Below are 56,535 nucleotides of genomic sequence, written 5' to 3'. Positions count from 1 at the left end.
AACCATGAGCAGGAGGGTCGGCACGAGGCGGGCCATCAGCACATCCAGCACCGGCTGCTCGTAGACATAGGACCAGCCGAAATCGAACTGCGCGAGCTTGGTCATGTAAATCCAGAGCTGTGTCCAGACCGGCTGGTCAAGGCCGTATTCGGTGCGCAGATTGGCGACGAATTGCGGATCTGCGCCGCCCATGTCACCGACAAGTGCGTCCACGGTATCGCCGGGCGCGAGCTTGATCAGCAGGAATGACCCGATCATGATGAGAAGAATGACGGGGATCGCCTGCAAGATGCGCCGCAGCGCAAAAGTCAGGATCGGGGGCAGGGGCATTGCGGGTTATCCTGCAAGATATTCATTTCAGCATTCATGAAACTGGGGAACCGCTGCCGGATGACCGGCAGCGGCTGGTATTGCTTATTGATCGATCCACAGATCGTACCAGCTTGAAGAATCCCAGCGTGGCGTGTTGTGGTGGTTCTTCAAGACCTTGTTAGTCACGCCGACGAACGGATGTTCGATAGCGAAGATGACCGGCAGGTCCTTCATCTCAAGCTGCTGGATCTGATGGTAGAGATCGGCGCGCTTGGCCGGATCGAGCTCGCTTGCGGCCTTGTCGATCAGGCTGTCCATTTCGTCGGACTTGTAGTCGAACTGGTTGGACCATGCCGTGCCGACAGGAGCGCCGGAGCGCAGCCAGACGGTCGTGGAGACAGCCGGATCGGAGCGGAACTGATGCCAGCCGCTTGCCGTGTCGAAGTCATGATCGCGATAGACGCCGTTCAGGAAGCCCGGTGCGTCATTGGTGAGAATTTCGACGTCGATGCCGACTTCCTTCATCGCCTGAGCATAATACTCGGCCCAGAGCTGCGTATATTCACCCCATGGCGCCGGGCGATGGCGCAGCTTGAAGCGAATGCCGTTCTCCTTGACCGGATAGCCGGCTTCGTCGAGCAGTTTCTTCGCCTTTTCAACATCATAGGGGTAAGTCTGGACCTGATCCGTATAGTTGTCGCCACCGGCGCTCGGGATTGGGCCACGGCCCGGCTTGGCATAGCCGCGCATGATCGTCTTGATCGCGAAATCGATGTCGAGCGCGTGATAGATCGCCTGACGAACCTTCAGATTGGCAAGGATCGGATTGCGCAGGTTGAACTCGATGGTCGAGTGGGCAACGTTGTTCTCAAAACCCTTGGTGCCGGTGTCAAAGCGGCCATCCTTCTGGAGGCGCTCGGTATCCGACATGGAAATACCGTTGAAGGCGGTTTCCATCATTTCACCGGCTTCAAGCGCTGCGGCTGCGGCGGCCTTGTCCGGCATGAAACGCCAGACGATGCGGTCGAGATAAGGATATTCCTTGCCGCGCCAGTAGTCGTCATTGCGCTCGGCAATGATGTGCTGGCCGCGCTCATATTCGACGAACTTGAACGGTCCCGTGCCCACCGGCGCGGCGTTGTACTTGTTCTTGAGAATATCAGTGCCTTCATAAAGATGCTTAGGCACCGGATGGCCGAGATCAGGCATGGCTGCGACGAGCAATTCCAGCGGCATCGGCTTGGAATAGCGGAACACTGCTGTGTAAGGATCAGTGCAATCGACAGCTTCGAGATTGGCCTGAAGCGTGGTCGAATAGTTGAGGAGTTTCTTCCAGAGGTTCATCGCGCTGAACGAAACGTCATCGCAACTGAAAGGCTGTCCGTCATGCCAGCGCACATTCTCGCGCAGCTTGAAGGTGATGGCCTTGCCGTCTTCCGAGGACGACCAGCTTGTGGCCAGAACCGGCACATAGCCCTCATAGGTGCGGTCGATCAGCGGCTCCATGATGCGGCCGGTGATCTGATAGACGCCGGTAGAGGCGCGCAGCGCAGGGTTAAGCACACCCTGCTCGGTGTTCATATGGACGATGACAGTGCCGCCGCGCTTCACTTCTTCGGCGTGCGAAGACGTCGTCGCAAGCGAAAACGCCGCAAGAAACAGGCCAAGGCCAGCTTTTCTGATATGCATTCTCTGTTCCCCTGAAGGACGTTGAGGGAGGGCTTTCCAGCCTCTTTTCCCGCACGTCCCAATATTGTTCAAGCCCCTGAAATCGCAACGGAATGCTACCTCAGAGGGTCTTTCTTGTATGCAAGCATTGATATGCTAGAATCCGTGGCGATAATGTCAAGATAAACTAATATGTCGGGCAAAATTGGTAAAATTTCTCGACCAGCCTGCGTTAATAAATGTCGATTTTCTACGACGGAGTTTGTTGATGAGCCAGAATTCCCCCGAGCAGAACGCAAACTCGGGTAAAAATGACCGCGGTGCTGTCTGGATTACCGGTGCTGGGTCCGGCATCGGCGCTGCCATGGCGCGGCGTTTCGCGCATGAAGGCTGGCGCGTCGCACTGACGGGCCGCAAGGCAGATGCGCTTGCCGCGATTGCCGAGGAAATCGTCTCCAGTGGCGGCGAGGCGCAGATATTTCCAGCCGATGTTCTCGACCGTGAGGCCGTGGCCGCGACCGTTGGGGCAATCGTCGAATGGGCAGGTCGTATCGATGTGCTCTGCAACAATGCCGGTCTCAATATTCCGCGCCGTAGCTGGGCGGATATTGATTTCGATTCATGGGACGATGTCATCGACATCAACATCAAGGGTGCGATCAACGTGATCGCGGCTGCCCTGACGCCTATGCGCGCGCAGGGCGGTGGGTTGATGATCCACACATCGTCATGGGCAGGGCGGTTCTCGTCTCCCGGCGGCGGCGTTCCCTATGGTGCGTCCAAACATGCGCTCAACGATCTGAGCGCCAGCCTGAATGCGCAGGAAGGGCCGAACGGCATCCGGTCGACCGTGCTGTGCCCCGGCGAGGTGGCGACGCCGCTTCTTGCGCGTCGTCCGGGCTTCGATCTCTCCCGCATGGATGATGTCATCCAGCCCGAGGATATGGCTGAAACCGCGCTCTATGTTGCCAATATGAATCCCAAGGTTACGATCCACGAGATCGTTCTGGCTCCGACTAAGAAATAAAAGGAAGTTTTGCATGTCTCATCCGGTTAAAGGCGTCGATCATATTTTCCTGCTGGTCGGCGATCTTGAGAAAAGTGCCGAGCAATATCTCCGCTTCGGATTTACGCTGAGCCCGCGCGGCCTTCACAGCAAGGAGAAGGGCACCGGCAACTACACCATCATGTTTCCGGAAGATTATTTCGAGCTGCTCGGAATCGTCGCCGAGACGCCGGGCAATCTGCATCAGCGTGAGAAACTGGCAGCGCAGGGCGAAGGCTTTCATGCCATTGCCTGCCGCATCGACAATGCACGCGATGCCAAGGCGGAACTGGGCGCACTTGGCATCAAGACCGGCGAGGTTGGCGCGTTTCAGCGTCCCGTAGAACTGCCGGGCGGCGGCGAGGGTGTTGCGGCTTTTGAAACGGTGTCTTTCTCGGAAAGTGAAGTGCCGCAGGGCATGGTGTTCATGTGCCAGCACAAGACCCGCGAAACAGTCTGGCTGCCGGAACTGATCGAACACGCAAATGGTGCAAATGGCCTTTCCGCCATTGTTGCCATTTCATCCGATCCGGAAGCCGCCGCCAAAGGCTTTGCGCGCCTGTTCGCGGACGGAAAGGCAGAGGCGCAGGATGGCGGCTGGAAGGTTTCGACCGGCACGCGCTCGGCTGACATATGGGTTGTGAGTGAGGAGAAAGCCGCTGCAATCTATCCCGGTGTGGATTTTGCCCGGACGCCGGGCAAGGCTTTCGCCGTTCTGCGCATCCGGGTCGCTTCGCTGGGCAAGGCGCGCAGCGTTCTCGATGCCAACGGGGTTTCCCACGTGAATACATCTGCGGGCATTGCCGTGCTGCCGGAAAATGCCAGCGGCACGGTTCTGGAGTTCTCCGAACAGTGAGAATTTGAGCAAGCGGGGCCGTGAGGCCCCGCTTTGCTAATCAGCGCGGAAAGCGCTGGTTTTCTTCCAGCACGTTCAGGTCCATATGGTTGCGCATATAGCGCTCGGATGCCTTTTGCAGCGGCTGGTAGTCCCACGGATAATAGGCGCCGTTGCGCAATGCCGGATAAACGACGTGGCGACGAGCCTGACTGGCCCGGAGGTCGGCATCGTAGCGTTCCAGATTCCAGCGTGTTTCAGCTTTGGCCAGAAGGTCGTCCAGAACGGCTTTGAATTCCGGCAGTCCCGCCAGATTGCGCAGCTCGTCCGGATCATCGGCAAGGTTGAACAGTTGCGGCGGGTCGGCGCGGCAAAGGTTGAGTTTCCAGTCACCATCCCGCAGCGAGACCATCGGCGCGATGGTGCCTTCGGCTGCATATTCGATTGGAACCGCGCCGCGTTCGGCGGAACCTGAAGCAACACCAGTCAGTGAAACGCCGTCGGTCCACGGCATGATGCCCTTGAGGTCAATCCCGGCAAGGTCGGCCAGTGTCGGCAGAACGTCGAGCGTTGAAACAGGCGTGTCCACGCGACCAGCCTGCAATTGCGGGGCCGCGATCATCAACGGGACGCGAGCGGAGCCATCGAAGAAGCTCATCTTGAACCACAGGCCGCGTTCGCCGAGCATATCGCCGTGATCGGAAGTGAAGACGACAATCGTGTCATCCGCCATGCTGCAACGCTCGATAACATCGAGCAGGGCGCCGATCTTTTCATCCACATAGGAGATATTGGCGAAATAGGCCTGACGTGCCGTGCGAACCTGTTCGCGGGTCAGGTCGTAATCCTCCGCCTTGCAGGCCCGCAGCAGGCGTTGCGTATGCGGGTCGATCTCGCTTTCAGGCAGAGGCGCGATTTTGGGATCCAGTTCGGGAATGTCCTCATAGAGATCGAAGAAGCGCTTGCGTGCTACGTAAGGATCGTGGGGATGGGTGAAGCTGACTGTCAGACACCATGGCCGCTGGTCGTGGCCGCGAGCAAGATCATAGAGCTTTGCTTCGGCCTGATAGGCAACCTCATCGTCATATTCGAGCTGATTGGTGATTTCGGCAGAACCCGCTCCGGTGATCGAACCGAGATTGTGATACCACCAGTCGATGCGTTCACCGGGTTTGCGATAGTCCGGCGTCCAGCCGAAATCCGCTGGGTAGATGTCGGTGGTGAGGCGCTGCTCGAAACCGTGCAGCTGATCCGGCCCGACGAAATGCATCTTGCCGGAAAGCGCCGTCTGGTAGCCAGCGTTGCGAAGGTGATGCGCATAGGTCGGGATTTCAGACGAAAACTCCGCCGCATTGTCATAGACGCCAGTTCGAAACGGCAACTGGCCTGACATGAACGACGCGCGCGCCGGGGCACAAAGCGGGCTCGCGGTGTAGCAGTTGGCGAAACGTGCGGAACGTTCTGCAAGTTTTCTCAGATTTGGGACATGCAGGAACTCGGCCGGGCCGTCCGGAAAGAACGTGCCGTTCAGCTGGTCGACCATGAGAATGAGGATATTCAGCTTTTTCATTGTGCGGGACCGTTGGCAAATGTGGGGACGCGAAACGGCGGGCGCCGGAACGCCCGCCTGCAAACTGCGTGTTGTTCGCGGTCAAAGACCGAGGCTTGACTTGACGGCTTCCACGCCTGGTTCGCCCTTAAATGTGGTGACGCCCGCAAGCCACTTGTCGATCTGGTCCGGATGCGCCTTCAGCCATTCCTTTGCCGCCGCCGGGCCTTCCGCGCCTTCATCCAGAATCTTGCCCATCAGCTCGTTCTCGATATCGACGGTGAAAGTGAGGTTCTTGAAGAAGGTTGCAGCATTGGGGCACTGTGCGGCCCAGCCGGTGCGGCCAAGCGTGTAGACTTCCGCGCCGCCGAAATTCGGGCCGAAATAGTTATCGCCGCCAGCCAGATATTCGATCTTGAGCTTGTTGTTCATCGGGTGCGGCGCCCAGGCCAGGAACACCACCCACGCCTTGTCCTTGTTCTTGCGGTCCACCTGCGCGAGCATGGCCTGCTCGCTCGATTCCACCAGCTTCCAGCCATCGAGTTTGAACTTCTGATCCTCGATGATCTTCTGGATGTTCTGGTTGGCAGGCGCACCCGGCTCGATGCCGTAAATCTCCTTGCCGAATTTGTCCGCATGGGCGGCGAGGTCGGCAAAGTCCTTCACGCCCTCGCTTGCCACATAATCCGGCACGGCCAGCGTGAACTTCGCCCCTTCGAGGTTCTTGACGATGACTTCGGCGGCTTTCGCCTTGTCGAGATCGTCGCGGAACTTCTGCTGTGCGGGCATCCAGTTGCCGAGGAAGACGTCAAGATTGCCGGTCTTGAGCGCCTCATAGCCGATTGGCACGGACATGGTCTTTACGTCGGGCTTGTAGCCAAGGCCTTCCAGCAACACGCTTGCGACGGAGTTGGTGGAGGTGATGTCGGTCCAGCCCGGATCGGACAGCCGGATGGTTTCGCAAGCTGCGGGATCGGCAGCGGAAGCCGCTCCTGAAAGCCCCGCCAGTGCCGTGAACGCCAGTGCCGCAATCTTTAAATAGCGCATTTGGTGACCCCTCCTATAGATTAAGACCAGTTATGTCTCGTATTCCTACTTTAAGGAGAACATCATTTAGGCTATGGAAAAACCCATTCATTTTTTATCGAAGCTATAGAAAGTATTTATGGTTTCTCCATCCTGGGACCTTGGCAGCCTCGGCGTTTTCGAAGCGGTGGGGCGATTGGAAAATCTGACCCTTGCAGCGCGTGAACTCGGCATGACGCAACCGGCGGTCAGCTATCAGATAAAACGCATCGAGGAGCGTCTGGGCGTTGCGCTGTTCGCGCGGCGGGCCCGCGGCGTCGAAATATTGCCCGAGGGTCGCATTCTTTATGAGGCCGTGCGCTCCGGTCTCGATGGAATCGATGAGGCGGTGCAGCAGATCAAACGCCGCCAGCGCGCACCGGGACTACGGATCGCGACCGACTATGGCTTCGCGACATTCTGGCTGATGCCGCGTGTTGCGCAGTTTCGCCCGAAACATCCAGAGGTGGATGTGCGCATCACGGCATCATCCATGCTTCAGCCGCTCGACCGGCGTGACGCGGATATTTCGGTGCTGTTCGGCGGTCGCGAGGATTTCCCGAAGGACGCTATCGCTTTCATCGGCGAAAAAGTCGTGCCGGTCTGTTCGCCGACCTATCTTGCCGAGCATGGTCCTTTTCCCGGTGGGAAACGGCTCGGCGCCGCTTCGCTTCTGCATCTGGATACGTTGCAGGGTGATCGCTGGTTCACATGGCAGTCATGGCTTGATGCTATCGATGAAGACATAGAGGACGGCAATTACGGGCTGGTCTTCAATACCTATAATCTGGTGATCGAGGCAGCCATTGCCGATCAGGGCGTGGCGCTTGGCTGGGCGGGGCTGATCGACGGGGCTGTGCAGCGCGGACAGCTTGTTCATGCTTGCGAGGTGTCGCAGACGAGCGACAAGGGTTACTGGCTGGTCTTCAACCCCGATATTTCTGCGGGCGCGCGAAAGCTCGCACTGGAATTGCTGCAAGCAGCCGACGGAAGCTGATACTTCAATAGACAAGCTAATTTAGTAAAGTTGATCGCAATCAATGAAATCTGATCCTGATGGGAGTTGACTTGGGGGTGACGGGGCAGGCGCGTGTTCCATATTGCTGATGGGACGCGATGCATTGCCATTCACCAATCACTCAGGAAAGGATGAATCATGTCGGTAAACGGTAAAGTTGCTCTGGTTACGGGCGCAGCACAGGGCATTGGACGCGGTATTGCGCTGCGGTTGGCCAAGGACGGCTTCGATATCGCGCTGGTTGACCTGAAGGCCGACAAGCTGGATGCGGTCAAGAAGGAGGTCGAGGCGCTGGGTCGCAAGGCATCCACCTTCTCTGCCGATGTCAGCAAGCGCGACGATGTCTATGCTGCGATTGACCATGCGGAAAAGACGCTTGGCGGTTTTGACGTCATCGTCAACAATGCCGGTATCGCGCAGGTTCAACCCATAGCCGACGTCAAGCCTGAAGAGGTCGAGCGGATTTTCCGCATCAATGTCGATGGCGTGTTGTGGGGCATTCAGGCAGCGGCTGCCAAGTTCAAGGCACGCAAGCAGAAGGGCAAGATCATCAATGCCTCTTCCATTGCTGGCCATGACGGGTTTGCGATGCTGGGCGTCTATTCGGCGACAAAGTTCGCGGTGCGCGCGCTGACCCAGGCTGCGGCCAAGGAATATGCGAGCGCCGGGATCACCGTGAACGCTTATTGCCCCGGCATTGTCGGCACCGATATGTGGGTCGAGATTGATGAACGCTTCTCGGAAATCACCGGTGCGCCGAAAGGCGAGACCTACCAGAAATACGTGGAAGGGATCGCGCTTGGCCGTGCCCAGACGCCGGACGATGTGGCGGCTCTGGTGTCGTTCCTCGCAAGCCCGGATTCCGACTACATCACCGGTCAGGCCATCCTGACGGACGGCGGTATCGTCTATCGCTGATTGTTCCGGTCCCGCACCCTTCGGGGCGCGGGACGGCTAGTGTGGTGGATTTGAAGTTCCTGTCATTTGCATGGCATCATCGTCCAGGAACTTCAAATCCGCAAACCACACTGGATTCATTGGGTTCCTAGTGTGGCTTTGAATCCGAAATTCGTTCGCAACTCCGCTCCAGAGTGATGCGAATTTCGGATTTGCCACACTAGCGTTTACGCTGTTTCGCCCTGTGCTAAACTGCCCTTCTTTGAGAGGAAGGGCTGACCATGACACGTCTGATGGCGAAGGATTTCCCGCAAGAACTTCTCGAACTCTACGATTTCTATGCCCATGGCCGGATAACCAAACGCGAGTTTCTGGATCGGGCCGCAAAATTTGCGGTCGGCACCATGACGGCAACAACCATACTAGCCTCGCTCAGTCCCGATTATGCGATGGCGCAACAAGTCGAATTCACCGATCCAGATATCCATCCTGAATACATCACCTATCCGTCGCCGGAAGGAAATGGGGAGGTCCGAGCCTATCTGGTGAAACCGGCCAAGCTGCAAGGCAAGCTGCCTGCCGTGGTGGTGGTGCATGAAAACCGGGGCCTCAATCCTTATATCGAAGATGTCGCCCGCCGGGTTGCAAAGGCCGGTTTCATCGCGCTTGCGCCCGATGGCCTCACTTCGGTTGGAGGCTATCCCGGTAACGACGACAAAGGCCGTGAATTGCAACAACAGGTCGATCCGACCAAGCTGATGAACGACTTCTTTGCGGCGGTCGATTTCATGATGAAAAGCGATCTGACAACCGGAAAGGTCGGTATTACCGGCTTCTGCTATGGCGGCGGTGTTGCCAATGCGGCGGCGGTCGCCTTTCCGGAACTCGCAGCCGCCGTGCCTTTCTATGGCAGGCAGGCCCCGGCGGATGAAGTGCCGCGCATCAAGGCGCCGCTCTTGTTGCACTATGCCGAACTCGATACGAACATCAACGAGGGCTGGCCCGCTTATGAGGAAGCCTTGAAAAAGAACGGCAAGACCTACGAGGCTTACATCTATCCGGGCGTCAATCACGGCTTCCATAACGATTCCACGCCACGTTACGATGAAGCGGCGGCGAAGCTCGCATGGGACCGGACAATCGAATGGTTCAAACGCTATCTGGCCTGAAGTTAGAGCATGGCTCCCGAAAGTGGGAACCGGTTTCGGGATAAAGACATGCGTGAAAGCAAACAGATCGAAACGCGCTCTAGGCCTTCGCTTTCAGGGCCTTGAAGATGTTGACGGCGATCACAACGACAATGCCGATCAGGATGGCGAGCACGGCCTGCAGGAAGGAGGTGGCGATCCATTCGAAGGCGGCTGAAAATCGGGTGCCTTCGGTCGGCAGATGCGAGACGATGGAATGGATGAAGGCTTCAACGCTATGGATGCCGATGGAATCCAGCCCGTGTACGATGATGCTGCCGCCGACCCAGAGCATGGCGATGGTGCCGACAGTGCTCAGAATCTTCAATATAATGGGCATGCCCGCAACCAGCCCCTTGCCGAGCTGCCTGCCAAAAGCCGTATGACTGTTGCGCACAAGCGAAACGCCCATATCATCGAGTTTCACGATGATGCCGACCACGCCATAGACGGCGAAGGTGATCAATATGCCGACTGCCGCGAGGATGGCCGCCTGCGTATAAATGCTTGACGGGGCAAGCCCCGCCAGCGTCAGCGCCATGATTTCCGCCGACAGGATGAAGTCCGTGCGGATCGCGCCGCTGACGGTTGTTTCCTCGATCTCCTTGGCGGTAGTGCCCTTGGTTTCCTCATGTTCCTCTTCCTTGTGCGGGATGAAGAACTCCACCAGCTTTTCCGTTCCTTCAAAAGCCAGATACACGCCGCCGATCATCAGAAGCGGCATGATGAAGGAGGGGGCGAAATAGCCGAGGATGAGCGCCAGCGGCAGCAGGAAGATAAGCTTGTTGCGCAGCGATCCCTTGGTGATTTTCCAGATGACCGGCAACTCACGTTCCGGCTTAAGCCCCACGACGTATTTGGGCGTAACGGCCGTATCGTCGATCACGATGCCTGCCGCCTTGGCGCTGGCCTTTGCCGTCTGTCCCGCAACGTCATCGAGCGAAGCTGCCGCCATTTTCGCAATGGCTGCGACATCATCGAGAAGCGCGAACAAGCCGGACGCCATGGGGAACCTTTCTATATTGCTGTTGCACCTAGCTAAACTTTGAATGGGTGCTACGTCCAGATGGAAATCGCCATCCCCTGTAACTGTATCTGAAATCGATACAATCTGTGCATGATTGTCAATATTTCAATACTCATGCTGATGGCTATATTGGCGGTAACACAACAGGAGAGATAGCCATGCTTAATCAGATCAAGGGCCTCCACCACGTTACCTCGCTTGCCGCCGATGCGCGTTCCAACAACCGCTTTTTCACCGATGTTCTGGGATTGCGCCGCGTCAAGAAGACTGTCAATTTCGATGATCCGAGTGTCTATCATCTCTATTATGGCGATGAGCTGGGCACGCCCGGCACCGTCATGACCTATTTCCCATTTCCCGGTATGCCACGTGGACGCGACGGCACTGGCGAGGTGGGGACGACTGTATTTGCCGTGCCGCAGGGTTCGCTCGGCTTCTGGAAGGATCGTTTCGGGCAATCTGCCGTCAAGGTGGAATCCGAAGACGAGGCTTTCGGCGAAAAGCGTATCCATTTCCGTGGACCGGATGGCGACAGCTTTGCCCTGGTTGAAGTGAAGGACGACCCGCGTGCGCCATGGGAGCATGAAGGGATCGATGCCGATCACGCTATCCGTGGCTTTCATTCTGTCTCGATGCGGCTTCGCGACGAAGGCGCGACCTCGGAACTGCTGAAATATATGGGATACCAGAAGCTCGATGCAAAGGACGGTGTCACTCGTCTCATCATGCCGGAAGGCAATGGTGCGGGCGTCATCGATCTGGAAACCCTGCCAGCGGTTGCTCGAAACCAGCAGGGCGCCGGTTCCGTGCACCATGTGGCATTTGCCGTCGAAAACCGCGAGAAGCAGTTGGAAGTGCGCAAGGCGCTGATGGATACGGGCTATCACGTCACGCCTGTCATCGACCGCGATTACTTCTGGGCAATCTATTTCCGCACGCCGGGCGGTGTGCTGTTCGAGGTGGCGACCAACGAACCCGGTTTCGACCGCGACGAGGATACGGCCCATCTCGGCGAAGCGCTGAAGTTGCCGGAGCAGCATCAGCATCTGCGCGGCTATCTCGAAGAGCATCTGGACAAGATTTGAAGACGTCGGGACAGGAGATCGAACATGACCATCCAAACCTATGAGCACCGGCTGAAGGCCGGTACGGACGGAGCGCCGCTCTTCATCGTGTTTCACGGTACGGGCGGCGATGAGAACCAGTTTTTCGGTCTGGCGGAACAGCTTTTGCCGGAAGCGACCATCGTGTCGCCACGCGGTGACGTTTCGGAATATGGCGCCGCACGCTTCTTCCGTCGGACGGGCGAGGGCGTCTACGATATGGACGACCTTGCTCGCGCCACCGACAAGATGGCCGGTTTCATCGCAGGACTTGTGGCTGAGCACAAGCCATCCGAAGTGATCGGGCTCGGCTATTCCAACGGCGCCAATATCATGGCGAACCTGCTGATCGAGAAAGGCAGCGTGTTCGACAAGGCAGCACTTCTGCATCCGCTGCTGCCATTCAGGCCGAAGGACAATCCGGCGCTTAAAGGTGCGAAAATTCTGATGACTGCCGGGCAGATGGACCCCATCTGCCCCCCGGATCAGACAGAAGCGCTTGCACATTATTTCGAGCGCCAGCAAGCCACGGTCGAGCTGGTCTGGCATCCGGGCGGGCACGAATTGCGCCAGACGGAACTGGCTGCCGTTCAGTCATTCCTCCGGAATTAGAGCGCATCTCGAAAAGTGTGAAACGGGTTTCGGGTATGATGCGCGCTAAAACAAACAGTTAGAGCGCCGGTCTGATTCAATCAGATCGAAACGCGCTCTAAGCTCAAAGCCGCCGTTTAGTTTTGAACGGCGGCTTTTTTGATCTGGTCCCTCTTGTAAAAATCAATATACGTTATATTTAATTGTATATTGATGATGAGGTGCCAAGATGGATGCGACTTCGGGCGGCGTGCCTGCTCATGAAAACAAGATAACGCGCACGGAAATGGAGGGGCGGGCAACCGAGGTTGCCGAACTCCTCAAGACGCTGTCGCACCCGGCGCGGCTTATGCTGGCCTGTACGCTTGCAGAACGGGAATATTCGGTTGGAGAGCTGGAGGAAGCGCTTGGCATTCACCAGCCGACGCTGTCGCAGCAACTGGGCGTGCTGCGAGAAGCGGGCATCGTCGAAACCCGCCGTGATGCGAAGCAGATTTTCTACCGGCTGACGGAAGCCAAGGCCGCACAACTCATCGAGGCGCTCTACGGCATTTTCTGCACACCGGAGGCCCGGTCATGATTGAAACCTATCTGCAATCGCTGGCGGGCGGCATGCTGCTCGGCCTTTCCGCAGTCCTGCTTCTCGTGTTCAACGGGCGCATAGCCGGGATCAGCGGCATTGTCGGAAGGCTTCTGGGTGGCAAACAGATTCCAGCCAATGCGGTCTTTGTTGTCGGCCTCGTTCTGGGGCCGATCATCTATGCTGCAATCTATGGTTCCTTTCCCCCGGTCACAATGGCCATGTCCTGGCCTGTCATCGTCGTGGCTGGACTTCTGGTGGGTATCGGAACCCGGATGGGATCGGGCTGCACATCCGGTCACGGCATTCTCGGCATGGCGCGGTTTTCCAGGCGGTCGATAGCTGCGACGCTCACCTTTCTCATAACCGGCATCGTGGTTGCCAGCATTTCGGGAGCACTCCTATGAAACAGTCGGCATATGCGCGTCTGGCCATGACGCTGCTTGCGGGCGCGATCTTCGGTTTCGGTCTGTCTCTGTCGGGCATGATCGATCCGTCGCGTGTGACGGGCTTCCTGAATGTTACCAGCGGTCACTGGGACCCGAGCCTTGCCTTCGTGCTCGGCGGCGCTCTTCTGGTGGCTATCCCCGGCGTGATGCTGCAGCGGCGTATGGCGCGGCCGGTGCTGGACCAGTCTTTCCATCTGCCGGAAAAGACCGAAATCGACCGGCGGCTGATTGTCGGCTCTGCCATTTTCGGCGCGGGCTGGGGGCTGGCTGGCTTTTGTCCCGGCCCTGTCGTGTCCGCACTTTCCATGGGGCTGCCGCAAGTCTGGTTGTTCGTTGCGATGATGGTTTTGGGAATGATTTTCCACGATCGTATTATGACGCGGTCGTCATAGGAAAATCATTCCGGATAGCGAAATCCCAGACAAAAGGCAGCAGAAGCATTCAAATCTTGAATTCTTTGGTCAAATTACCCTTTTATTAGGGAGATGAATGAGTTAGGCACCCTTTGAACGATCTTGAGGGAGCCGCGCCATGGCTGGATTGCTGAAACGCTTTGCCGGATATTATCGTCCGCATCGTGGGCTGTTCGCGCTGGATTTTACCAGCGCGGTGGCCTCCGGCCTGCTTGAGCTTGCCTTTCCGGTCGCCGTTACGCTTTTCATCGACAAGCTGTTGCCGACCGGCCAACTCGGCGTGATCGCCGTTGCCGCGGTCGGCCTGCTGGCCATTTACGTCGTCAATGCCTTCCTGCAGGTCATCGTGACCTATTGGGGGCACATGCTCGGCATCAAGATCGAGACGGAGATGCGCCGCAAGGCCTTCGATCATCTGCAGAAACTCTCCTTCGGTTTCTTCGACAATCAGAAGACCGGCCATCTTGTGGCGCGACTGACCAAGGATTTGGAAGAGATCGGCGAAGTGGCGCATCACGGACCGGAGGATGTCTTCATCGCGATCATGACCCTGATCGGCGCCTTTATCCTGATGCTGTGGGTGCATCCGCCGCTGGCGCTGATTACTGCCGTCATCGTCCCGCTGTCGGCCTATGTCACCGCCTGTTATGGCGGGCGCATGACGAACACATGGCACGCTCTTTACCGGCGCGTCGGCGATTTCAACGCCCGTATCGAGGAGAATGTCGGCGGCATCCGTGTCGTTCAGGCCTTTACGAACGAAGATCATGAACGCCAGCTTTTCGCGGAGAGCAACAACAAATATCTCACCACCAAGCTCGCCGCCTACAAGATCATGGCGGCATCAATGTCGCTGTCCTATCTGTCGATGCGCTTTGTGCAGGTCGTTGTGATGCTGGCAGGCGCCTGGTTCGTGGTGCGCGGCGAACTGACGGCTGGCGGATTTGTCGGCTTCCTGCTGCTGGTGAATGTGTTCTTCCGCCCGATTGAAAAGATCAATTCGGTCATCGAGACCTATCCGAAGGGCATTGCCGGTTTTCAGCGCTACACGGAGTTTCTCGACACGCGCCCGGATATTGCAGACCGCCCCGGTGCGCAGTCCGTTGCACGTTTGAGCGGTGATATCGAATATCGCGATGTCAGTTTCGGCTATAGCACCGAGCGCCCCATTGTCGACGGTCTCGATATTTCCATTCGTGCTGGCGAAACGATTGCCTTCGTTGGTCCTTCCGGTGCAGGCAAGACGACGATCTGCTCGCTGCTGCCGCGCTTCTATGATGTGACGAAGGGCGCAATCCTTGCCGACGGCATCGACATTCGCGATATGACCCTGAAGTCCCTGCGGTCGAATATCGGTATTGTCAGTCAGGATGTATTCCTGTTCGCCGGAACGATCCGCGAAAACATCGCCTATGGCCGTCTCGATGCGACCGACGCGGAAATCGTCGAGGCTGCGCGCCGCGCGCGACTTGATGGCGTGATCGCCAATCTGCCGGAAGGTTATGACACGGTTATCGGCGAGCGTGGCGTCAAGCTTTCCGGCGGGCAGAAACAGCGTATGGCCATTGCGCGCATATTCCTGAAGAACCCGCCGATCCTCATCCTCGATGAGGCGACTTCCGCACTCGATACGGAAACCGAACGTGCCATCCAGCAATCGCTCGCCGAGCTTTCGCGGGGGCGCACGACGCTGGTGATCGCACATCGCCTTGCAACTATCGTCAATGCCGACCGCATTCTGGTGGTGGAAGGCGGGCGGATTGCCGAACAGGGAAGTCATGCCGAGCTTCTGGCTATGAAGGACGGACGCTACAGGCGCCTGCATATTGCGCAGGCCGGGCTGGATCAGGGGCATTATTCAGCGGCGGAATAGCCGGGTTGCGAAAACAAAAGGGAGGCGTAAGCCTCCCTTCTTCATGCAGCTTCGTTGCCGTGTTTTAGAGCGCAGATCTGATTGGATCAGATTGGCGCTCTAATCATTTGTTTTTATGCGCATCTTTTCCGAAAGCCGTTTCGCACTTTTCGGGATGCGCTCTAGTAAAGCACGTTCTTGGCTTCCGGCTGGTCGATATTGTCCTTGGTGACGACGACAGCGCCCGTATCGACGACCTTCTCGACCTTTTCCTTGTTCAGCACCTTCAACAGGGTTTCGATGCCCTTTTCGCCCATCTGGTAGGAACCCTGAACGACGATGGCGTTGAGCGTACCATCCTTGACGAATTCCTGCAGGTCCTGATTGCCGTCGAAGCCGATGGCAGTCAGCTTGCCGGACTTGCCTGCCTGCTTGATCGCGCGACCCATGCCGATGGCTGTCGGTTCATTGGCACCGAAGATGCCGACGAGGTCGCCATTGGCCGCCAGAACGTCGGTGGTCTGGTTAAGCGCCGTCGCCATCTGCGATTGCGAGTAGTAAGGGCCGACGACTTCCAGCTTGGAATTGGCCTTGATGTAGTCCACGAAGCCGCCGACGCGACCGATTTCCGAGCCAGCGCCCGCAACATAGGACATGACGGCGATCTTGCCGGTCGTGCCTGCCTTGTCGATCAGGGCCTTGGCTGCGGCTTCACCGGCCTTGCGGTTATCGGTGGCGAGGAATGACTGGTAGTATTTGTCGGCGCCATCGGCGAGCTGCGAGTCGATGATGACGACCGGAATTCGGGCTTCCCACGCCTTCTTCACGGCAGGCGTCAGCGCATCCGGATCGGACGGGGCAAGAAGGATTGCATCCACTTTGCGGTTCACGGCATTTTCCACCATGTTCACCTGATCGGCGATGGCCGATTCAGCCGCCGGACCCTGGAAGGTCATGGTGTGATCCTTGGAATCCTTGATCGCAGCTTCGGCACCCTTCTGAACGTTCTGCCAGAAAGTCGAATTCACGGTCTTGACGATAACGGCGATTTCGCCCGCCGAAGCGCTTGCCGCTCCCGCAAGTACAAAGGCCGAAGCCATCAATGCAGAAACCAGTTTACGCATGTTTTCCTCCTGTTATCGAGCTCTTGGCTCTACCCTTTTCCGGAATGCCAGACGCATTCCGTCTCCCCTCTCATCGACGGTTGCGCATCTGGTCGATCCATACGGTGACCAGAATGACGAGGCCGATGATGATCTGCTGTGTGAAAGCGGAAATGCCGTTCATGTTGAGGCCGTTCCGCAGGATTCCGATGACGAACGAACCGATGAACGTGCCCGAAATCGTACCCACGCCGCCGATGAGCGATGTGCCGCCGATGACCGCGCTCGCAATGGCGTCGAGCTCATAGGCAACGCCTTCATTGGGCTGTGCAGTCACGAGGCGGGACATGAGAACGCAGCCCGTCAGACCAGCCAGTGTTCCCGATACGACATAGGTGAAGGCCGTTACGCGGGCGACGTTGACGCCCGAAAGCCGCGCAGCCTCGGCATTCGATCCGATGGCATAGATGTGGCGGCCAAGCACGGTGCGGTTCAACACGAGTGCTGCCGCAATCGCGATCACAATCATCAGCACCACCGGGTAGGGGATGCCGGGGAAGGTGACGACCGGAAAGCCCTGTTCGTCAATGCTCTCGATGCGAAACAGCGAGCCGTTGCCCAGCACGCCGAAGGATTCGCCAAGGCCGGAGACGGCGCGCGCACCGGTGATCTGAAGAGCGACACCGCGTGCAATCAGCATCATGCCGAGCGTGGCAATGAAGGGCGGCAGCTTGAGCTTTGTGATGACGACGCCGTTGATGAGGCCGCAGAGCGATCCCGTCAATATGCCGAGCAGCATGGCGAGCGGGATGGGCATCGAAAGGTCCTTGACCGCAAGTGCGGCCACAACACCGGCAAGCGCCAGAACCGAGCCGACCGAAAGATCGATGCCGCCGGTTATGATGACATAGGTTGCGCCGATGCCGAGAAACGCGATTGACGTCACCTGCAAGGCGATGGTCATCGCATTGTTGACGGTCATGAAGGCGCTGCTGGTGACGGAAAAGATCGCCGCCAGAATGATAAGGCTGCCGACAGCCGCAAATTTCTGGATGATATCCTTCTGACGGTCGCTGAGCCCCTTGGATTTTGCCGTCTGCTGGGGCTTGTCCGTAGTGATTTCGGCCATTACTGCGTCCTCATTTGTCCTGCCGGCCCCGACCGGAGGCATAGGTCATGATTTCTTCCTGCGATGTCGCAGCCGTGTTCAGGACGGCGGTAATGCGTCCCTCGTGAAAGACTGCCACGCGGTCCGAAAGCCCCAGAATTTCCGGCAGTTCCGAACTGATCAGCACAATGCCGATGCCCCTCGCGGCGAGTTCGTCCATGATCTGGTAGATCGCAAATTTTGCACCGACATCGATGCCCCGCGTCGGCTCGTCGAAGAACATGATGCGCGGCTCGCGGAACAGCCATTTGCCGATAATGATCTTCTGCTGGTTGCCGCCCGAAAGCAGACGAACAGGCTGGGCCAGCCCAGGCGTCTTGATATTGAGAAGATCGACATAACGCTGGCTGGCCTGCCGTTGCCGCTCGAAATCGATCACGCCATAGGCACTGCTGACCGCTTCCATATTGGCGAGTGTGAGATTGGCATCGACCGGCATCTTGACCGCCAGTCCCTGCGCCTTGCGGTCTTCCGACAGATAGGCGATGCCTGCCTCGATGGCGTCGCGGGGGCTGGAGATGGAAAGCGTTCCGCCTTCGAGCACGATGGTTCCGGCATCGTGCGGATCGGCGCCGAAAATAGCGCGCGCCACTTCCGTGCGCCCCGCACCCATCAGTCCGGCAAAGCCGAGGATTTCTCCGCGTTTGAGTTCAAAGCCGATATTCTCGAAGACGCCGTTCCGCGTCAGTCCGGCGACGGAGAAAATGACTTCCTCCGTTGGTTTTCTTGTCGGTTCCGGAAATTTTTCATCAAGCGAGCGCCCGACCATCCCGGCCACGATTTCATCGACGGTCACAGCGTCAAAGTCCTTGGTCCAGACATAGCGTCCATCGCGCAGGATGGTGACGCGGTCCACAATCTCCGCCATTTCATCGAGACGGTGCGAAATATAGACGATGCCTGTGCCTTGCGCCTTCAGTTCGCGGATGACCTTGAACAGAAGCTGCGCTTCCTGCTCGGTCAGCGAGGAGGTCGGTTCGTCCATGATGAGGACAGAGGCATTGAGCGATAGTGCCTTGGCGATTTCAACCATCTGGCATTGTGCGACCGACAGGTTCAGCACCTGCGCGGACGGGTCGATCTTGACGCCAAGCCGGTCGAGGCAGTGCTGCGCGTCCTGCTTCAGCTTGCGACGATCGACGAAGAAACCGCGTTTCGGCTCGCGTGCAAGATAGATGTTTTCGGCAACGCTCAAATGCGGAACGAGGTTCAGCTCCTGATGGATGATAGCGATGCCCGCCGCTTCCGATTCAAGCGTGGAAGCAAAGCGGACAGTCTGGTCGCGATAATGGATCGTCCCGCCATCAGGCTGATAGACGCCACTGACGATCTTCATCAGGGTAGACTTGCCCGCACCATTCTCGCCGCAGACGGCATGAACCTCGCCCGCCCGCAATTCGAAGCTGACATTCGACAGGGCTTTGACGCCCGGAAATTCTTTGGAAACGGAATCCAGCTTGAGCAAGATAGGCGCGGTATCGGCGCGCGCTGTCGCTGACGGCAATGCTCCCATCGCGCTTCCTCCCTCGCGCAAAGTTTCGTCACCTATGAATGGAAGAAGTAGAAGCCTGCTGGTTTCTGGTCAAGCCAATTTTGCGCGAGCAGCAAAAAACCCGCTACATGGCGGACTGACTCTCCAGAATTTCAGTTATTAAACCTAATTGGCCTGACCAGACGATGGTTTTGCGGTTTTACCTGCATCGTGAATCATTTACTGGAAAGAAGAGAAAAGGCAGCTTCTGCTGGCGAGAAGAGAGTACATAAGTACTGCAATTCCGACAGTATCGCAGTATTTTGTGTCGCGGCCTCTGGAAAGAGGGGCGGTTCCTTTCTATCATTATATTCCGATTATCTGATCCCGAGGGGCAGTTTTGTACTTTGAAATAATTACGGTCGTGCTGTTGACGATCCTCAATGGTGTTCTCGCCATGTCGGAACTCGCAGTGGTTTCCTCCCGCCCGGCGCGACTGAGGGTAATGGCCGACAAGGGCAGCCGCGGCGCCCGCATGGCCATCGAGCTTGCCGATAATCCCGGCCGTTTCCTGTCCACCGTTCAGATCGGCATTACGCTGGTCGGCATTCTGTCTGGCGCATTTTCCGGCGCGACGCTTGGCGCACGCCTATCGGGTTGGCTTCTGGGACAAGGTTTATCGCCAGCCCTTGCCGATGCGCTCGGCGTCGGTTCGGTTGTGGTGCTCATCACCTATCTGTCGCTGATCGTTGGCGAACTCGTGCCCAAGCAGATCGCGCTGCGTGAGCCGGAAGCGGTTGCAAGCCGCGTCGCCCCGACGATGACGCTATTGTCCAGGCTGGCAGCACCTTTGGTTTGGCTCCTCGATACCTCGGGCCGTCTGGTGCTGAAGCTGCTCGGCCAGTCGGGCAAGACAAGCGACGGCGTGACCGACGAAGAGATCAAGTCCGTGCTTGCCGAAGCGCATAGCGCAGGCGTGATCGAAACGGGGGAATCCCGTATGATCGCAGGCGTGATGCGCCTGGCCGACCGTACGGCGCGCGGGTTGATGACGCCGCGCATGGATGTCGAAATGGTCGATATAGACGATAGTTTCGATGAAATCCGCGAACAGTTGCAGAATACAAGCCGGTCGCGGCTTCCGGTGCGCGGCGAGGATTCCGACGAGGTGATCGGCGTCCTGCAGGTGCGCGACTTCTTCAATCAGCTCTCTTCGAAGGGCAGCGTCAATCTGCGCGAAATCGTGCGGGACGTTCCGGTTGTGTCGGATTTTTCCGACGCACTTGACGTGGTGGAAGCCATTCGCGGTACGCCAACGCATATGGTGCTTGTCTATGACGAGTACGGCCATTTTGAAGGTGTGATTACTGCAGGCGACGTGATCGAGGCCATTATCGGTGCGATGCAGGAGGAAGATCACGTCGAGGAAAAGGCAATTGTGCGCCGTGCGGATGGTTCCTATCTCGTTTCGGGCTGGATGCCGATTGACGAGTTCTCCGAGTTTCTGCGGTTCCCGATAGACGACGATGCGGAATACAATACTGTTGCCGGGCTGGCGCTTGAGGAAATGAAGCATCTGCCGGATGTGGGCGAAACATTCGTCAAGCACGGATGGGTGTTTGAAATTGTCGATCTTGACGGGCGTCGGATCGACAAGCTGCTGCTGACAGCGGAAGAGCAGCCGACAGAGTAGTTTGCGGGGCGCGCGCCTTAACTATTGTTGAGAACGTGCCGCAATCAGCTTGTCGTTAGAGCATTTCCAATGTTTCAGTTTAAACTGGAAATGCTCAATCTCTTTGTTTTTTCGCATGCCTTGATCCCAAAACCGGTTCCACTTTTGGGGGCATGCTCCGGCATGCCTTCTTCACCAAAGTAATCGTCTTGATTGAACTGTCGTACCATTGGCATTTTAGATTGTATGCATGTTATACTTGCCAATCGGGGGCAGGTTTGCTGTCATTCCTTTTTGATCAGGGCAGGAGGGGCGTCCTGATCGAAAAAGCTGAACGTGCTCTGGCCAGTGGTGGCGTTTAAATGGGGTCGAGAACTGAATATTGGCTTCAACTGGTCAGGTCGGCATATGGCAGGCAGGACAGTCCGATAGCCGACAAGATACTTGCGGACCAGCTCAGGGAGATTTGCGACGGCGCGCGCTTTTCGATGCCTATCAGCACGATTCTGTCCGTGCTCATATTGCTGGTCCAGATTGCTGCCGGGCATTTCTGGATGCCCATTATCTGGTTCGTGCTGGTCAATATCATCAATGCGCTGCGCTTTATCGATGCCATAGCCTATTATAGAAGCCCGGCTGCGCCCGTTGAGAATATGGCAGTTCTTCAGCGCCAGCTTGCCCGCTTTCAACTGCTTGGCGCACTGGCCGGTGTCGTCTGGGCCGGCGTTGCCATTCTTTCCCATGGGTTCTCTGATCCCCAATCATCAGTCTATCTGGTCATCCTGGCTGGCATCTGCGCGGGCGCCGTTACCTACGGCTCGTCCTATGCTGTCGTTGCAATCAATTTCATAACGCCGCCCCTTGTCGTGACGGTGGTGTGTCTGGCCCTGCAGGCCGACCTGCAATATGGCGTCATTGCTGTTGCCGTGGTGCTGTTCTGGGTCGGGCTTACACGCGGCGCACTTTTGGGGCAGAACCGCTTCATCCAGACGAGCAGGCTGAAACATGAGGCCAAGCAGCTTGCAGACGAGATGGCGCTCAAATCACAGGAAGACCCGCTGACGGGGCTCTTCAACCGGCGCGGCCTTGAAACCTCCATTTGCCTCTATCCTGTGAAGGAAGGCCCGTTCATCGTCATGCTGATCGATCTGGACGGGTTCAAGTCAGTCAACGATACCTATGGCCATAAGGTGGGCGATGATCTTCTTGTCGCCATTGCGCAGCGTATCCGTCAGGTCTCGCCGGAGCGTTCCGTTCTGGCGCGTATCGGCGGCGATGAATTCGTGCTCGTCTATCCCGAGCCTCCGGCAAAGATCGAGGCCGGATTGGTGGCCGCGCGCATTATCGGCAGTCTGACCGCCCATTACGAGGGCATTCTGTCGGTGGAGATCGGCGCCTGTGTCGGTATCTGTCGGCTGGAGCGTCTTGATCCGGTCGAGATGCTGCTGCGCGCCGACTTTGCGCTTTATGCCGCCAAGAAACGCGGCCGCAACGAATATTACTTTTTCGAGAAGCGGCTTCAGCACGAGTGGGAGCGCAAGCAAAGCATCGAGCGCGATCTGCGCATCGCAATCGAAACCGGGCAGGTGCAAACCTATTTCCAGCCGGTGGTGGAACTCTCCAGTGGGCGCATGATCGGTTTCGAGGCTCTGCTGCGCTGGGATCATCCGCAGCACGGCACAATTCCCCCGCCGGAAATCATCGATGTCGCCTGCGAAGTGGGTGTGGTGCGACAACTCACGCATAATGTGCTCTTCAATTGCTGCGAGATGATCGACAAGCTCACCGAGAGCGGACGCAGCGATTTGACCGTCGCCATGAACCTGTCGCCGCGCGAGTTGGCAGGCGGCCGGATCCCGCATGAAATACTGTCCCAGATGGAACGGCGTGATCTGACGATTTCCATGCTCGAGATCGAGATTACGGAGGAGACGCCTTTCGATCAGCGCGGGATGAACGACAGTCTGGGCGCGTTGTCGAACGCCGGTGTCTCTATCGCGCTGGACGACTTCGGCACCGGCTTTGCGACCTTCGCCTCGTTGAAGAAGGGGCTCATCACCAAGATCAAGATCGACAAGGTTTTCGTGCGCGGTATCGCCGATTCCGAGGGCGACCAGCATATCGTGCGGGCTATGGTCGAGCTTGGCGATGCCCTTGGCATCAAGGTTACTGCCGAGGGAATCGAGACGGAGGAAGACCGCGATACGCTATGTAAACTTGGCTGTAACAGCGGGCAGGGTTTCCTGTTTGCGCCCGCTCTGCCGATGAGCATGGCGCTGGATGCACTTGCACGCTCAAGCGCCAGTTCACGGCTCGATCAGGCTGTCCGGTAGTTCAGGCGGATAATTCATCTCGATCTCGTCCAGACCGTAGATTGGGTTCTTGAGGTTGGGGCCAGTTACAACAGGGCGAATCTTGTATTTCCCGACAGCCAGTCCTTCCGGGAAGAAGGACGAATAGGCGTCGTCATCATCAATAGGGTGATAGATCACATATTGGCCGTTTCGCTTCTGGACGGGATTATCGTCGAGCGTTTCGCTCTTTCCAGGCTCCAGGGTCTTGTTGAAGAGGTCATAGAGCTTATGCGTGGTCTGCTGGCCGTCGGCAGATGTGAAAATCAGGTGCAATTCGCCATAGCTCAGTTCCACGGCTTCGCGGCTTTCATTTGCCAGCGTCAGAGTGAACAGGTGCTTGTAGTAATCCTGATCCTTGTCGACCCCGCTGTAATCCGCGAGACCAAGCTCCAGAGATTGCGGCTTTTGTCCGTTATCGGCCTGCCATACCGCAAGATCATAGGCTTCTTTCAGGGATATCCAGCCTTCCAGCGGTCCGGTTTTGTCCTGATAGGCGATCTTCATCCAGTCATCACCGGCATAAGCAAGTTTGCGTACCTTGTCGCCTCTGGCCAGATGGGAGCTTGTGGCGCTTTGCCGGTCAGGATTGCTGTACAGGGTCAGCTTTTCCCGCGGGACTTCCCAGCCTTGTTCCGTTTCATCCGGTGCCAGAGGCACTTCAAGAACGCTGTTTCCCTGCGCGTCATAGGTGACCATGCGCATGGGTTTTGTCAGGTAGGGCCAACCGAACATCTGCTCTTCCGGGCGCGACTGTTCGACAAGCCGCACCGTCTGGTCGCGATCAATCGACAGGATGTCTACCCGGCTATAATGCCCGTCCAGACTGCAACTGCTTTTGATGAGCTTTCGCTCCGGGATGCGCTCGACATTCCATAGCTCGCCGCAGTTCAGTTTCCCGCCGAGTTCGTCCTCGATTATCAGGGGAGAAAAGGCTTTGACCTTCGGATTGAAGAGATAAATCGCAACGCCGACATCGAGGCTTCCCGCTTCCCGCGCGCTCAAAGCGAAGTCGGTGTAGCCGTCGAAATTGTAATCACCAGTTTTAAAGCCGACAGGCCCGTCCAGCCCGTTGAGCCAGTCGGAATCCAGCAAAACGAGTTGCGATCCATCGGGCTGGACCAGAACATATCCCTCTTTGCGTCTTTCGACATGCGCACTCACGCCGGGCTCTGGCAGGAGGCGGGGAAGATTTTCTTCCGCGAAAGCAAGGTTGATCTGGCCCGGCGATAGAAATGCCAGAGCAATTCCGAGTGCCGCAAGGTTGAAAAATCGTCTCATTGCCATCTGCTTGTTTGGTGTGGTCAGCTTTGCTTACACGAGGCGGGGCCGAAACGGGAGTTGTTCTTTCCTGTCATCCAAAGCTTGGTTGCAAACCAGATGAGATGTTATGGTCGCCTCAATGAGGGGCGGCGGAAGGTGAACAGTGGAGGAAACGCGATGACCGATAAAAAACCTGATGGTCCGGTGCTTTTGTCGGGCGGCAATCCCCAGATTGCAAAAGGTGAAGGGGATGCGCCGGTTCAGGCCTATATCGCCGCCATGCCGGGATGGAAAAGCGAAGCAGGCCGCCACCTCGACGCTCTTGTCGTGCGGACCGTTCCCGATGTGCACAAGGCGGTTAAATGGAATTCTCCCTTCTATGGTTTGAAGGGGGAGGGCTGGTTCCTCAGCTATCATTGCTTCGACAAATATATAAAGGTGGCGTTCTTTCGTGGCGCAAAGCTGAAACCGATGCCGCCGGTCGAATCCAAGAGCCAGGACACGCGCTACTTCCACATTCATGAGCAGGACGATGTGGATGAAGCCCAGTTGGCGGACTGGATCAGGCAGGCAAGTTTGCTGCCAGGCGAAAAAATGTAGCTTTGAGCGCAGACCGAAACGCGCTCTGGGAGGAGGTATTTCATGGCAGACGATAATGAGGCTTCAAAGCTTATCGATGGGCGGATTGCCGAGCTAGGCGACTGGCGTGGCGCGACGCTTGCCAGAATGCGGGCGCTCATCAAAAAGGCCAATCCGGACGTGATCGAGGAATGGAAATGGCGCGGCGTTCCGGTTTGGTCGCATGACGGCATCATCTGCACCGGCGAAACTTACAAGAAGGTTGTCAAGCTGACCTTTGCCAATGGCGCAGCGCTGGACGATCCGGCCAGCATCTTCAATTCCAGCCTGGAAGGTAATACGCGCCGCGCGCTCGATATAAGCGAGGGTGAAGAGGTCGACGAGAATGCCTTCATTGCGCTCGTTCATGCCGCCATAGCGCATAATATAGCCAAGCGGGCGCAGCGAAAAACCAAACGCGGCTGACGACGTATCGGGCAATTGTGAGTATTGTCATGAAGTCCGCCGATTTTCGGCGGATTTTTCATGTGCATTCTGATGCGTCTCGTGTTCGCCCTGTCGTGAAAACGGTTGTTTCAAAAATCGTGGGCACGAGAAATCGGAAAGCTAAAACATATATGTAGCTTGATGTTTATTACTGATAATTCCTCTTGTTCGATAATATTTATTTTAGTAATTCCTAATTAATACAAGAATAATTTCTATTTAATAATTTGTAATACTGTTTCATTATCGTTCCAATCAGAAAATTAGGCGTCGTTAGAACGATGATCTTTTTGCTGCGGCGATAACGAAGGGTATTCGGATGTGTATAGCCTGTAATCCTGGTATGGTGGCGTTCCTGCGGTCCACGGCCTCAAGGCGTGATTTTCTCAAATATCTCGGCGCTGCCGCCGCAACTTCGGCTTTCGCCTGTTCTGCGCCGGGTATGGCCTTTGCGCAGCAGGCTGCGGCACCGGCGGGCGACATCATCTTCAAGGGCGGGACGATCCTGACCATGAACGACAAGGCGCCGCGCGCCGAAGCGATTGCCGTTCGCGGCAACAAGATTTTGGCCGTCGGCAAGCTGGATGACGTGCAATCGGCCATCGGTTCCGGCGCGCAGGTGGTGGACCTTCAGGGCCGGACCCTGATGCCCGGCCTGATCGATCCGCATATGCATTTCGTGTTCACGGCCTTCGAGGATTGGATTGATGTCAGCCCGATCACGACACCGGATTACGCGACCGTCTGGTCGAAGCTGCAGAAGGGCGTGGCGGATGCCAAGCCGGGCGAATGGGTGCGCGCACAGCAGTTTGATGCCAGTATCACCCGTGACGCCAAAATTCCGACAATTGCCGAACTGGATGCGCTTGCGCCCAACAATCCGTTCTTCATGCAGGAAAGCAACGGCCATATCGCCTATGCCAATAGTGCGGCCTTCAAGGCGGCAGGCATCACCCGCGAGACGCCTGATCCATCCGGTGCGCGCTTTGTGAAGGATGCCAATGGTAACCTGACCGGGCGTCTGGAAGAGATGGCGGCGCAGCAGGAGTTTCTCGGCGTCATGCCGTCTCCGACGGCGGCGGATATGATCGGGCGCGTCCAGCGTTTTCTGGATCACGCAAGTTCCGTTGGCTGCACCATGCTGCACGATTGCGGTATCGGCATCATGGCCGGTGCGCAGGACCTGAAAATCCTCGATGCGGTTCTGGGCGAAGGCAAAGCCCCGGTGCGTTATCGCGGCATGCTCGTGTCCACGATCATGGATGAATGGGAAAAGGAAGGGATCAAGCCCGGTCGCGGCAACGATCTTTTCCGCGTCGATGGCATCAAGGCGTGGGCGGATGGGTCCAATCAGGCGCAGACCGGCTATATGCGCGAAAACTATCTGGGCACCGATGAACGTGGTGCACTGAATTACAGCCTGGAACAGGTCACGGACGTAATCCGCCGGGCGCATGATGGTGGCTGGCAGGTAGGCGTTCACGCCAATGGCGATGCGGCAATCGATATGGTTCTGGATGCTTACGAGGCCGTGCTCGGAAAAACCTCGAACAGCGATCTTCGCCATCGCATCGAACATTGCAGCGTTTTCCATCCGGAACAGATGGTGCGCATGAAGGATATGGGCGTTTCGCCGTCTTTCCTGATCGGCCATGTGCGCTGGTGGGGCAAGGCGTTCCGCGACCGTCTTCTGGGGCCTGAACGCGCCCGCTTCTATGATCCGTGTGCGTCGGCGTTGGCAGCGGGTCTCAAGATATCGCTTCATTCCGACTGGAACGTGACGCCGATTGAGCCGCTGCGCTACGTCGAGGATGCCGTCACCCGCGTGATGAATGAAGGCGGCGACGTGTTCTTCCCTGAAGAGCGCATCCCGGTGGATGCAGCGCTGCGCGCCGTCACCATTGATGCGGCCTGGCAGTGCCATATGGAAGACCAGATAGGCTCGCTGGAAACCGGAAAGTTCGCAGACTTCGCCATTCTGGAGGAAGACCCGACCGCGCCCGATGTGAAGATCGGCAAGATCAAGGTCAGCGAAACGTGGATGGATGGCACCAAACGTTATGCGGCCTGACCGGAAAATCCGGCGACAGTGTGAAGACTGTCGCCGGATTGGTTCGGCTTCATAGAATATCGGCGGCGCGGTGATGCTTATCGACGCCGTCGATCAGAAACACCTCTCCTTCCGATCCTTGCCTGCGCCATTCGATGATTGCCTGATAGGCAGGCGAGGCATACCAGTTGCGCGCCGTCGTGAGATCGGGAAAAGCGATGATGATCAAATCGTCCGGTGACAGACCTTCCAGTTCATCCTTCGGTCCACCGTGAATGATGAAGTGTCCGTCGAAGGGCGCCAGAGTTCCATCGATGGCTTTCAGATACTCGACAATTCCCTGATTAACCCGGACATTGCGAAGCTGTGCGATTGCATAAGCGGTCATTTGATGCCTCCGTTCGATCAGAATGCAGCTTGAAGCGTACGGGAGGCGCGAACTTCGAGCCCGGTGAGCACTGTCACAGCCGCGGCCTGACCAACGAGAAAGACCCAGCCGAACAGATTGGGGGTAATCATCCCCGCAACAGGCAGGAAAAGGCTGGCTGCTACCCATGCGCCATTGCCAAGAATGACGAGGTTCACCGCCCATGCTGGCGGATTTGCGCTCCGCGACACCCAGGCCATAAAGGCTGCCACTGGCAGCAGCAGTACGCCTGCCCAGTAAAGCAACGACGCTGGAATTCCAGTCAGTTCGCCCACCGTTGCTGAGGCGACGACAAGTGCGGCCCCCATTGCAGCGCAGGTGATGGCATCAATGGCGACGAGTGGCTTGAGAGCAAATACGGTTTGTGCGGTTTTCATCCTGTCGACCTTTCATTTTGACGTCCCGTTCTTCGGGCTGGCTGCATATTTGCCCTGTTGCGTTATGGGGTCGATTACGTGAGAGGTAATTGTTGCTATGAATTTTGCGGCGCATTCCAGAATGCATCTGCCAGCCATGATGGGCAGTCAAATCGTTGAAAGGATCGGACGGGCCCATGACCGAAACGCAACAGACAGTCGGTTCGCTTCTCAGGGAATGGCGGCAGCGTCGCCGGTTCAGCCAGCTATCTCTGGCGGTGGAGGCCGAGATTTCGCAGCGTCATCTGAGTTTTCTGGAATCCGGGCGCTCGGCGCCAAGCCGCGAGATGGTTCTGCGTCTGGTCGAGCATCTGGACGTGCCATTGCGGGAACGCAACCGGATGCTGGTCGCCGCCGGATATGCTCCGGTTCATGGTGAGCGAGGGTTGGAAGCGCCGGAATTTGCCGCTGCGCGAAGCGTGATCGAAGCCCTGCTGCACGGACACAACCCGCATCCCGCACTTGCTATCGACAGGCATTGGACCCTGCTTCTGGCGAACAAGGCGGTAGGTGTTCTGACCGAGGGGGTGGCAGAACATCTTCTGCAGGGGGAGGTGAACGCGCTTCGCCTCAGCCTGCATCCGGAAGGGCTGGCCCCGCGCATCCTGAATTTCAGGCAGTGGCGCAGCCATATTCTTGCGCGTCTTGCCCGCGATGCGGACAATTCAGCCGATCCGCGACTGGCAGCACTTCTCGATGAACTGAAATCCTATCCGGTCCCCGCGCGCGCAGCCTCTTCGGGCGGGGGTACTGTCACTGACAATCCGGTGGCCATTCCGCTCAGGATCGATAGCCGCGAAGGCCCGTTGGAGTTTTTGAGCGCGACGACGGTATTCGGCACCGCCGTCGATATCACGCTGTCGGAAGTGGTCATTGAGACCTTCTTCCCCGCCAATGAGGAAACAGCAGCCGCCATGCGGCGGCTCACCGTGGAGTCTTAGTTTAAACAGCCCGGGTCAGGCCGCCATCCACGCGCAGGTTCTGGCCGGTGATGTAGGCGGCGCCATCCGATGCGAGGAAGGCGATCGTCGCTGCGATTTCCTCGCTCTTGCCATAGCGCTGCAACGGAACACTCGCCCGGCGCTCTTCGGTTTTCGGCAGGCTGTCGATCCAGCCCGGCAGAACATTATTCATGCGAATATTGTCTGCTGCATAGGTGTCGGCGAAGATCTTGGTGAAAGAGGCTAACCCAGCGCGGAACACCGCCGAAGTCGGGAACATGGCGCTCGGCTCGAATGCCCATGCGGTCGAGATATTGATGATAACACCCGACTTCTGCTTCTGCATTGTCGGCACAACCAGACGGGACGGGCGAATTGCATTCAGGAAATAGGTGTCCATTCCCCTGTGCCAGTCTTCATCGGTAATTTCGAGGATCGGCGCACGCGGGCCATGGCCTGCGCTGTTTACCAGCACGTCGATACGGCCCCATTTTTCCAGAACCGCGTCCACGAGGCGCTTCAGATCGTCATTCGACTGGTTCGAGCCGGTAACGCCGATGCCGCCTAGTTCCTGTGCAAGCGCTTCGCCCTTGCCGGAGGATGAGAGGATTGCAACCTTGAAGCCGTCCTGCGCAAGCCTGCGCGCGGCTGCTGCACCCATGCCGCTTCCGCCAGCCGTCACAATCGCTACTTTTTCTACTGTCATGATGCGTTCCTTTTTCCGAAGTAATGCGCAAATTCGCAACTGCTGTTAACCATTCTTTGACGTTATAGCGGAGAACTACTATCCTGACGAATGAAAATGCGTAACGTTAGACAGTAGAAAATCTATTCGGTTATTCCATGAAAAGACTTCCCTCGCTCAATGGCCTGCGTGTGTTCGAAGTCGTCACGCGACATCTGAATTTCCGGCTGGCAGCGGAAGAACTTGGCGTGACACAGGCAGCGGTGGCCCAGCAGATACGCGGTCTTGAGGCAGAGCTTGGACTGAAACTCTTTGAACGCCAACCCCGCACGCTGGTCATGACGGAACCGGCACGTGCATACATTGCCAATGTGCGGCGCGCGTTCGACCTGCTTTCGGAGGCGACCGAAATGCTGCGGCCTGAACCGCAGCACCTGACGATCAGCGTGACGCCGACCTTTGCATCGAAATGGCTTATCCCGCGATTGGCGGAATTCACGCGTGCGCAGCCCGATATAGAATTGCGCATAGTCGCCAGCGACAAGGTCGCCAATTTCCAGACCGATGCCGTCGATCTGGCGGTTCGCTACGGCGAGCCACCTTTCGGTCCGGGGCTGAATACGGAGCTGCTTTTCGAGCATGTGATTGTCGTCGTGGCAAGCCCGGCGCTGGTCGAAAAGCTAGGCGATCCGGGCGAGCCAGAAAATCTGGAACGCTATCCGCTGCTGCACGACGCGCATAATTTCTGGCCGCAATATCTGGAGAAGGCTTTTCCGGGTGGCGTGTCGACATCGGCGAAGAATATTCGCTTCAACCAGACGTCACTTGCTATCGATGCGGCGATTGCCGGGCAGGGGCTGGCACTGGCAAGCCGCTTCTTCGTGGAGAAGGAAGTTGCAGCGGGCAGTCTCGTCCAGCCACAGGCCACAGAATTGCGGGTGGGCGCAGATTTCTATGCGGTTTCGCTGCGAAAGCCGCGCCATCCGGAATCTGTTGAGGCAGTCAAAGCCTGGTTAAAAAGCGCATCCCGAAAAGTGTGAAGCGGTTTTCGGACTAAGATGCGCGTTGAAACAAACTGCATCCCGAAAAGTGTGAAACGGTTTTCGGACCAAGATGCGCGTTGAAACAAACTGCATCCCGAAAAGTGTGAAACGGTTTTCGGACAGTGCGCGTCAGGTTGATGGTTCGGGCACTTCCAGCGGAGTTGTCTGGCTGCGGGTGGGTATGGTGATCCAGACAAGGCAGATGACAACCAGAAGAACACCAAACCAGCCGAGGGCGGAAAGCCGTTCGCCAACAATCACCACCGCGAAGAAAGCGGCGACAACCGGCTCGAAGAGCGTGATCGTCGTCGCTACGCTTGTTTCAACGCGGCTCAACCCGTAGCCGAAGCAGACATAGCCGAGGAACATGGGCACGAAAGCCATGTATAGGCCGACAGCCGCATTGTTCCACGAGGCGAGGAACGGTCCGCCGGTGGCAATCAGAACCGGCATCAGCAAAAGACCACCTATGCCGAAGGTCGCGCCCATGGCGGTTGTCGAAGATATGCCGCGCTGCATCAACTGGCGCGCGCATGAGGAATAAAGCGCATAGGTAAAGCCTGCGATCAGTCCGACCAGAGAGCCTGCGAGGGTTGAACTCCCGGCGGATGCGGTATGAGCACCGCCATGCTCCGACATGCTGAGCAGGACCATGCCGATAATTCCGACCGTCGCACCCGCCAGCCAGCGCAGCGAAGGGCGAAAGCCGCTTTGCCGATACTCGATTGCTGCCGAAAGAAGCGGGGCTGAACCGAGCGAAATGACCGTTCCGATGGTCACGCCAGCCATCCGCATCGAGCCATAAAAGGCGAGGGGATAAATCGCAACGCAGACGGCCCCCACCAACAGGACGCGCCATTGATCGGCGAGAGCCTTTCGCGAGGCGATCAGTCCGCGCCATGCGATTGCCGCCTGTGCCAGCCCTCCAAGGCCCATGGCGGCGGCACCGATTGCAGCCGCGCCGACCTCAGGCGCAAAGGTTGCCGCAGTGCCGGTCGTGCCCCAGATAGTGGAAGCGACGATGATGGCTGTCACGCCCAGAAGATAGTTTTTCGATGATTGCATTTTATTCAGACTTCAAAATCGTCGCGACCATGGCCTTGGCTTCGCCAAGACGTGCACTGTTGCCTTCAAGGCCGGCCCGCATGATTGCTCCTTCGAGAATGAAGGAAAGCTGCACGGCGAGCTGGCGGACCCGAGGCGGATCGTCGGGGATCAGGCCGGTGAGATGTGTCACAAGCAGGCCCTCGACCTCCTCCTTGTGTTTTCTCACCGCCTCGCGGCCCGGATCGCCAGCAGGCAGCTCGGCTGCCGCATTCAGCAGGCCGCAGCCGCGAAACCCGTGTTCGTAGGCAAATTCTGCATGATCGCGATAGGCGTCGAATATGGCCAGTATCCCGTCCATCGGGTTTGCTGCCTTTTCCCGTCGCTTGTCATAGAGGCCCAGCCATTCGGCGTGACGGTGCTCCAGATAGGTTGCCACCAGTTCCGCCTTGGACGTGAAGTTGTTGTAGAGGCTCTGCTTTGCCACGCCCGCACGCTGGATGATCGCGTCGATCCCGGTCGCCGAAATACCCGCATCGTAGAACAGTTCCGCTGCCGCTTGCAGAAGCCGCTCACGTGCCGGTTTTGAACTGGGCGTCGCAGGATCGTTCATCACATTTGGTCCATCTATTAGGTAGACCAGTCTACCTAATGAAAAGGCGGAGTCAATTATCATTCTCGTGCGCCGATGGTTTTAACCCCTTGTCCGTGGAGAGAGATTCACGTATCCGCTCTATTCGAGCCTGTTCCAAAAGCCGCCATCTGTGGCTGCAAATGGCAATTTCCTGCGTTCCGGTGCTCACGTACGTTCAAGTACGCTCCGCTCCGGTACTCGAAAATCACCATTTTCGCACACATATGTCGCTTTTTGATTCAGGTTCTCAGGCAGATGGAACGGGAGGTCGTCCGGTGCCGCAGAGAATTTCCCCCCTTGCGCCTTTCCAATACAAAACATTTCGGGCGCTCTGGTCAGCTACATTGGTTTCCAACCTCGGCGGTCTGGTGCAGACGGTCGGCGCTGGCTGGATGATGGCAACCATCGCCCATTCGGACGATATGGTTGCACTTGTGCAGGCTTCGACAACCCTGCCTGTGATGATCTTTTCAGTTGCTGCTGGTGCCCTGGCCGATAATTTCGATCGCCGCCGCATCATGCTCACTGCGCAGGTTCTGCTGCTGATTATTTCGGTCGCGCTGGCGGCGTTTGCCTATCTCGGCATTCTCACACCGTGGATGCTGCTCAGCTTCACGTTCCTGATCGGCTGTGGTGGGGCCTTGCATAACCCGTCCTGGCAGGCCTCGATGGGGGATATCGTGCCCCGCACCGATCTGCCTGCAGCGGTGGCGCTCAACAGCATGAGCTTCAATCTCATGCGCAGCATCGGGCCGGCTATCGGCGGTATCATCGTTGCGGCGGCGGGCGCTGCTTTTGCCTTCATTTTCAATGCGTTCAGCTATTGTGCGCTCATTCTGGCGCTATGGCAGTGGAAGCCGGAAACGGTCAAATCCACCCTGCCGCGCGAAACGCTTGGACCGGCCATGGTGGCGGGGCTGCGTTATGTCGCCATGTCGCCGAACCTTCTCAAAGTGATGTTCCGGGGCTTTCTGTTTGGCCTGTCCGCGATTGTCATTCTGGCGCTTTTGCCGCTCGTCGCGCGCGATCTCGTCCACGGCACTGCACTTACCTACGGCATCATGCTGGGCTTTTTCGGGCTTGGCGCCATAGGCGGCGCCTTGCTCAGCGCCCGGCTTCGCGAACTTCTCGGCAATGAATGGCTGGTGCGCGGCGCTTTCGTCGCCTTTGCGATCAGTTGTGCCCTGCTGTCAATCGGCCGGAATATGTGGCTGAGCTGCATTTTCCTGCTGCCTGCGGGTGTTTCGTGGGTTCTGGCGCTGTCGCTGTTCAACGTTACGGTTCAGCTTTCCACGCCGCGCTGGGTGGTGGGGCGTGCTCTGGCGCTCTATCAGACGGCGACTTTCGGCGGCATGGCGGCAGGCAGTTGGCTCTGGGGTGCGGTCGCTGACGAATATGGCGTGCCGGGTGCGCTTCTGGCCGCTGCCGTGGTGCTGATGTTCGGCGCGCTGATTGGTCTCCTTCTTCCACAGCCTGAATTTGAAGACCTCAATCTCGATCCCCTCAACCGTTTCAGCGAACCGCAACTTCGGCTCGATCTGCGTTCGCGCAGCGGCCCGATCATGATTATGGTCGATTACAAGATTGCGCAGGGAGATGTTCCGGCGTTCCTTTCCGCCATGGCCTTGCGCCGCCGTATGCGTATCCGCGATGGTGCCCGGCAATGGGTGCTGCTGCGTGATCTGGAGAACCCGGAAACCTGGACGGAAAGTTATCACGTGCCAACCTGGGTTGAGTATGTCCGCCATAACCAGCGCCGGACTCAGGCCGATGCTGAAGTGTCGGAACGGCTGCTTGCCTTGCACAAGGGAGACAAGCCGCCGCTCGTTCATCGCATGATCGAAAGGCAGACCGTTCCCATTCATGACGACATGCCGCTCAAGGCGCATCTGGATCTGTCGTGACTGCTGATTTCAAATTAAGGCAAATGCGGGATTTGTGCTCGTTTGCTGCAAAAACGGCATTTCGGCGAGAAAAGCCTGCATATTTGCATGGAATTTTGTGGCGACGGGCGGGCAAAAGTAAGGCGAAATAAAGGCTAGAAGCCCAGGCGCTCCCGCAAAGGCTTTCGATAGGAACGCGAGACGGGCCATGCCTGATCGATGCCGCGCATCCTGACCAGCCATTTGTCGATCATGCTTCTGTCTATGTCCGAAACCTGTAGAACGTTTATGAACGTGGTGCGGTGAATGCGGAAAAAGACACTTGCCGGAAGAATGCCTGCCCATATGCCGAGCGGTCGGGAATCGAGAACCATGGAGCCGTCGCCAAGCCATATCTCGCTGTAATTGCCTGCCGAACGAACCCCGATGATTTCCTCCGGGGAGATTCCGCGCATTACCCCACGTTTGCTGACATAGATTATCGATGTCGGGTCGGGCTCTTCGTCTGAAACCGGCTCCTCATCGGGTGTCGCATATTTTGCCTGTGCAATCAGGTGCGCGCACTGGAACATGGCTTTGATTTCCGTGCGTGACCAGCGTCTGGTTTCCGCGGTCGTATCGAAGCCGATGATCCCCCGCAGCCGGCCCTGGTGAAAAACCGGTATGCTGAGAATGCTCTGGTTTCCCTGCCGCAGGAACTCTGCCTGAATAGGGCGTGCAGTGCGTGGCAGACCTCTGACATCGTGGACGGCAACGGCCTGTCCTTCGGTCAGATAACGGTGCAACCATGCAATCAGTGTGGTGGGAGCTTCCTGAAGTTCGGAAATATAGGCCGTGGTGTCGCCCTTGCACCATTCATGCGTATTGCGAAACCGCAGAAGATCGGGCGCATATTCGATCATCCATGCCCGGTCGGCGCGCGACGCATTGCCGACGAAGGCCAGAAACTCTGAAATGGCGCTTTCGACGGGTTTCCGGAGCAGATGCAGCGCGCAAACATAGGGCCAGTCAAGTGCCGGTGCTTCCGCGCACTCCTTCTCGGAATAAATCCGGTAGGCTCCAACAGCACTGTCCAAGCCGCTCCCCCAAAATGTTGCGTGATCGAAATCGGTCTTCCTATAATAGCTGGACAGTATATTGAATATAATTGCCCGCTATTTGCAATAGAAATCACACGGTCAATGCAACCGTTTCAGCGGGTGATTTACCTGTTTATGCAGGGAAATAATCAGGAATAGAACAGATTTATGGGGTAGTCCGGTCAAAAGCCCCGGAAAGCCTCGGTATGTGTGGTGATAGCATAATCATACCGAGGCTGCGCATTTGCCTGATTCCGCCGAAGCGGTGCGCCGGATCAGATTAGTGATCATTACGACAGAAAGAAGTCTTACTTCACAAGGCTATTGAATGGCTGTGGATCAATTAATCTGGACCCAAATTATTTCCATATCGCACGAATTTTATTTCAAATACTTCGCGCAGCCATGCCTCCAATCTGACTTTCTGTTCAGCCAATATCTTCGACCTGATCGAGATATTGGCCGTATCCCTCTGCTTCCATCCGGTCTTTCGGAACGAAACGGAGCGATGCCGAATTGATGCAGTAACGAAGACCGCCGCGATCAACCGGTCCGTCCGGGAAGACATGCCCAAGATGACTGTCACCATGCGCCGAGCGCACTTCCGTCCGCACCATGCCATGCGAAACATCGTTCAGTTCTGCAACATTTGCGGGTTCGATCGGCTTGGTGAAGCTGGGCCATCCGCAGTGGGACTCATACTTGTCGGCAGAGGCAAACAGCGGCTCGCCGGAAACGATATCGACGTAGATACCCGGCTCCTTGTTATAGAGATATTCACCGGTTCCGGGGCGCTCGGTGCCGCTTTCCTGTGTGACACGGTATTGCTCCGGCGTGAGCTTCGCAATCGCTTCCGGGTTCTTGCTGTAGGTCATGATGTGCGCTCCCTTGATATGTGCTCTGAATCTAGTGATCTGATTCCGACATTTGCGTCCCTCTGATACAGGCGCCGAGCAAATGTCGGAATCGCAAAGACCACTAGTAACTTTATGTATCTAGTGGATTTTTCAAATTTGACGTTTGAAACAGCGTCTCATTCAGTCGGGATTCAAACGTCAAATTCAATCCACTAGGATGAAGGGAGCAACTATTCCAGTCCATCGCAAATGACGACCTGTTGAAGAATGGATTTGCGTACGAAGAAGATGTCTTCGCACGCAAAGCGCTGAGATCAGTCGACGGCAATCATGACGTCGGATGCCTTCACCACTGCATAGGCGGTGCCGCCTGCCTTCAGGCCAAGTTCGTCAACAGCCTCGTTGGTGATGGACGAAGTGACGATCACACCATTGCCAATATCAACCCGAACGTGGGATGTGGTTGCACCTTTGGTGACTTCGACGATGGTTCCTTTCAGTCGATTGCGGGCGCTTATCCTCATCATGCTATCCTTTCGAGCTTTGGGTTCCGTTAGTGAACATAGTGCGATTTCATCAAATTGCGACGGAGAAAAGGGCGCCGAAGTGAGGCTTCTGTTTCAATATTTTCTCGAAAATCGGTGGCGCAGCGCCAGCTACTCACCGGCTGATCCGAACACGCGGGAAGATTTCCATCGTCAGATAGTGCTCATCGAAGCTTGAAATATGAACGAGGGCGGAGCGGTTCAGAAACTCGACCTCATTGTTGCGGAAAACCAGCAGGTCGTCTTCGCGAAGTTCGCGCAACATGCGGTTGATGTGGATCGGCGTAAGCCCCAGCGCATCGGCAAGCTCGCTCTGAGTCAAGGGACAGATGAAGCTGTTCTCGTCACCTGTTCCGTTGATCCGCGCCCTGTGGCCGAGTTCGAGCAGCAGATGCGCGATGCGCACAAGCGCGCTGCGGCGACCGATGCTGATGAGATGCTCGATCAGAATGGCACGCTGGCGAGCCATTAGTTCCATGAATGTCATTGCGAGGCGAGGAGACTTGATCAGGCTTTCGGTGAGGTGATCCAGAGATATCTCAAGGACGGAAAGCTCGGTAACCGAAATCAGCGTATAATAATTGAAGCCGAGTCCGGTTCGGAAGCCCAGAAAGTCACCTTTCATGGGGAAGTCGAGAATCTGGCGATCACCGTCGGGCAGATCGCGATAGATGCAGCCCCATCCGCTCTTGATGATATGGACCGAGTTGGCCCAGTCTCCCTGACTGCTGACGACCGTGTGAGCAGCATAGCTTTTTGACATTATGGGCAGGGCGCCGAGCACGCTGAGATCGCTTTCATCGAAAACCGCACCAATGGGTGCGCTTTCCAGAAAATGGCGCAGCGTTCTTGCTTCGTCCGCATTTACCACCATAGAGCCTACCTGCCGTTTCGCCCAGCACAGGAGAAGATAAGTTTTAAGTCTGGCGCTCCCCGCGTTCCTTTTCCCGCCTCTGCCCAAGAAGCCGGTCCTCAAATGAGTTTCAGCGAGGGCATTTGTTTTGGCAAGGTAGTAATTTCTACCACTAATTGGGTATATATCCGCGCTTCACCTAAACCATATTCTGCGAAACCCCTTAATCTAGGTTAATGACACCCAAAGAATTTTCGGGCAGTCTTTTCATCAAAATAAGAACAAAAACAAGAATTGCTTTCGGGGTTTTATCTAGATCTCAAGAAGAAAAACAAAACAGGCAAACAATGCGCTTCCGTGATTGTGATGTGCAAACAATGGAGTCGTGCGCATAAGTTGATTTAGAGGGCGAACAAATGAACATTTCTCCACAATTCAGTAGCAGGACGAGTGAATTAAAAAATAACGGCTTTGGGGCGGCAAAAGACAGTTCTTTTAAACCTGAACAGCCTAACGAAAGCATGTTGCCGCTGCTGGTCATCATAGACAACCGTGCGTTGGATCGTGAATGCCTCGCACATGGACTGACAAACCACAGCATCGAAATGTCGATAGCCACATTCAGCTCATTCGAGCAGTGGCAGCATCAGCGGCGCGGCCGCACGGCGGGCGCGGTGCTTTTCAACATCGGCGGCCAGAAGGTTTCGGACCCGGCTGTCGGAAATTATCTCAATCGCATCGTTACTGATTGCGCTCCGGCGCCTGTCATTCTTCTGGCTGACAAGGAAGAAATCTCGCAGGTGCTCAAGGCGCTCGATCACGGTGTGAAGGGTTATATTCCAACGTCGGTGAATGTGAATGTCTGCGTTGAAGCATTAAGGCTCGCCATGGCAGGTGGAACTTTCGTTCCGGCCAGCAGCGTGCTGGCTCTGCGTCACGCCACCGATCCGAATTCTCAGCGGCTGCAGCCTCTTGGCGGAATGTTCACCCAGCGTCAGGCCGAAGTGGTCAATGCGCTGCGCCGGGGCAAGGCGAACAAGATCATCGCCTATGAGCTGAAGCTGCGGGAAAGCACGGTGAAGGTTCATATCCGCAACATCATGAAGAAGCTGAAAGCGTCCAACCGTACCGAGGTGGCTTGCATCATCAACGAGCTGTTTCCGTCGGAGACTTCGTTTTCCGATCTGCAATAGGTCGGAAACTGGACCAGTGGGCGTTCGGCAGCCTGCGGATTGAATTATTCCGTGAAGGAGAATTTTGGTGATTATCTCCGACGTTTCATCAGGAAGCGGGCGGCAGCCGGTGGCTGACCTGCTCGATATTATAAAACGTAGAAGAATAATGCTTGTCGTGCCGGTGCTTGCGGGCATCGGCGTCGGCTTTGCCGGCTATCTTACAGCACCGGTCAGTTATGTGTCGGAGTCGGTACTGGTGCTGGATATGCGGCGATTGCAGGCACTGCCCAGTGAAAGCGCAATCACGCCGCTACCGCAGGACAGTCCGGTTCTGCGGTCCGAACTCGACATCATCAATTCGCGCATGATGGCGCGGAAAGTCATCGACATCCTGCAAGCGGAGAACATTGTCGTGCCGACGGAGTTCCGTTCGCGCACGGTGCTGTCGTCTGCTTCCGATACGGGCTCGCAAGCGAAAGGTGCGCGTGATGTCGATCCGGCGATGCGCGAACGCCAGCAGATCGACCTTCTTCTCTCGCGGTTGCGGGTTACCAATGACGGTCGGTCCTATACGATTTTCGTTTCCTATCGTGCGTCCGATCGGGTTTATGCGGCACAGGTCGCCAATGCCTTTGCGACGGCCTATCTCAACCACCAGATCGATGTGCAGCAATCGGCCACGCGGCGTATCAGCGATTGGCTTGGCGATAAGCTGGGCAATTTGCGCAGCGATCTTGAAAATGCAGAACGCGCGGCGGAAGAGTTCCGCCAGAAATCCCGGCTTGCAGGCGAGCAGGGGCAGATCAGCTTTCAGGCCCAGCGCGTTGCGGCGCTGAACAGCGAGATTGTCGCGGCAACAGGTGCGGTCTCGCTTGCCGAGGCGCGGTTGCGCACGGCCCAGGAGCTGAAGAACAACAATGAAGCGCCTGCGCTCGCCGAAGTGCTGGCATCGCCAGCGATCCAGAGCCTGCGCAATGAGGAGGCGCGTGTCGAGCGCCAGCTTGGCGAGTTACAGTCGAACGGAGCGCTGAAAAGCGCCGAAATTCCTGTGCTGAAGGCTGAACAGGAAGCGCTGAAGCAGCAGATTTCGAACCAGGTCGGCGAAATCATCAAGAGCCTCGGCAACGAAATCCAGATTGCACGGCAGCGGCGCAGCGGACTGGAAGATGCGCTGAAGAATGCGGAAGCCGATCTTGCCGAAGCCAACCAGGCGCAAGTGAAGGCCGGGCAGCTCGACCGTGAAGCCAATGCCAGCCGCACGGTCTATGAAAGCTATCTCACACGCTACAAGCAGTTGATCGAGCAGGACGGTATCGCCGCTCCGGAAGCGCAGATGATCTCGCCTGCCGAACCGGCCATGGCCAAGGCCAGCCCGAACTTCGCCAATTGGCTGCTGTTGGGGCTGGGGCTGGGCGGGCTCGTCGCGCTTGTTGGCACCATGCTGAAGGAAACATTCGACAAGATCAGGCCTGCGCAAACGGCGTCTCTGGTGCTGCCCGGCATTCCGGCAGCGACGCTGCTGCCGGTTTCGCCGCGGCTGACTGTGCCGCTTCTCGTCAATCGCGGTCTCGATCCGGCCAGCCCGTTCGGTCGCGCCATCAAGTCGGTCCATGACCGTCTTCGGGTTCTGACACGCGGTCGGGATTCGCTGGCGCTGTCCGTCGTTTCACTGTCTGACGGCGAGGGAAAGACGCTGCTGATAACCGCACTTGCACAACAGATAGCGGCGACGGGCCTGACGGTTGCGGTCATCGACGCAACGAATAAGCGAGCGGGCCTGTCGGAGGCCTTCGGGCTTCCGCACAGCGATTACGGCGGTGTGTCGACCGGACGTCCGCTCACTGGCGCAACACTCGTGCACGATCACGGTTCAGGGATCGATATCATCAAGCCGAACAGGCAGATGCGTGAGGGAGACTGGCTGGCCGATCTGATTGCCCAGTTGCGCGCCGATCACAAGATTATCCTCGTGGATCTACCGGCGGTTATGGAAGACAAACGTTCGGTTCTCCTGTCGCGGGCGACGGATACGGCGCTTCTCGTCGTGCCGTCCGACTGCCAGGATCAGCACGCGACCAATGCGCTCATCCAGACGATGGCGTCGTTCGGGCGTAAGCCTGCGCTTGCGGTCGTGAACCACAATTCCTCGTCCTATCGAAGCTGGATAACGGTACCTGTCGTGCTTTGCGGGCTGGGTTTGCAGAAGGCGAAGCGGAGCGTGAGCGCCATGTTCTCGCGACGGCGCAAGCCAGCCACAGATGGCGTTCAGGAACAGGCGTGAGGGGCAAACCATGTCACACAAGATCATCAAAAACCGCATCGGCATGCATCTCCGGGCCACTGTGCTTTCCGGGCTCCTGCTTTTGGGCGGAAGTTTCGGAGCGCTTGCCGATGGGCAGGCCTATCGCGTAGGTCCCGACGATGTGCTTCAGGTTACCGTCTACGGGCAGCCGTCGCTTACAGGGCTTTATCCTGTCGATGTGGACGGCAATATCGGCTATCCGGTGGTCGGCAATATTTCAGTCACCGGACTGACCACCAATGAGATCAGCGAGAAGATTGCGGGATCGCTATCTCAACACATTCCGGGGCTGACGGTCACTGCAACAATCAATCAATATGCGCCGGTATTCGTCGTCGGTGATGTCAAGGCGCCAGGAAAGTACCAGTTCCGGCCCGGCATGGCGGTGCTTGAACTGATGGCATTGGGGGGAGGAGCCGGCAAAACTGAATCTCAGGCTTTGACCGCCGGTATGCAGCTCATTTCCGCACAGCAGGAATATGCCGATCTGCAGATGCAGCTCAGCGCCATGGCGATCCGGAGGGCTCGCTTGCAAGCGGAACTGGACGGTACGGAATTCGCCTACGCTTTGTCGGATCAGACGCTTGCAAACAAGGAGACGGCATCCCTGCAGCAACAGATGCTGGAGGGCGAAAAGACATTGTTCAATGTCCGTCGCAACAACCTTGCCGCAGAGCGAAAGGCGCTCGAAGCGCAAGCGGCGAGCTATGGTGATGAAATCCAGACCTTGCAGCAGAGCATCAAGCTGCACGACACCGAAATCCAGCTATTGCAGGAGAATGTCGATTCCAGCAAATCGCTCGTGGATCGTGGCCTTGCAGCCAAGTCCAACCTTCGCGACATGGAACGTGATCTGTCGGCTACACGGCGCGCTGCGCTGGAGCTGGAATCCTTTCTCGCGCGGGCAAGGCAGAACCAGCTCGCCATGGAACAGCGCATCGCCAATCTGGAAGAAACCCGCAGAAGCGAGGCGGCCACCAATTTGCAGGACATTGATCTCAATGTAGCCCGCATGGAGCGCCGCAGCAATTCACAACTCCAGGCCATGGCTGAGATTGCCAAGTCTTCCGGCAATATTTCTGCATCGACCCTGCGCCAGAAACTGGTCTTCTCGATCAGCCGTAACGTCAATGGCAGTTTCCAGGATATCGTTGCAAACGAGAACACGGAAATCAAACCGGGTGACATCCTGCGCGTCGAGCTGGACATGAGCAGGATCGGCGGCGGCTCGCCCTCATAGGGCGAGCTTTTTCCTCAACCAAATTTGGAGACGACGCTGCGCGTCTCCCCAGCATGAGGGATGCTGGGGAGACTTGTCCAGGATTGACAATGTCGGAGAGAACGTCGCGGCTTGATCGGGAAAGCGGATTTTGCTTTCCCGGGGGCTTCAAGCGGCGACAGGATCGGCGGTTTCCTCCAACCAATCACGATAGACTTCACGCAGGCCGTCCTCCAGACGAATTTGCGGCTTCCAGCCGAGCGCCCGCATCCGCGAGGTGTCGAGGAGTTTGCGCGGCGTCCCATCGGGCTTGCTGAGATCATGTTCAAAGCGGCCTTCATAACCGACGACGCGCGCGACGGTCAGCGCCAGATCCTTGATTGAAATCTCTTCACCCGTACCGATGTTCATCGGCTCAATGCCGTCGTAGAAACGCAGCATGTGCAGGCAGGCATCGGCAAGGTCGTCCACATGCAGGAACTCCCGCAAGGGCTTGCCGGTGCCCCAGAGGGTGACATGGTCGATGCCTCGCAGCTTGGCCTCGTGAATCCGCCGGATCAATGCCGGCAGGACATGCGAGCTGGTTGGATCGAAATTGTCGTTTGGACCGTAAAGATTGGTTGGCATCGCCGTCATGAAGTGATTGCCGTATTGCCGTGCGCAGGCGCGGGCATATTCAAGCCCGGCGATCTTGGCGATGGCATAGGCTTCGTTCGTCGGCTCCAGCGGGCCGGTCAGCAGGGCCTCCTCGGTGAGAGGCTGCACCGCGTCGCGCGGATAGATGCAGCTTGAACCGAGCCACAACAGGCGCTCGACGCCGTTCTGCTGGGCGGCGCGGATAAGGTTCATCCCGATCGCGAGATTATCGTAGAGAAAGTCTGCCGGATATTGCGAATTGGCAAGAATGCCGCCGACACGAGCGGCTGCGATGATAATGACATCCGGCTTGCGTCCGCTGACAAAATTTTCCGTCAGTCCCTGCCGGGTCAGATCGAGGGTGTTGTGCGTGGCGGTGATGATGTCGCAGTCCGTGCCTTGCAGGCGGCGCAGGATGGCCGAACCGACCATTCCCGTGTGCCCGGCAATGAATACCTTCTTGCCTTCGAGCGAATAGAGCGGGACGGGGATTTCAGCCGTAGAAGTCATTGCGTCCAACCTCCCGCATGATATTGCGCAAATCCCAGTCGACCATCTCGGTGACGAGATGGTCAAAGCCGGTCGTATGCTGCCAGCCGAGGCGATTTTTCGCCTTGGAGGCATCGCCGAGCAGGAAGTCGACCTCGTTCGGGCGGAAATAGCGCGGATCAATCTCGATCAGGCAATTGCCGGATTTTCGGTCGCGGCCGATTTCTTCCACACCGTCGCCCTGCCATTCGATCTCCTTGTCGACGGCCTTGAAGGCATGTTCGACAAATTCGCGCACGGTGTGCGTTTCGCCGGTTGCCAGCACATAGTCGTCGGCAGTGTCTTCCTGCAGGATGCGCCACATGCCCTCGACATAATCACGGGCATGGCCCCAGTCACGGCGGGCATCAAGATTGCCGAGCCGCAGCCTGTCCTGAAGGCCGCGTTCTATTGCCGCGACAGCTCGTGTGATCTTACGGGTGACGAAGGTTTCGCCGCGAAGCGGGCTTTCGTGATTGAACAGAATGCCGTTGGAGGCATGGAAGCCATAGGCATCGCGATAATTCACCGTCGTCCAGTATGCATAGAGCTTTGCCGTCGCATAAGGACTGCGCGGGGCGAAAGGCGTCTGTTCGTTCTGTGCCTGGGGAGAACTGTTGCCGAAGAGTTCCGATGTGGATGCCTGGTAAAAGCGGCATGTCTTGCCGAGCCCCAGAATCCGCATGGATTCAAGCAGGCGCAGCGTGCCAAGCGCATCGGCATTCGCCGTATATTCCGGCGTTTCGAAACTGACCTGGACGTGGCTTTGCGCGCCGAGATTGTAAATCTCGTCGGGCCGCACTTCCTGAATGACACGGCACAGATTGGTTGCGTCCGTCAGGTCGCCAAAATGCAGGCGGAAGCGAATGTCTTCCTCGTGCGGGTCCTGATAGAGATGATCGATACGCGCCGTGTTGAACGAGGAAGACCGCCGTTTCAGACCATGCACGCGATAGCCTTTATTGAGCAGAAGCTCGCTTAGATAAGCGCCGTCCTGTCCGGTCACACCGACGATGAGAGCTGTTTTCTCCTGCAAGGACTTCCCTCCGATCAGAAACTTGATGAAACCATGTTAGCGATTTCCTGCGCGGGCAGAACGGCTCCAAAACGGCAATCGCGGGCCGCAGCCTCCCTCTTCGGATGAGGCTGGAAGCGCGTCCGGTATGGTCGGTTTCACCCAAAGAGGTAGGCGGTTCGCCCGGTGTCGGTGCTGGCCATGCCTTTGTGTTCCTTGCGGTATCTGCCGCGCTGTTGCGATCCTTCTGCTTAAGCGGACCAAGCAATAGGAAGCGAAATCATGCGTGTGGTGCTAGCCAATCGTTACTTCTACCCGGACCAGTCGGCGACCAGCCGCATGGTGACGAGCCTCGCCCATACGCTGGTGCGTGAAGGCATTGAGACGACGGTGCTGGCAAGCCGCAGCTATCACGACAAGCGGAAGGACGTGCTGCCCGCGCGGGAAACGATCAACGGCATAGAAGTGCATCGCATATGGACCTCGGGCTTCGGTCGGGGAAAGCTTGTCGGGCGAGCGGTCGACTATGCGACATTCCATTTGTCCGCTGCCGCCTGGTTTGCATCGAATACGCAGAAGGACGATGTTTGCGTCGTCTGCACCGATCCGCCGCTTCTTTCCGTTTCGGCTGCATTGCCGGTTCGTATGCGCCGGGCAAAGCTGGTTAACTGGGTGATGGACCTTTTCCCCGAAACGGCGATGGAACTCGGCCTCATCAAATCCGATACCGTTTCCGGCAAGCTCGCCCTGATCCTGCGCAACTGGTCGATGCGCCAGTCGGCACTGACCATCTGCCCGATAGAGCGCATGGCGCATTATCTTTCAACACGCGACATTCCGGCGGAAAGCCTCAGCGTGGTTCACCACTGGGCCGACCGCAATGAGATCGTTCCGGTGGAACCGGCGCAAAACCCTTTGCGCCGCGCATGGGGGCTCGGTCGGAAATTCGTCATCGGCTATTCGGGCAACTTCGGACGCGCGCACGAATTCAAGACAGTTCTCGATGCTGCCGAGCGGCTTCGGCATATGAAGAGCATCGTCTTCCTGATGATAGGCGAGGGGCAGCAGCGTGGTTTCGTTGAAAGCGAGGTCAAACGACGCGGCCTGACCAATGTGATGATGAAACCGTTCCAACCCGTTGATAAACTTTCTGAAAGTCTCGGCGCGGCCAATGTGCATCTGGTTTCGCTGAAGCCGGAGCTGGAACATTGCATCGTGCCCAGCAAGTTCTATGGCGTACTTGCAGCCGCGCGACCGACAATCTTCATTGGCGATACGGAAGGCGAGATCGGCACGATTGTTCGCGATTTCCAGTGTGGCATGGCGCTGCGGCCGGGCGAGGTCGATGCGCTGGTCAACGCGATCCTTCATTTGCGCCATTCGCCGGTCGGGCGCATGTCGATGGGCAACAATGCCCGCTATCTGATGGAAACGGCCTATTCGCGGGAATATGGCGCTGCGGTCTGGCAATCCGCTATCTCGCGGCTCGAGGAAAAGGTGGTGCCACAAGCCATGCCGGTTCTGGACCGGCAATTCCAGCCGAGGGAACTATGATGGACGGGTCTGTTGTCGTCAGCCAGCTTGGCGCGCGCATGCATTATGCAGTCCCGCGCATTTTCGCGAGCCGGGAAAAACTAGCGCATTTCTATACGGATATATGCGCGCTCCAGGGGTGGCCCCGCCTGTTGAACGGCCTGCCGCCGTCAATGTTGCCCGCATCCGTGCGGCGGTTGGTGGGGCGTACACCGCAAGGGATTCCACAGGAGCGCATGACGACCTTTCCGACGTTCGGTCTGCACTCTGCCGTGCGCAGGCTTTCCAACCAGACAGGGCCGAAATCCACGGCTAACGCCATTTGGGCGGGCGAAACTTTCGGCAGGCTGGTGGCGACAAGCGGCTTTCACGGTGCAAGCGGTGTCTATGCTTTCAGTGGCGAAGCGCTGGAATTGCTGACGGTCGCAAAAAGACAGGGATTATGGACCGCGGTGGAGCAGATGATCGCACCGCGCACCATTGTCGATCAGTTGGCCTGTGAGGAAGAGGTGCTTAATCCAGGCTGGCAGATTCCGGTCGCAAATGATGTTCATGCCGATGTTTTTGCCGCGCGTGAGCAGGCGGAATGGCAGATCGCCGATGCCGTGGTCTGTCCATCCGATTTTGTGGCGCGTCATGTGATCGAGGCAGGCTGCGCACCGGGAAAAGTCGTCGTTGTGCCCTACGGCGTCGATGATCGTTTCTTGCTGGATCCTTGTCCGCGTTTGCCCGGACCGCTGCGGGTTCTCACTGTCGGCGCGGTCGGGCTTCGCAAGGGCTCGCCCTATGTCGGCGCGGTGGCGCGAGAACTTGGCGACAAGGCACATTTCCGCATGGTGGGGCCAATCGATGCCCAGCCGGAAGCGCAGGCAAAGCTTGCCGCGACGGTCGAACTGACCGGGCCGATACCGCGTAGCGAAATGCGGGCCCAGTTTGAATGGGCGGACGTGTTTCTGCTGCCATCGCTCTGCGAAGGGTCGGCGACAGCAGTTTATGAGGCGCTTGCCGCAGGCTTGCCGGTCATCTGCACGGACAATACTGGCAGCGTCGTGCGACATGGCATAGACGGTTACATCGTTCCGATCCGTGATGTGAGTGAAACCGCCGAGATATTGCGGCAATTTGTCGGCAATCCTGCAACGCTGGCCCGGATGAGCGACAGCGCAAGGGAGAGGGCCAGCGATTTTACTGTTTCACGCTATGGCGAGCGACTTCTACAGGCGCTGGCAAAACATTCGAGGGCAGATGCAAAATGAAGATCGTTCACGTCATCGGTTCCTACGATCCTGCTAAAGGTGGCCCGCAGGCTGTCGTTGTGCGCCTTGCAGCGGCACAAGCCTCGCTCGGTCATGAAGTGACAATCGTGAGCTATTGCGATGATGAGGTGAGCCGCCGCGCCAGCAAGGCTACGGCGACGATACCCGACTTCGGGAAGGTGCGCACGTTGCTTCTCCCAATGCCCGATCTGCGGGAAACCTTGTCCGGCGGAGCTGCCGCGAAAGCGATGGAAGCGTTGGTTCGTTCCGCAGATTTCGTACACCTGCATGGCGTATGGGAGACCAATCTTCTGCGGGCTGCAATGCTCTGCCGCCGCTTTTCCGTGCCTTACTGCATATGTTGTTGCGGCATGCTTGACATGTGGAGCATGCAGCAGCGCGCATGGACGAAGAAGCTTGCTCTGGCGCTTGGCTTTCGCCGCATGCTCGACGGCGCGGCCTTCATTCAGGCGCTCAATGCGGATGAAGCCGACCTGATGCGCCCCCTTGGACTGAAACCGCCATCGATGATTATCCCGAACGGTATCTTCCTCAATGAGGTTGAGGGCGACGGTGACGTCGCCGTGCCCGGATTGCCGGGACGGCCTTATGTGCTGTTTCTGTCCCGGCTTCACTACAAGAAGGGCCTTGATATTCTTGCGGATGCCTTTCGTCGGGTCGCACCACTGTTTCCCGATGTGGATATGGTAGTCGCCGGTCCTGATGGCGGGGCTGAAGATGAATTCCGTGAGCGTATTCGTCTGTACGGACTTGAATCGCGTGTTCATATGACCGGCGGGCTTTACGGTCCAGCCAAGATCGCTGCCCTGAAACAATCGGCCTGCTTCTGCCTGCCGAGCCGTCAGGAAGGGTTCAGCGTTGCCATAACCGAGGCGCTTGCCTGCGGTGTACCGGTAGCGATTACCGATGCCTGCCATTTTCCGGAGGTTGCCGAAGCGGAAGCCGGGGTGGTCTGCTCGCTCGATCCGATGGCGGTGGCCTCAGCGCTTGAGCGGATTCTGGAAGACCCGAACGGGGCAAAGCGGATGGGCGCAGCCGGTGCCAGGCTCGTGCGTGCCAATTACACCTGGCCACGCATCGCGCTCCAGACGATTGCGGCCTATCAGAGCTTCCAGTCGCTAAAGAGCGATGCCGTTGCGGGGCGCAGGCGTCTTCGATCCGTTTCCGCCGCCTGATAAGTCAAGGCTTTCGCCTCGGGCGCACCTGCTTGGCCGGATTGCCAGCATAGACCATCCATGGATCCATATCACGGAAACTGACCCCACGCGCGCCGAGAACTGCGCCTTCACCGATGGTTACGCCCGGCCCGACGAAAGCTTCCGCCGCAACCCAGCCATATGGCTCGATGCGAATGGGTGCTGCCGTGAGCGGAAAATCCACCTGATCAATATTGTGTCCAGCCGTGCAGAGATGTGCGCGCTGCGAGACGATGGCGAAGGGCGCAAGCGTGACATGCGCGACGTTATAGCAAAGCGCGCCCGGCCCGAGCGATGAATGAGCGCCCATGGTCAGATTGGCTGGCCACCAGATGCGCGCGCTGCCGCGTACGATCGCAGTCTTGTGAACCTTTGCACCGAAGGCACGCAGTACGGCGCCGCGCCAGCGCCACAGGAAGGACGGCGTCCATGCCGCCAGCACCAGCCAGCTTGCCTGCCAGATTAAACGCCGGACACGATGCCCGAGAGTGAAGGTTGCCCCGCCTTCCATGGGGCGCGACGATGTCTTGCGGCCGCTGATCGGAATGGGTGGGTTCTGCTGTGATGCGACGGACATTACGATCATCCTTTACAAGAATTGTGGCATGGCAGCGCTTCGCTGCGGCGGCATGGGCAGGTTAACTGAGCTGTTGCGGATGCGACAGAATGAGAGGACAGGGATCAGGAAAAGCGCCATGTGCAGCCAGACTGTGATGACCCAGTCGGTCTGGTGGGAAATGGCATGCATCGCGGGCACGATCGACATCATATAGACGAGTTGCCCCAGCATCTCGTCCGCCATGGCAGTCTCCCAGAGCCGACGCATGGCCCAGGCGAGCACAAAGAACTTCAGTGCTCCGAAATACCAGAACGACGAAAAGGCATCGACAAGGCCGGTCTCGGTCGTTCCGGTGACCGGATTATAGTCGCGGCTTGGCTGCGGCGTATCGAGACGGAGCGAGTCTTTAATGCCTGCGCCGACGAGCTGCGCGGGCACGAAGGTGAACACGATGCGGTTCCAGTGGAACTTGCCATAGTCGAATTCCAGCCTGCGGTCGATCTCGTCGATACGTTGCACGGCATTGCGCATTTCCAGACCGCCGCGTTCCAGCGTTTCATTGAAGTTGGCGGTGTAGTCGATCTGCATGATGTCATCGAGAACGAAGCCGGAAGCCGCGCGTGTGATCTGCCGGTAATCGCCCATGCTGGTCATCAGGAATGTCCCGGCAAAGATGCCGACGAACATGATGACACGCGGTACGATCATGCGGCGATAGAACCAGAAAGCCAGCAATATCATCAGCAGGAGCTGGATCGCCTCGGCACGTTTTCCCGTCACCAGAATGCGGTCGAAATAGAAGATCAGATCAAAAAGGATGATCGCCAGCGCAAACCACGACGGACGCCGTGCAAAACACAGGAGGGCGATGGCCAGCCCGTAGGGCATGAGCTGCGCGAAAAAGAGGTAGACCACCGGCATGCCGGTCATCTGCACGCCGATGGAGACTTCTCCGGGGAGACGGCTCAGGAGGAAATAGAATACGGCACCGAAAACCGACAGGCAGGCTGCGGCCCACGTCAATCGCCGCTCGCTGAAACTCATGCTCAGAAATCTGATCGGGCGCTTTGTCATACGCCAGCCGAGAAGCAGCATGGCAAGGGACAGAATGCCCATGATCATTGTCTTGGCATAAGCCCCCGATGGCAGAAACTGGTCATGAACAAGGGCAGGAAGCTGTGGCAGCAGGAAGCCGAAAGTCATCACACCGGCAAGGAACGGAAACTGATACATCCGTTCCGGGCGGAAGAAGAGACCGCCCGCCATGAGGTACAGGACGAAACCGGCGAAAATCCAGGTGAGCGAGAGGTTCATTGTGTCACTCCCGCTCCACCGCATACGTTTGAAAGATCGGGCGCCGGTTCAACCGACGAAAGATCCTGCGGAAAGATGCGACCCGAAAGCAGATACCAGCCAAGCTTCATATACTCCTTGACGACGAGTTCCATATCCGCTGGGGTCGTCGGAAACCCGGCGCGACCGCCATCGCCGCCTATGGGGAACGAGATGAAGCGCATCTGGGGGCATGCGGCGCGAAAGCTCGCTATTGCGCGTCGCGAATGATACCAGTTGGTCACGATCACGGCGCTTCTGGCCTGAATTTCACGCATGACGGGCGCGGAAAACCGCGCATTCTGCCATGTGCTGCCGGACTGGCATTCCACGACGATCGCAGACGGCTTGACGCCGTTGCGCACCATGATCCTCTTGTTCGACAGACAGTCACCGTCGCCTGTGACAAGGATCACCGGCGAACGGCCTTCCTTCCAGAGGCGGGCGGCCTCTACGGCGCGGGGCGGTCCATCTCCGCCGGGCACCACGATCACATCGGCTTTGCCGCCGTCGTCCTGCAAGGTCAGAACCGGCTCGGAAAAAAACATCGCGGCGAGCCCCATCAAAACGGCGCAGGGCAGAATAACGAGAAGCATCATACCATACGCCGTTCTGGTGCTTCGGTTTTCAACGGGGGCATGACCGCTGGAGCGTCCGCGACGAGTGCCGACTGGCGCTGGCGCTGTTCTTCCATCTTGATAACGATCATGAACTCGTATGCTGACAGCAGGCGGCAATAGAGATAGCCGGGTTTGCCGTCGAGAAAACCGCCGCGCAGCACATACATGTAGACGAAACGCAAGGTGGGCCGACAAGGCAGATTGTAGGACAGGGATTTTAGTGCCCGCCGTCGCCGTTCCGGATCGCCTGACAGGAGACCGCCCCAGTCGATGTGTCGCTCCAGAAGCCGTGCTGCCGACAGATCTGCCTCGACGGAGGAATAGAGATTGTGTTTATCGTACCAGGAGGCCAGTCCCTTGTTGAAGCTGTAATGAATGAAGTGCGCCTGCAATTGGCCGCTGGGACCTCCGGTGGCGCGCGCATGGATGGAGCGCTCGAAGCGCACGCGATCGCGGCGAACCAGCCGGGTTATCCATGTCGGATAGAGGCTGGCATGGCGTATCCAGCGCCCCATGAACATGTTCTTGTAGCGGAGCCGGAAAAAAACTTCGGGCCGGTCTGGATCGGCAGTGACCGCCAGTATTTCGTCGCGCAGGTCCGGCGGGGTGATTTCGTCCGCATCAGGCGTATAAATCCAAAGATGCTTGAATTCGATTTCCGTCAGCCCGTACATGCGCTGGCGGTCCTCGGTGTCATAGGTGCGCTGGTAGACGCGCGCGCCTGCCGCTTTGGCGATTTCCACGGTACGGTCGGTGCTGAAGGAATCGAGCACCACGATGTCGTCGCACCAGTCGAGTGAGGCGAGGCAGGCTGGCAGATTGACTTCCTCGTTGAGCGTTCTGATGAGGACGGATACGGTCATGAAGTTGCCCCTGGATAAGTGATGTTCGGTTTAGTGTTCGGATTGGCCTCGGCCATTGAGGCCGCAACGATCGGACGAGCGCCTCTGGTCATGCGCAGTACGAAGAGCGTGTGAGCTGCGGCCGGGATCGCCAGTGCCAGCAGCATTGGCCAGACGGGTATGTCGAGCCGCACGGCGATGTAGGCGATGGCGCCCGCAATCAGGTTGAGTGTCATAATCGCGACGGTTGTTTGCCCACAGGAAAGCCCCGCATCCATCAGCAGATGATGCAGGTGCTGCCGGTCCGGCGAAAACGGGCTCCTGCGTGCGGACATGCGGCGCACGATCAGGCTCAACGTATCGATGACGGGTACGATGACGATCCAGATCAGGATAGGAAAGGCGACAGCGGCGGGTCCGCTCGCAAGAATGAGGATAAATCCGGCAAGGGCCGCACCAAGCAAGGTGCTGCCGCCATCGCCGAGGAAAAGGCTGGCCTTCGCGCGCCAGCGATGCCGCATGTTGAAAACGAGAAAACCGAGGCACGCGGCTGCAAGAGCGAGCGCCTGCAGCCCCAGGCGATGTTCGCCAATACCGAAACCAATGACAGCCAGCCAGAAAAAGGCGGCGGCACTCGCCGACCCGGCAAGTCCGTCCACGCCGTCACTCATATTGACCGCATTGACGAGACCCACATTGAAAGCGAGCGCAATAATGAGGAAAAGCGGTCCGGTCAGAATCTGGATCAGCATGTAGGGAGCCGGCGTGGCGGCGGTTTCGATGCCGTCGGAAGCAAGCCCGAGATAGGTCTGCCGTATCCCGGCGATGGCGATAATCAGGAAGGCTGCGAGCAACTGGATTGCAAGGCGCGGGGCGACAGGCAGGTTGAAACGGTCATCAAGAACGCCGGTGACAAGGATCAGCACAAGTCCCGGCAGCAGGGCTACGGCATTTGCATGGCCCGAAACGCCGGATGCCAGAAATGCAGCTACGAAAAAGGAGAGAAAAATGGCGATGCCCCCGCAAAGCGGGACGTTTCCATCGTGTCTTTTGCGGGTGTCGGGAATGTCGATGAGATACCATTCACGTGCCAGTCCACGAAAACCGAGGCAGAAAGCAACGGAAAGAGCGAAGGCCAGAAGCGTGATCCAGGAAAGACTCGTCATGTCTCCTCCGAGGCGCGTGCAAAAATCAAACTCTGGAAATTTTTACGCACTGACGCCGTGGTTCACGACTTGGCTATAGAGCGTGCTGCATACTCCTTTCAGGTCAGGTGTTAACACCAAGGGCGACATTTCGCGCTTGCGGCAAAGCGTTATCCTTGGGGAAAGCAAGAAAGGCCAGAAGGCCGTCTTTCCGAATGTTCCGGCCAACAGTTCCGGGGGCATGGCATCGTGAAATCGAATCTACAAAACGCATCCAGTCTCCCTTTGAGGAGCGGAACATGAACGGCAGTCGCAGGGGCATTCTCATGGCGGCTTTGGAGCAGTATGCCGCGCTGATCTTCAATTTCCTGACGGTCGTCATCATCTCCCGTGTTCTCAACCCAGCCGAAACAGGCATGGGCGTCATCGGCATCAGCATTTCGGCGATAGTTTTTTCGCTGCGGGAGTTTGCGAGCGCTGAATTTCTCATCAAGCTTGACCGAGTCGAGGACAAGGATCTTCAGACCTCACTGACCTATCTGATGAGTGTCACGCTGGTGCTTGCAGTCGCGCTCTATGCGCTGCGCGGTTTCTTCGCCGCTTCCTATCAGGATCCGATGCTCGGTTTCTTTCTCGACATTACAATCGCTGCCGCCCTTGTCGAAAGCCTGTCCATGCCAATCATTGCGCTGCTACGGCGAGAGATGGCTTTCGGCGTGCTCGCCCGTATCAGGACCGTCGGTTCGGGCCTTGGTGCACTGGCTACAATCGTTTCCGCCTATATGGGGTTCGGCTATCTTTGTTTCGCGATCGGCTTGCTTGCATCGGCCGTGGCAACGACTTCACTTGCCATTACAATCCATCCGTTGCGTCGGCTTTTGCGACCGACATTCGCCAGCATCGATGCAGCATGGCGCTTCGGTATCTATCTCGGCGCAAATTCCAGCCTTGGCAAAATCTGCGAGACGTTTCCTTCGCTCATCCTGGGCCGGTTCATGCCCATTTCGCAGGTCGGTATCTATAACCGCGCAGGCACTGTCAGCGGATTGCCTGACCGGGTTATCCTCTCTGCGATTTTCGCGGTCGCGTTCCCCATGCTCTCGGCGCAGGTGCGCGAAGGTGTGGATATCCGCCAGTCCTATATCCGCGCACTGTCCTATATCAGTGTGGTCTATTGGCCGGCGCAGGTTGTGCTGGCATTTCTGGCCTATCCTGCGGTGCGGATCATTCTGGGTAGTGGCTGGCACGAAGCCGTGCCTATTGTCGCCATATCGTGTACCGCGAACATGTTCTGGTGCCCGGTTCTGCTGACCTATCCTCTGCTGATGGCGCTTGGTCACAACCGGGATGCCTTCGTGTTCAGCCTGATTTCACGTTCCGTCGTGGCACCCGTATTGTGCGTGGCGGCCTTCTTTGGTCTGTTCGCGGTGGCGCTTAGCCAATTCATCACGTCGCCTTTCCAGATGGTCGTTTCGATCCTCTATGTGAAAAAATATGTTTCCTTTTCGCAGCGCGAGCTTTTCGGAGCGTTCGCGCATAGCGCCCTGGTGACCGCACTCACCCTCATTTTGCCATTTGCCGCCTTGGTGGCTAACGGATTCTCGTTCGACTTTTCGCCGCTTTTGGGTGTTGGCATCGGACTTATTGCCGCCGTGAGCTGGATAGTCGCAGTATTTGTCACCCGGCATCCATTTGGTGAGGAACTGCACCATATCTTCATTACATTTGCCAATATGAGCGCCTTCAATCGCCGTATCTTCCGGCGTTGGCGGCAAGGGCTCATATCTTCGACCCCGGCTGAATAGACGAGTACTGTGAGGGAATGCGAATGCACAGTGTCCATATTGCCATCCCGAACTATAATTACGGGCGTTTTCTGCGCGAATGCGCCGAAAGCGTATTGTCACAGCACGGCGTTGATGTTCGTGTGCTGATTATTGACAATGCATCGACCGACGACAGTGCTGTAATCGCGCGCGAGCTTGCGACGGAAGACAGCCGGGTGGAACTGCGCCTGCGGGAGCAAAATCTCGGGCCCCATGCTTCGTTCAACGAGGGGGTGGACTGGGCAAGCGCTGAGTATTTTCTGATCCTATGCTCCGACGATCTGCTCGCGCCGGGCGCGCTGGCAAATGCCGCCGCATTTCTCGATGAGCACCGCGATGTGAATCTCGTTTACGGGCGTATGTCGATGATCGCAGCCGGTACCCGTCGGTCAGAGATAGAATTACCGGAGCCGGGTAAGGCTGGCGGGTGGAAGGTTCGGTCGGGACCGGATTATATCGCAGCCTGTTGTCGCAATGCGATCAGCCTTGTCGACGGCCCATTGGCGATTGTGCGTACCGCAGTGCAGAAAAAGGTAGGTCATTATCGCACAAGTCTGGCTCATACGGACGATATGGAGATGTGGCTACGCTTTGCCACGCAAGGCGCGGTTGCAGAAACCGAAAGCATTCAGGCTTTTATTCGTGCGCATCCGCAGAGCCGTTCCTCCAATATCGCAGGAATATTGCAATGGAACCGGGAGGTTGAAGAAGCTTTCGTTTCCTTTTTCGACCATGAAGGGCGTGACCTGCCCAATGCCCGGCAGCTTATGGCGGAGGTGAGGGACTGCCTTTCGAAACGGGCCTACTGGTCTGCCGTATCCAATGTGTTGCGTCGCGAGAAGGGGGCGGCGGCGCTTCTCGCCGCTGCATTGAAACGAAAGCCTTTGATGGCGCTTGTTCCGCCCTTCGATTACCTTCTGCATCGAAGCGAGCGGCGTAAGCATCTGAAAGCTATGGGTTAGAGCATTTTCCGCAAAAGTGTGAAACGGTTTTGCGTAGGACCATGCGACAAAGCAAATAGTTAGAGCGGTTCCGACGATTCTGTTAAAATAGGAACCGCTCTAGGTGTTTGGTCCCAGCATGTGATGGTGTAGAATTGTCACCGACACAGCGGAGGGAGCTATGGGCCAAATTCTCCACGGCAGCGCCAAGACCACGCACGCCATTCGAGCAGAACTACAGCGATCGA

52 protein-coding genes (1 of these 52 only partly in view) are annotated in these 56,535 nt (G+C 57.4%); 27 read left to right on the top strand and 25 right to left on the bottom strand.

All coding sequences use genetic code 11. The features are described from left to right. Both F9K91_RS16270 and F9K91_RS16265 read right to left on the bottom strand, forming a co-directional pair. Positions 1-330: the 5' end (the start) of an ABC transporter permease gene (locus F9K91_RS16270; protein ID WP_151556616.1), read on the bottom strand. Its footprint begins 654 nt before the window's first position; the window shows 330 of its 984 coding nt (coding positions 1-330); the start codon lies at positions 328-330; its stop codon lies beyond the left edge, outside the window. An 84-nt stretch (positions 331-414) separates the two neighbouring features. Next, positions 415-2,001, bottom strand: a complete 1,587-nt coding sequence (locus F9K91_RS16265; protein ID WP_151556617.1) for an ABC transporter substrate-binding protein — start codon at positions 1,999-2,001, stop codon at positions 415-417. Positions 2,002-2,248: 247 nt separating this feature from the next. Between F9K91_RS16265 and F9K91_RS16260 the strand changes: the two genes are divergently transcribed. Continuing rightward, the gene (locus F9K91_RS16260; RefSeq protein WP_151678215.1) at positions 2,249-3,007 is read left to right on the top strand and encodes an SDR family oxidoreductase; all 759 of its coding nucleotides are present in this window, start codon (positions 2,249-2,251) and stop codon (positions 3,005-3,007) included. A gap of 13 nt (positions 3,008-3,020) precedes the next feature. Continuing rightward, the gene (locus tag F9K91_RS16255) at positions 3,021-3,881 is read left to right on the top strand and encodes a VOC family protein (RefSeq protein WP_151678214.1); all 861 of its coding nucleotides are present in this window, start codon (positions 3,021-3,023) and stop codon (positions 3,879-3,881) included. 40 nt (positions 3,882-3,921) lie between these two features. On the opposite strand, the gene betC is transcribed toward F9K91_RS16255, so the two are convergent. Next, positions 3,922-5,430, bottom strand: coding sequence for a choline-sulfatase (gene betC, locus F9K91_RS16250; protein WP_151678213.1), 1,509 nt, complete (start codon positions 5,428-5,430; stop codon positions 3,922-3,924). A gap of 81 nt (positions 5,431-5,511) precedes the next feature. Then, positions 5,512-6,456, bottom strand: a complete 945-nt coding sequence (gene choX / locus F9K91_RS16245) for a choline ABC transporter substrate-binding protein (protein WP_151678212.1) — start codon at positions 6,454-6,456, stop codon at positions 5,512-5,514. A 118-nt stretch (positions 6,457-6,574) separates the two neighbouring features. Between choX and F9K91_RS16240 the strand changes: the two genes are divergently transcribed. The 3 genes from F9K91_RS16240 to yghX all read left to right on the top strand — a co-directional run bounded on the left by F9K91_RS16240 (position 6,575) and on the right by yghX (position 9,558). Continuing rightward, positions 6,575-7,471, top strand: coding sequence for a LysR substrate-binding domain-containing protein (locus tag F9K91_RS16240; protein ID WP_151678211.1), 897 nt, complete (start codon positions 6,575-6,577; stop codon positions 7,469-7,471). A 159-nt stretch (positions 7,472-7,630) separates the two neighbouring features. Further along, a complete protein-coding gene (locus tag F9K91_RS16235; protein WP_151678210.1) occupies positions 7,631-8,410 on the top strand; it encodes an acetoin reductase in 780 nt (259 codons plus the stop codon). 260 nt (positions 8,411-8,670) lie between these two features. Continuing rightward, entirely contained in the window at positions 8,671-9,558 is an 888-nt protein-coding gene (yghX, locus tag F9K91_RS16230; protein ID WP_151678209.1) for a YghX family hydrolase, read from the top strand. Between the two features lie 79 nt (positions 9,559-9,637). Here the strand turns inward: yghX and F9K91_RS16225 are convergent, their stop codons facing one another. Further along, positions 9,638-10,582 (bottom strand): DUF808 domain-containing protein, encoded by a 945-nt coding sequence (locus F9K91_RS16225; RefSeq protein ID WP_151651612.1) that lies wholly within the window; start codon positions 10,580-10,582, stop codon positions 9,638-9,640. A 179-nt stretch (positions 10,583-10,761) separates the two neighbouring features. Here F9K91_RS16225 and F9K91_RS16220 point away from each other — a divergent pair, with 179 nt between their 5' ends. The 6 genes from F9K91_RS16220 (at position 10,762) to F9K91_RS16195 (ending at position 15,612) form a co-directional block, all read left to right on the top strand. After that, positions 10,762-11,688, top strand: coding sequence for a VOC family protein (locus F9K91_RS16220; RefSeq protein ID WP_061347764.1), 927 nt, complete (start codon positions 10,762-10,764; stop codon positions 11,686-11,688). A 24-nt stretch (positions 11,689-11,712) separates the two neighbouring features. Beyond that, complete coding sequence (locus F9K91_RS16215) at positions 11,713-12,318, top strand: alpha/beta hydrolase (protein ID WP_151678208.1); 606 nt, start codon at positions 11,713-11,715, stop codon at positions 12,316-12,318. Positions 12,319-12,526: 208 nt separating this feature from the next. Continuing rightward, on the top strand, positions 12,527-12,877 hold the full coding sequence (gene bigR / locus F9K91_RS16210) for a sulfite-sensing transcriptional repressor BigR (protein ID WP_151556628.1): 351 nt from the start codon (positions 12,527-12,529) through the stop codon (positions 12,875-12,877). After that, on the top strand, positions 12,874-13,284 hold the full coding sequence (locus F9K91_RS16205) for a YeeE/YedE family protein (protein WP_151556629.1): 411 nt from the start codon (positions 12,874-12,876) through the stop codon (positions 13,282-13,284). Before bigR ends, F9K91_RS16205 begins: the two co-directional genes overlap by 4 nt. Beyond that, positions 13,281-13,718, top strand: a complete 438-nt coding sequence (locus tag F9K91_RS16200; protein WP_151556630.1) for a YeeE/YedE family protein — start codon at positions 13,281-13,283, stop codon at positions 13,716-13,718. Before F9K91_RS16205 ends, F9K91_RS16200 begins: the two co-directional genes overlap by 4 nt. A gap of 139 nt (positions 13,719-13,857) precedes the next feature. Beyond that, positions 13,858-15,612, top strand: coding sequence for an ABC transporter ATP-binding protein (locus F9K91_RS16195; RefSeq protein WP_151678207.1), 1,755 nt, complete (start codon positions 13,858-13,860; stop codon positions 15,610-15,612). 161 nt (positions 15,613-15,773) lie between these two features. Here the strand turns inward: F9K91_RS16195 and F9K91_RS16190 are convergent, their stop codons facing one another. The 3 genes from F9K91_RS16190 to F9K91_RS16180 form a co-directional block, all read right to left on the bottom strand. Then, complete coding sequence (locus tag F9K91_RS16190) at positions 15,774-16,715, bottom strand: ABC transporter substrate-binding protein (protein WP_151556632.1); 942 nt, start codon at positions 16,713-16,715, stop codon at positions 15,774-15,776. Between the two features lie 70 nt (positions 16,716-16,785). Further along, on the bottom strand, positions 16,786-17,823 hold the full coding sequence (locus F9K91_RS16185) for an ABC transporter permease (protein ID WP_109987462.1): 1,038 nt from the start codon (positions 17,821-17,823) through the stop codon (positions 16,786-16,788). Positions 17,824-17,833: 10 nt separating this feature from the next. Further along, positions 17,834-19,375: a sugar ABC transporter ATP-binding protein gene (locus F9K91_RS16180; RefSeq protein WP_151678206.1), complete on the bottom strand. Its 1,542-nt coding sequence runs from the start codon at positions 19,373-19,375 to the stop codon at positions 17,834-17,836. Between the two features lie 358 nt (positions 19,376-19,733). On the opposite strand from F9K91_RS16180, the gene F9K91_RS16175 reads away from it, so the two are divergent. Next, a complete protein-coding gene (locus tag F9K91_RS16175; protein WP_151556635.1) occupies positions 19,734-21,026 on the top strand; it encodes a hemolysin family protein in 1,293 nt (430 codons plus the stop codon). 341 nt (positions 21,027-21,367) lie between these two features. After that, positions 21,368-23,338: a putative bifunctional diguanylate cyclase/phosphodiesterase gene (locus F9K91_RS16170; RefSeq protein ID WP_151556636.1), complete on the top strand. Its 1,971-nt coding sequence runs from the start codon at positions 21,368-21,370 to the stop codon at positions 23,336-23,338. Here F9K91_RS16170 and F9K91_RS16165 read toward each other — a convergent pair. After that, on the bottom strand, positions 23,312-24,637 hold the full coding sequence (locus F9K91_RS16165) for a hypothetical protein (RefSeq protein ID WP_235913100.1): 1,326 nt from the start codon (positions 24,635-24,637) through the stop codon (positions 23,312-23,314). The genes F9K91_RS16170 and F9K91_RS16165 overlap by 27 nt on opposite strands. A 159-nt stretch (positions 24,638-24,796) precedes the next feature. Between F9K91_RS16165 and F9K91_RS16160 the strand changes: the two genes are divergently transcribed. From F9K91_RS16160 to F9K91_RS16150, 3 genes are all read left to right on the top strand, one after another. Further along, on the top strand, positions 24,797-25,219 hold the full coding sequence (locus tag F9K91_RS16160; protein WP_151556638.1) for a DUF1801 domain-containing protein: 423 nt from the start codon (positions 24,797-24,799) through the stop codon (positions 25,217-25,219). Positions 25,220-25,261: 42 nt separating this feature from the next. Further along, entirely contained in the window at positions 25,262-25,663 is a 402-nt protein-coding gene (locus F9K91_RS16155) for a DUF1801 domain-containing protein (protein ID WP_151678204.1), read from the top strand. A gap of 340 nt (positions 25,664-26,003) precedes the next feature. After that, a complete protein-coding gene (locus F9K91_RS16150; protein WP_151678203.1) occupies positions 26,004-27,755 on the top strand; it encodes an amidohydrolase in 1,752 nt (583 codons plus the stop codon). Between the two features lie 49 nt (positions 27,756-27,804). Here F9K91_RS16150 and F9K91_RS16145 read toward each other — a convergent pair whose 3' ends face one another. Together F9K91_RS16145 and F9K91_RS16140 are read right to left on the bottom strand one after the other, a co-directional pair. Further along, on the bottom strand, positions 27,805-28,122 hold the full coding sequence (locus tag F9K91_RS16145; protein ID WP_151651606.1) for a DUF1330 domain-containing protein: 318 nt from the start codon (positions 28,120-28,122) through the stop codon (positions 27,805-27,807). Positions 28,123-28,139: 17 nt separating this feature from the next. After that, positions 28,140-28,538, bottom strand: coding sequence for a hypothetical protein (locus F9K91_RS16140; protein WP_151651605.1), 399 nt, complete (start codon positions 28,536-28,538; stop codon positions 28,140-28,142). Positions 28,539-28,714: 176 nt separating this feature from the next. Between F9K91_RS16140 and F9K91_RS16135 the strand changes: the two genes are divergently transcribed. Further along, positions 28,715-29,518 (top strand): helix-turn-helix domain-containing protein, encoded by an 804-nt coding sequence (locus tag F9K91_RS16135; protein ID WP_061347779.1) that lies wholly within the window; start codon positions 28,715-28,717, stop codon positions 29,516-29,518. Position 29,519: 1 nt separating this feature from the next. Here the strand turns inward: F9K91_RS16135 and F9K91_RS16130 are convergent, their stop codons facing one another. After that, positions 29,520-30,224: an SDR family oxidoreductase gene (locus F9K91_RS16130; protein ID WP_151556644.1), complete on the bottom strand. Its 705-nt coding sequence runs from the start codon at positions 30,222-30,224 to the stop codon at positions 29,520-29,522. A gap of 137 nt (positions 30,225-30,361) precedes the next feature. Between F9K91_RS16130 and F9K91_RS16125 the strand changes: the two genes are divergently transcribed. Then, positions 30,362-31,243 carry a LysR substrate-binding domain-containing protein gene (locus F9K91_RS16125; RefSeq protein WP_151678202.1) on the top strand — a complete coding sequence of 294 codons (882 nt, stop codon included), beginning with the start codon at positions 30,362-30,364 and terminating at the stop codon, positions 31,241-31,243. A gap of 132 nt (positions 31,244-31,375) precedes the next feature. On the opposite strand, the gene F9K91_RS16120 is transcribed toward F9K91_RS16125, so the two are convergent. Together F9K91_RS16120 and F9K91_RS16115 are read right to left on the bottom strand one after the other, a co-directional pair. Beyond that, entirely contained in the window at positions 31,376-32,311 is a 936-nt protein-coding gene (locus tag F9K91_RS16120; protein WP_151678201.1) for a DMT family transporter, read from the bottom strand. A 1-nt stretch (position 32,312) separates the two neighbouring features. Further along, positions 32,313-32,903, bottom strand: coding sequence for a TetR/AcrR family transcriptional regulator (locus tag F9K91_RS16115; RefSeq protein ID WP_151678200.1), 591 nt, complete (start codon positions 32,901-32,903; stop codon positions 32,313-32,315). A 296-nt stretch (positions 32,904-33,199) separates the two neighbouring features. Between F9K91_RS16115 and F9K91_RS16110 the strand changes: the two genes are divergently transcribed. After that, on the top strand, positions 33,200-34,828 hold the full coding sequence (locus F9K91_RS16110; protein ID WP_151556648.1) for an MFS transporter: 1,629 nt from the start codon (positions 33,200-33,202) through the stop codon (positions 34,826-34,828). A gap of 134 nt (positions 34,829-34,962) precedes the next feature. Here F9K91_RS16110 and F9K91_RS16105 read toward each other — a convergent pair whose 3' ends face one another. The 4 genes from F9K91_RS16105 to F9K91_RS16090 form a co-directional block, all read right to left on the bottom strand. Next, a complete protein-coding gene (locus F9K91_RS16105) occupies positions 34,963-35,883 on the bottom strand; it encodes a LytTR family transcriptional regulator DNA-binding domain-containing protein (protein WP_151678199.1) in 921 nt (306 codons plus the stop codon). 431 nt (positions 35,884-36,314) lie between these two features. After that, entirely contained in the window at positions 36,315-36,761 is a 447-nt protein-coding gene (gene msrB, locus F9K91_RS16100; protein ID WP_151556650.1) for a peptide-methionine (R)-S-oxide reductase MsrB, read from the bottom strand. Positions 36,762-37,057: 296 nt separating this feature from the next. After that, positions 37,058-37,267, bottom strand: coding sequence for a TOBE domain-containing protein (locus F9K91_RS16095; protein WP_061347911.1), 210 nt, complete (start codon positions 37,265-37,267; stop codon positions 37,058-37,060). 136 nt (positions 37,268-37,403) lie between these two features. After that, a complete protein-coding gene (locus F9K91_RS16090) occupies positions 37,404-38,162 on the bottom strand; it encodes a Crp/Fnr family transcriptional regulator (RefSeq protein ID WP_151556651.1) in 759 nt (252 codons plus the stop codon). A 500-nt stretch (positions 38,163-38,662) separates the two neighbouring features. Between F9K91_RS16090 and F9K91_RS16085 the strand changes: the two genes are divergently transcribed. From F9K91_RS16085 to F9K91_RS16075, 3 genes are all read left to right on the top strand, one after another. Next, complete coding sequence (locus tag F9K91_RS16085) at positions 38,663-39,334, top strand: response regulator transcription factor (RefSeq protein ID WP_235813546.1); 672 nt, start codon at positions 38,663-38,665, stop codon at positions 39,332-39,334. A gap of 67 nt (positions 39,335-39,401) precedes the next feature. Further along, the gene (locus tag F9K91_RS16080) at positions 39,402-41,597 is read left to right on the top strand and encodes a GumC family protein (protein WP_151678198.1); all 2,196 of its coding nucleotides are present in this window, start codon (positions 39,402-39,404) and stop codon (positions 41,595-41,597) included. 10 nt (positions 41,598-41,607) lie between these two features. Beyond that, the gene (locus F9K91_RS16075; RefSeq protein WP_151556654.1) at positions 41,608-42,858 is read left to right on the top strand and encodes a polysaccharide biosynthesis/export family protein; all 1,251 of its coding nucleotides are present in this window, start codon (positions 41,608-41,610) and stop codon (positions 42,856-42,858) included. Between the two features lie 147 nt (positions 42,859-43,005). Here F9K91_RS16075 and F9K91_RS16070 read toward each other — a convergent pair whose 3' ends face one another. Both F9K91_RS16070 and gmd read right to left on the bottom strand, forming a co-directional pair. Then, on the bottom strand, positions 43,006-43,983 hold the full coding sequence (locus F9K91_RS16070; RefSeq protein ID WP_151678197.1) for a GDP-L-fucose synthase family protein: 978 nt from the start codon (positions 43,981-43,983) through the stop codon (positions 43,006-43,008). Beyond that, a complete protein-coding gene (gene gmd, locus F9K91_RS16065) occupies positions 43,967-45,037 on the bottom strand; it encodes a GDP-mannose 4,6-dehydratase (RefSeq protein WP_061347792.1) in 1,071 nt (356 codons plus the stop codon). The genes F9K91_RS16070 and gmd overlap by 17 nt, the downstream gene beginning before the upstream one ends. Before the next feature lie 261 nt (positions 45,038-45,298). Between gmd and F9K91_RS16055 the strand changes: the two genes are divergently transcribed. The 3 genes from F9K91_RS16055 to F9K91_RS16045 are packed head-to-tail and all read left to right on the top strand — an operon-like array spanning position 45,299 to position 49,001. Next, complete coding sequence (locus F9K91_RS16055) at positions 45,299-46,570, top strand: glycosyltransferase family 4 protein (protein WP_151556657.1); 1,272 nt, start codon at positions 45,299-45,301, stop codon at positions 46,568-46,570. After that, a complete protein-coding gene (locus F9K91_RS16050; protein WP_151678246.1) occupies positions 46,570-47,805 on the top strand; it encodes a glycosyltransferase family 4 protein in 1,236 nt (411 codons plus the stop codon). Before F9K91_RS16055 ends, F9K91_RS16050 begins: the two co-directional genes overlap by 1 nt. Next, positions 47,802-49,001: a glycosyltransferase gene (locus F9K91_RS16045; RefSeq protein WP_151678196.1), complete on the top strand. Its 1,200-nt coding sequence runs from the start codon at positions 47,802-47,804 to the stop codon at positions 48,999-49,001. The genes F9K91_RS16050 and F9K91_RS16045 overlap by 4 nt, the downstream gene beginning before the upstream one ends. A gap of 4 nt (positions 49,002-49,005) precedes the next feature. Here the strand turns inward: F9K91_RS16045 and F9K91_RS16040 are convergent, their stop codons facing one another. The 5 genes from F9K91_RS16040 to F9K91_RS16020 are packed head-to-tail and all read right to left on the bottom strand — an operon-like array spanning position 49,006 to position 53,541. Further along, positions 49,006-49,599 carry an LbetaH domain-containing protein gene (locus F9K91_RS16040; protein ID WP_151678195.1) on the bottom strand — a complete coding sequence of 198 codons (594 nt, stop codon included), beginning with the start codon at positions 49,597-49,599 and terminating at the stop codon, positions 49,006-49,008. A gap of 12 nt (positions 49,600-49,611) precedes the next feature. Then, positions 49,612-50,895, bottom strand: coding sequence for a hypothetical protein (locus F9K91_RS16035; protein ID WP_151678194.1), 1,284 nt, complete (start codon positions 50,893-50,895; stop codon positions 49,612-49,614). Next, positions 50,892-51,509, bottom strand: a complete 618-nt coding sequence (locus F9K91_RS16030) for a YdcF family protein (protein WP_412842173.1) — start codon at positions 51,507-51,509, stop codon at positions 50,892-50,894. Before F9K91_RS16030 ends, F9K91_RS16035 begins: the two co-directional genes overlap by 4 nt. After that, on the bottom strand, positions 51,509-52,396 hold the full coding sequence (locus F9K91_RS16025; protein WP_151651593.1) for a glycosyltransferase family 2 protein: 888 nt from the start codon (positions 52,394-52,396) through the stop codon (positions 51,509-51,511). Before F9K91_RS16025 ends, F9K91_RS16030 begins: the two co-directional genes overlap by 1 nt. Then, positions 52,393-53,541: an MraY family glycosyltransferase gene (locus F9K91_RS16020; protein WP_151556663.1), complete on the bottom strand. Its 1,149-nt coding sequence runs from the start codon at positions 53,539-53,541 to the stop codon at positions 52,393-52,395. The genes F9K91_RS16025 and F9K91_RS16020 overlap by 4 nt, the downstream gene beginning before the upstream one ends. A 278-nt stretch (positions 53,542-53,819) precedes the next feature. On the opposite strand from F9K91_RS16020, the gene F9K91_RS16015 reads away from it, so the two are divergent. Beyond that, on the top strand, positions 53,820-55,325 hold the full coding sequence (locus F9K91_RS16015) for an oligosaccharide flippase family protein (RefSeq protein ID WP_151678193.1): 1,506 nt from the start codon (positions 53,820-53,822) through the stop codon (positions 55,323-55,325). Between the two features lie 23 nt (positions 55,326-55,348). Continuing rightward, positions 55,349-56,308, top strand: a complete 960-nt coding sequence (locus tag F9K91_RS16010; RefSeq protein WP_235913098.1) for a glycosyltransferase family A protein — start codon at positions 55,349-55,351, stop codon at positions 56,306-56,308. The last annotated feature ends 227 nt before the right edge of the window (positions 56,309-56,535 follow it).

This window comes from Brucella tritici (assembly GCF_008932295.1).
Taxonomy (GTDB): domain Bacteria; phylum Pseudomonadota; class Alphaproteobacteria; order Rhizobiales; family Rhizobiaceae; genus Brucella; species Brucella tritici.
The sequence above is the reverse complement of the archived record's forward strand: the minus strand, read 5'-3'. Positions and strand labels throughout refer to the sequence as shown.

Bases quoted from the DNA above. Each gene is read 5' to 3' on its own strand.
- choX (WP_151678212.1), bottom strand. From the start codon at position 6,456: ATGCGCTATTTAAAGATTGCGGCACTGGCGTTCACGGCACTGGCGGGG.
- F9K91_RS16200 (WP_151556630.1), top strand. From the start codon at position 13,281: ATGAAACAGTCGGCATATGCGCGTCTGGCCATGACGCTGCTTGCGGGC.
- F9K91_RS16115 (WP_151678200.1), bottom strand. From the start codon at position 32,903: ATGAACGATCCTGCGACGCCCAGTTCAAAACCGGCACGTGAGCGGCTT.
- F9K91_RS16160 (WP_151556638.1), top strand. From the start codon at position 24,797: ATGACCGATAAAAAACCTGATGGTCCGGTGCTTTTGTCGGGCGGCAAT.
- F9K91_RS16045 (WP_151678196.1), top strand. From the start codon at position 47,802: ATGAAGATCGTTCACGTCATCGGTTCCTACGATCCTGCTAAAGGTGGC.
- F9K91_RS16075 (WP_151556654.1), top strand. From the start codon at position 41,608: ATGTCACACAAGATCATCAAAAACCGCATCGGCATGCATCTCCGGGCC.
- F9K91_RS16040 (WP_151678195.1), bottom strand. From the start codon at position 49,599: ATGTCCGTCGCATCACAGCAGAACCCACCCATTCCGATCAGCGGCCGC.
- bigR (WP_151556628.1), top strand. From the start codon at position 12,527: ATGGATGCGACTTCGGGCGGCGTGCCTGCTCATGAAAACAAGATAACG.
- F9K91_RS16145 (WP_151651606.1), bottom strand. From the start codon at position 28,122: ATGACCGCTTATGCAATCGCACAGCTTCGCAATGTCCGGGTTAATCAG.
- F9K91_RS16010 (WP_235913098.1), top strand. From the start codon at position 55,349: ATGCACAGTGTCCATATTGCCATCCCGAACTATAATTACGGGCGTTTT.
- F9K91_RS16035 (WP_151678194.1), bottom strand. From the start codon at position 50,895: ATGAACCTCTCGCTCACCTGGATTTTCGCCGGTTTCGTCCTGTACCTC.
- F9K91_RS16120 (WP_151678201.1), bottom strand. From the start codon at position 32,311: ATGCAATCATCGAAAAACTATCTTCTGGGCGTGACAGCCATCATCGTC.
- F9K91_RS16090 (WP_151556651.1), bottom strand. From the start codon at position 38,162: ATGGTGGTAAATGCGGACGAAGCAAGAACGCTGCGCCATTTTCTGGAA.
- F9K91_RS16030 (WP_412842173.1), bottom strand. From the start codon at position 51,509: ATGCTTCTCGTTATTCTGCCCTGCGCCGTTTTGATGGGGCTCGCCGCG.
- F9K91_RS16135 (WP_061347779.1), top strand. From the start codon at position 28,715: ATGACCGAAACGCAACAGACAGTCGGTTCGCTTCTCAGGGAATGGCGG.
- F9K91_RS16165 (WP_235913100.1), bottom strand. From the start codon at position 24,637: ATGAGACGATTTTTCAACCTTGCGGCACTCGGAATTGCTCTGGCATTT.
- F9K91_RS16125 (WP_151678202.1), top strand. From the start codon at position 30,362: ATGAAAAGACTTCCCTCGCTCAATGGCCTGCGTGTGTTCGAAGTCGTC.
- F9K91_RS16055 (WP_151556657.1), top strand. From the start codon at position 45,299: ATGCGTGTGGTGCTAGCCAATCGTTACTTCTACCCGGACCAGTCGGCG.
- betC (WP_151678213.1), bottom strand. From the start codon at position 5,430: ATGAAAAAGCTGAATATCCTCATTCTCATGGTCGACCAGCTGAACGGC.
- F9K91_RS16260 (WP_151678215.1), top strand. From the start codon at position 2,249: ATGAGCCAGAATTCCCCCGAGCAGAACGCAAACTCGGGTAAAAATGAC.
- F9K91_RS16265 (WP_151556617.1), bottom strand. From the start codon at position 2,001: ATGCATATCAGAAAAGCTGGCCTTGGCCTGTTTCTTGCGGCGTTTTCG.
- F9K91_RS16085 (WP_235813546.1), top strand. From the start codon at position 38,663: ATGTTGCCGCTGCTGGTCATCATAGACAACCGTGCGTTGGATCGTGAA.
- F9K91_RS16015 (WP_151678193.1), top strand. From the start codon at position 53,820: ATGAACGGCAGTCGCAGGGGCATTCTCATGGCGGCTTTGGAGCAGTAT.
- F9K91_RS16050 (WP_151678246.1), top strand. From the start codon at position 46,570: ATGGACGGGTCTGTTGTCGTCAGCCAGCTTGGCGCGCGCATGCATTAT.
- F9K91_RS16235 (WP_151678210.1), top strand. From the start codon at position 7,631: ATGTCGGTAAACGGTAAAGTTGCTCTGGTTACGGGCGCAGCACAGGGC.
- F9K91_RS16205 (WP_151556629.1), top strand. From the start codon at position 12,874: ATGATTGAAACCTATCTGCAATCGCTGGCGGGCGGCATGCTGCTCGGC.
- F9K91_RS16185 (WP_109987462.1), bottom strand. From the start codon at position 17,823: ATGGCCGAAATCACTACGGACAAGCCCCAGCAGACGGCAAAATCCAAG.
- F9K91_RS16155 (WP_151678204.1), top strand. From the start codon at position 25,262: ATGGCAGACGATAATGAGGCTTCAAAGCTTATCGATGGGCGGATTGCC.
- F9K91_RS16190 (WP_151556632.1), bottom strand. From the start codon at position 16,715: ATGCGTAAACTGGTTTCTGCATTGATGGCTTCGGCCTTTGTACTTGCG.
- msrB (WP_151556650.1), bottom strand. From the start codon at position 36,761: ATGACCTACAGCAAGAACCCGGAAGCGATTGCGAAGCTCACGCCGGAG.
- F9K91_RS16240 (WP_151678211.1), top strand. From the start codon at position 6,575: ATGGTTTCTCCATCCTGGGACCTTGGCAGCCTCGGCGTTTTCGAAGCG.
- F9K91_RS16025 (WP_151651593.1), bottom strand. From the start codon at position 52,396: ATGACCGTATCCGTCCTCATCAGAACGCTCAACGAGGAAGTCAATCTG.
- F9K91_RS16020 (WP_151556663.1), bottom strand. From the start codon at position 53,541: ATGACGAGTCTTTCCTGGATCACGCTTCTGGCCTTCGCTCTTTCCGTT.
- yghX (WP_151678209.1), top strand. From the start codon at position 8,671: ATGACACGTCTGATGGCGAAGGATTTCCCGCAAGAACTTCTCGAACTC.
- F9K91_RS16255 (WP_151678214.1), top strand. From the start codon at position 3,021: ATGTCTCATCCGGTTAAAGGCGTCGATCATATTTTCCTGCTGGTCGGC.
- F9K91_RS16195 (WP_151678207.1), top strand. From the start codon at position 13,858: ATGGCTGGATTGCTGAAACGCTTTGCCGGATATTATCGTCCGCATCGT.
- F9K91_RS16170 (WP_151556636.1), top strand. From the start codon at position 21,368: ATGGGGTCGAGAACTGAATATTGGCTTCAACTGGTCAGGTCGGCATAT.
- F9K91_RS16220 (WP_061347764.1), top strand. From the start codon at position 10,762: ATGCTTAATCAGATCAAGGGCCTCCACCACGTTACCTCGCTTGCCGCC.
- F9K91_RS16070 (WP_151678197.1), bottom strand. From the start codon at position 43,983: ATGACTTCTACGGCTGAAATCCCCGTCCCGCTCTATTCGCTCGAAGGC.
- F9K91_RS16225 (WP_151651612.1), bottom strand. From the start codon at position 10,582: ATGGCGTCCGGCTTGTTCGCGCTTCTCGATGATGTCGCAGCCATTGCG.
- F9K91_RS16150 (WP_151678203.1), top strand. From the start codon at position 26,004: ATGTGTATAGCCTGTAATCCTGGTATGGTGGCGTTCCTGCGGTCCACG.
- F9K91_RS16180 (WP_151678206.1), bottom strand. From the start codon at position 19,375: ATGGGAGCATTGCCGTCAGCGACAGCGCGCGCCGATACCGCGCCTATC.
- F9K91_RS16140 (WP_151651605.1), bottom strand. From the start codon at position 28,538: ATGAAAACCGCACAAACCGTATTTGCTCTCAAGCCACTCGTCGCCATT.
- F9K91_RS16215 (WP_151678208.1), top strand. From the start codon at position 11,713: ATGACCATCCAAACCTATGAGCACCGGCTGAAGGCCGGTACGGACGGA.
- F9K91_RS16095 (WP_061347911.1), bottom strand. From the start codon at position 37,267: ATGAGGATAAGCGCCCGCAATCGACTGAAAGGAACCATCGTCGAAGTC.
- F9K91_RS16130 (WP_151556644.1), bottom strand. From the start codon at position 30,224: ATGACAGTAGAAAAAGTAGCGATTGTGACGGCTGGCGGAAGCGGCATG.